At 62.8% G+C, this 56,510-nt stretch carries 55 protein-coding genes (2 of these 55 cut by a window edge); 21 read left to right on the top strand and 34 right to left on the bottom strand.

Annotation, left to right across the window (positions count from 1 at the left end; all coding sequences use genetic code 11):
• From GTW23_RS20650 to GTW23_RS20715, 14 genes are all read right to left on the bottom strand, one after another.
• Window positions 1-86, bottom strand: partial view of a GntR family transcriptional regulator gene (locus GTW23_RS20650; RefSeq protein WP_152009974.1) — the 5' end (the start) only. It extends 571 nt beyond the left edge of the window; only the first 86 of its 657 coding nucleotides appear in the window; its start codon is at window positions 84-86; its stop codon lies beyond the left edge, outside the window.
• A 29-nt stretch (window positions 87-115) separates the two neighbouring features.
• On the bottom strand, window positions 116-499 hold the full coding sequence (gene hpxZ / locus GTW23_RS20655; protein ID WP_152009975.1) for an oxalurate catabolism protein HpxZ: 384 nt from the start codon (window positions 497-499) through the stop codon (window positions 116-118).
• Entirely contained in the window at window positions 496-1,257 is a 762-nt protein-coding gene (locus tag GTW23_RS20660; RefSeq protein WP_152009976.1) for a 5-formyltetrahydrofolate cyclo-ligase, read from the bottom strand. Before GTW23_RS20660 ends, hpxZ begins: the two co-directional genes overlap by 4 nt.
• Window positions 1,254-2,666 carry an AtzE family amidohydrolase gene (locus tag GTW23_RS20665; protein WP_252917318.1) on the bottom strand — a complete coding sequence of 471 codons (1,413 nt, stop codon included), beginning with the start codon at window positions 2,664-2,666 and terminating at the stop codon, window positions 1,254-1,256. Before GTW23_RS20665 ends, GTW23_RS20660 begins: the two co-directional genes overlap by 4 nt.
• Window positions 2,663-2,851, bottom strand: a complete 189-nt coding sequence (locus GTW23_RS20670; protein ID WP_252917320.1) for a DUF4089 domain-containing protein — start codon at window positions 2,849-2,851, stop codon at window positions 2,663-2,665. The genes GTW23_RS20665 and GTW23_RS20670 overlap by 4 nt, the downstream gene beginning before the upstream one ends.
• The gene (locus GTW23_RS20675) at window positions 2,848-3,528 is read right to left on the bottom strand and encodes a cysteine hydrolase family protein (protein ID WP_252917322.1); all 681 of its coding nucleotides are present in this window, start codon (window positions 3,526-3,528) and stop codon (window positions 2,848-2,850) included. Before GTW23_RS20675 ends, GTW23_RS20670 begins: the two co-directional genes overlap by 4 nt.
• Window positions 3,529-3,532: 4 nt before the next feature.
• On the bottom strand, window positions 3,533-5,098 hold the full coding sequence (locus tag GTW23_RS20680) for an ABC transporter ATP-binding protein (protein ID WP_252917323.1): 1,566 nt from the start codon (window positions 5,096-5,098) through the stop codon (window positions 3,533-3,535).
• Window positions 5,095-5,802, bottom strand: a complete 708-nt coding sequence (gene biuH, locus GTW23_RS20685; RefSeq protein ID WP_382266631.1) for a biuret amidohydrolase — start codon at window positions 5,800-5,802, stop codon at window positions 5,095-5,097. Before biuH ends, GTW23_RS20680 begins: the two co-directional genes overlap by 4 nt.
• 5 nt (window positions 5,803-5,807) lie before the next feature.
• A complete protein-coding gene (locus tag GTW23_RS20690) occupies window positions 5,808-6,827 on the bottom strand; it encodes a formamidase (RefSeq protein WP_252917326.1) in 1,020 nt (339 codons plus the stop codon).
• An 11-nt stretch (window positions 6,828-6,838) separates the two neighbouring features.
• Window positions 6,839-7,756 (bottom strand): ABC transporter permease, encoded by a 918-nt coding sequence (locus GTW23_RS20695; protein ID WP_152009982.1) that lies wholly within the window; start codon window positions 7,754-7,756, stop codon window positions 6,839-6,841.
• The gene (locus GTW23_RS20700; protein WP_152009983.1) at window positions 7,753-8,862 is read right to left on the bottom strand and encodes an ABC transporter permease; all 1,110 of its coding nucleotides are present in this window, start codon (window positions 8,860-8,862) and stop codon (window positions 7,753-7,755) included. The genes GTW23_RS20695 and GTW23_RS20700 overlap by 4 nt, the downstream gene beginning before the upstream one ends.
• A 76-nt stretch (window positions 8,863-8,938) precedes the next feature.
• Window positions 8,939-10,054, bottom strand: a complete 1,116-nt coding sequence (locus tag GTW23_RS20705; RefSeq protein ID WP_152009984.1) for a BMP family ABC transporter substrate-binding protein — start codon at window positions 10,052-10,054, stop codon at window positions 8,939-8,941.
• A gap of 295 nt (window positions 10,055-10,349) precedes the next feature.
• Window positions 10,350-11,312: an isopenicillin N synthase family dioxygenase gene (locus GTW23_RS20710; protein WP_252917327.1), complete on the bottom strand. Its 963-nt coding sequence runs from the start codon at window positions 11,310-11,312 to the stop codon at window positions 10,350-10,352.
• A gap of 9 nt (window positions 11,313-11,321) precedes the next feature.
• Window positions 11,322-12,656 (bottom strand): 8-oxoguanine deaminase, encoded by a 1,335-nt coding sequence (locus GTW23_RS20715; protein WP_252917328.1) that lies wholly within the window; start codon window positions 12,654-12,656, stop codon window positions 11,322-11,324.
• A 286-nt stretch (window positions 12,657-12,942) separates the two neighbouring features.
• Between GTW23_RS20715 and GTW23_RS20720 the strand changes: the two genes are divergently transcribed.
• The 6 genes from GTW23_RS20720 (at window position 12,943) to GTW23_RS20745 (ending at window position 18,545) form a co-directional block, all read left to right on the top strand.
• Complete coding sequence (locus tag GTW23_RS20720; RefSeq protein WP_210385849.1) at window positions 12,943-14,118, top strand: substrate-binding domain-containing protein; 1,176 nt, start codon at window positions 12,943-12,945, stop codon at window positions 14,116-14,118.
• Window positions 14,119-14,186: 68 nt separating this feature from the next.
• Window positions 14,187-14,951 carry an ABC transporter ATP-binding protein gene (locus GTW23_RS20725; RefSeq protein WP_252917329.1) on the top strand — a complete coding sequence of 255 codons (765 nt, stop codon included), beginning with the start codon at window positions 14,187-14,189 and terminating at the stop codon, window positions 14,949-14,951.
• Entirely contained in the window at window positions 14,944-15,666 is a 723-nt protein-coding gene (locus GTW23_RS20730; RefSeq protein ID WP_152009988.1) for an ABC transporter ATP-binding protein, read from the top strand. The genes GTW23_RS20725 and GTW23_RS20730 overlap by 8 nt, the downstream gene beginning before the upstream one ends.
• The gene (locus tag GTW23_RS20735; protein WP_152009989.1) at window positions 15,666-16,700 is read left to right on the top strand and encodes a branched-chain amino acid ABC transporter permease; all 1,035 of its coding nucleotides are present in this window, start codon (window positions 15,666-15,668) and stop codon (window positions 16,698-16,700) included. Before GTW23_RS20730 ends, GTW23_RS20735 begins: the two co-directional genes overlap by 1 nt.
• Before the next feature lies 1 nt (window position 16,701).
• The gene (locus tag GTW23_RS20740; protein WP_152009990.1) at window positions 16,702-17,754 is read left to right on the top strand and encodes a branched-chain amino acid ABC transporter permease; all 1,053 of its coding nucleotides are present in this window, start codon (window positions 16,702-16,704) and stop codon (window positions 17,752-17,754) included.
• A 5-nt stretch (window positions 17,755-17,759) separates the two neighbouring features.
• Window positions 17,760-18,545 carry an alpha/beta fold hydrolase gene (locus GTW23_RS20745; RefSeq protein WP_252917330.1) on the top strand — a complete coding sequence of 262 codons (786 nt, stop codon included), beginning with the start codon at window positions 17,760-17,762 and terminating at the stop codon, window positions 18,543-18,545.
• Between the two features lie 15 nt (window positions 18,546-18,560).
• Here the strand turns inward: GTW23_RS20745 and GTW23_RS20750 are convergent, their stop codons facing one another.
• The 6 genes from GTW23_RS20750 to GTW23_RS20775 all read right to left on the bottom strand — a co-directional run bounded on the left by GTW23_RS20750 (window position 18,561) and on the right by GTW23_RS20775 (window position 24,309).
• Window positions 18,561-18,917 carry a hotdog family protein gene (locus GTW23_RS20750; protein ID WP_252917331.1) on the bottom strand — a complete coding sequence of 119 codons (357 nt, stop codon included), beginning with the start codon at window positions 18,915-18,917 and terminating at the stop codon, window positions 18,561-18,563.
• Window positions 18,917-19,273: a MaoC family dehydratase gene (locus GTW23_RS20755; protein WP_152009993.1), complete on the bottom strand. Its 357-nt coding sequence runs from the start codon at window positions 19,271-19,273 to the stop codon at window positions 18,917-18,919. Before GTW23_RS20755 ends, GTW23_RS20750 begins: the two co-directional genes overlap by 1 nt.
• Window positions 19,270-20,754 (bottom strand): AMP-binding protein, encoded by a 1,485-nt coding sequence (locus GTW23_RS20760; RefSeq protein ID WP_252917332.1) that lies wholly within the window; start codon window positions 20,752-20,754, stop codon window positions 19,270-19,272. The genes GTW23_RS20755 and GTW23_RS20760 overlap by 4 nt, the downstream gene beginning before the upstream one ends.
• The gene (locus GTW23_RS20765; protein WP_252917333.1) at window positions 20,747-21,529 is read right to left on the bottom strand and encodes an enoyl-CoA hydratase/isomerase family protein; all 783 of its coding nucleotides are present in this window, start codon (window positions 21,527-21,529) and stop codon (window positions 20,747-20,749) included. Before GTW23_RS20765 ends, GTW23_RS20760 begins: the two co-directional genes overlap by 8 nt.
• Entirely contained in the window at window positions 21,526-22,116 is a 591-nt protein-coding gene (locus GTW23_RS20770; protein WP_152009996.1) for a TetR/AcrR family transcriptional regulator, read from the bottom strand. Before GTW23_RS20770 ends, GTW23_RS20765 begins: the two co-directional genes overlap by 4 nt.
• A gap of 120 nt (window positions 22,117-22,236) precedes the next feature.
• Complete coding sequence (locus GTW23_RS20775; protein WP_252917334.1) at window positions 22,237-24,309, bottom strand: bifunctional aldolase/short-chain dehydrogenase; 2,073 nt, start codon at window positions 24,307-24,309, stop codon at window positions 22,237-22,239.
• A gap of 84 nt (window positions 24,310-24,393) precedes the next feature.
• Between GTW23_RS20775 and GTW23_RS20780 the strand changes: the two genes are divergently transcribed.
• A complete protein-coding gene (locus tag GTW23_RS20780; RefSeq protein ID WP_252917335.1) occupies window positions 24,394-25,365 on the top strand; it encodes a sugar-binding transcriptional regulator in 972 nt (323 codons plus the stop codon).
• Between the two features lie 42 nt (window positions 25,366-25,407).
• On the opposite strand, the gene mtnA is transcribed toward GTW23_RS20780, so the two are convergent.
• Entirely contained in the window at window positions 25,408-26,511 is a 1,104-nt protein-coding gene (gene mtnA, locus GTW23_RS20785; RefSeq protein ID WP_252917336.1) for an S-methyl-5-thioribose-1-phosphate isomerase, read from the bottom strand.
• Between the two features lie 2 nt (window positions 26,512-26,513).
• Window positions 26,514-27,782: an S-methyl-5-thioribose kinase gene (gene mtnK, locus GTW23_RS20790; RefSeq protein ID WP_252917337.1), complete on the bottom strand. Its 1,269-nt coding sequence runs from the start codon at window positions 27,780-27,782 to the stop codon at window positions 26,514-26,516.
• A gap of 117 nt (window positions 27,783-27,899) precedes the next feature.
• Between mtnK and GTW23_RS20795 the strand changes: the two genes are divergently transcribed.
• From GTW23_RS20795 to GTW23_RS20805, 3 genes are read left to right on the top strand one after another with little or no spacing between them, the layout of a single operon-like run.
• Entirely contained in the window at window positions 27,900-29,432 is a 1,533-nt protein-coding gene (locus GTW23_RS20795; RefSeq protein WP_252917338.1) for a sugar ABC transporter ATP-binding protein, read from the top strand.
• Entirely contained in the window at window positions 29,429-30,496 is a 1,068-nt protein-coding gene (locus GTW23_RS20800; protein WP_252917339.1) for an ABC transporter permease, read from the top strand. Before GTW23_RS20795 ends, GTW23_RS20800 begins: the two co-directional genes overlap by 4 nt.
• Before the next feature lie 32 nt (window positions 30,497-30,528).
• Entirely contained in the window at window positions 30,529-31,584 is a 1,056-nt protein-coding gene (locus tag GTW23_RS20805; protein WP_152010002.1) for a substrate-binding domain-containing protein, read from the top strand.
• A 213-nt stretch (window positions 31,585-31,797) separates the two neighbouring features.
• Here the strand turns inward: GTW23_RS20805 and GTW23_RS20810 are convergent, their stop codons facing one another.
• The 9 genes from GTW23_RS20810 to GTW23_RS20850 form a co-directional block, all read right to left on the bottom strand.
• On the bottom strand, window positions 31,798-32,928 hold the full coding sequence (locus GTW23_RS20810) for a RuBisCO large subunit C-terminal-like domain-containing protein (protein WP_252917340.1): 1,131 nt from the start codon (window positions 32,926-32,928) through the stop codon (window positions 31,798-31,800).
• Window positions 32,929-32,930: 2 nt separating this feature from the next.
• On the bottom strand, window positions 32,931-33,935 hold the full coding sequence (locus GTW23_RS20815) for a transketolase family protein (RefSeq protein WP_252917341.1): 1,005 nt from the start codon (window positions 33,933-33,935) through the stop codon (window positions 32,931-32,933).
• Window positions 33,935-34,864, bottom strand: coding sequence for a transketolase (locus tag GTW23_RS20820; protein ID WP_252917342.1), 930 nt, complete (start codon window positions 34,862-34,864; stop codon window positions 33,935-33,937). Before GTW23_RS20820 ends, GTW23_RS20815 begins: the two co-directional genes overlap by 1 nt.
• 163 nt (window positions 34,865-35,027) lie before the next feature.
• The gene (locus tag GTW23_RS20825) at window positions 35,028-36,254 is read right to left on the bottom strand and encodes an ABC transporter substrate-binding protein (protein ID WP_382266489.1); all 1,227 of its coding nucleotides are present in this window, start codon (window positions 36,252-36,254) and stop codon (window positions 35,028-35,030) included.
• 23 nt (window positions 36,255-36,277) lie between these two features.
• Window positions 36,278-37,324: a branched-chain amino acid ABC transporter permease gene (locus tag GTW23_RS20830; protein WP_152010006.1), complete on the bottom strand. Its 1,047-nt coding sequence runs from the start codon at window positions 37,322-37,324 to the stop codon at window positions 36,278-36,280.
• 3 nt (window positions 37,325-37,327) lie between these two features.
• The gene (locus GTW23_RS20835) at window positions 37,328-38,203 is read right to left on the bottom strand and encodes a branched-chain amino acid ABC transporter permease (RefSeq protein ID WP_152010007.1); all 876 of its coding nucleotides are present in this window, start codon (window positions 38,201-38,203) and stop codon (window positions 37,328-37,330) included.
• A gap of 10 nt (window positions 38,204-38,213) precedes the next feature.
• The gene (locus GTW23_RS20840) at window positions 38,214-38,927 is read right to left on the bottom strand and encodes an ABC transporter ATP-binding protein (protein WP_152010008.1); all 714 of its coding nucleotides are present in this window, start codon (window positions 38,925-38,927) and stop codon (window positions 38,214-38,216) included.
• A complete protein-coding gene (locus tag GTW23_RS20845; protein ID WP_382266634.1) occupies window positions 38,924-39,718 on the bottom strand; it encodes an ABC transporter ATP-binding protein in 795 nt (264 codons plus the stop codon). The genes GTW23_RS20840 and GTW23_RS20845 overlap by 4 nt, the downstream gene beginning before the upstream one ends.
• The gene (locus GTW23_RS20850; protein WP_152010010.1) at window positions 39,715-40,626 is read right to left on the bottom strand and encodes an IclR family transcriptional regulator; all 912 of its coding nucleotides are present in this window, start codon (window positions 40,624-40,626) and stop codon (window positions 39,715-39,717) included. Before GTW23_RS20850 ends, GTW23_RS20845 begins: the two co-directional genes overlap by 4 nt.
• A gap of 107 nt (window positions 40,627-40,733) precedes the next feature.
• Here GTW23_RS20850 and GTW23_RS20855 point away from each other — a divergent pair, with 107 nt between their 5' ends.
• The 8 genes from GTW23_RS20855 (at window position 40,734) to GTW23_RS20890 (ending at window position 51,077) form a co-directional block, all read left to right on the top strand.
• Window positions 40,734-41,654, top strand: a complete 921-nt coding sequence (locus GTW23_RS20855; RefSeq protein ID WP_252917343.1) for an alpha/beta fold hydrolase — start codon at window positions 40,734-40,736, stop codon at window positions 41,652-41,654.
• 21 nt (window positions 41,655-41,675) lie between these two features.
• Window positions 41,676-43,778: a 3-hydroxyacyl-CoA dehydrogenase NAD-binding domain-containing protein gene (locus GTW23_RS20860; protein WP_252917344.1), complete on the top strand. Its 2,103-nt coding sequence runs from the start codon at window positions 41,676-41,678 to the stop codon at window positions 43,776-43,778.
• Window positions 43,775-45,472 carry a dicarboxylate--CoA ligase PimA gene (pimA, locus tag GTW23_RS20865; RefSeq protein ID WP_252917345.1) on the top strand — a complete coding sequence of 566 codons (1,698 nt, stop codon included), beginning with the start codon at window positions 43,775-43,777 and terminating at the stop codon, window positions 45,470-45,472. Before GTW23_RS20860 ends, pimA begins: the two co-directional genes overlap by 4 nt.
• Window positions 45,473-45,483: 11 nt before the next feature.
• Window positions 45,484-46,668 carry an acetyl-CoA C-acyltransferase gene (locus GTW23_RS20870; protein ID WP_252917346.1) on the top strand — a complete coding sequence of 395 codons (1,185 nt, stop codon included), beginning with the start codon at window positions 45,484-45,486 and terminating at the stop codon, window positions 46,666-46,668.
• A 12-nt stretch (window positions 46,669-46,680) separates the two neighbouring features.
• A complete protein-coding gene (gene pimC / locus GTW23_RS20875; protein ID WP_252917347.1) occupies window positions 46,681-47,883 on the top strand; it encodes a pimeloyl-CoA dehydrogenase large subunit in 1,203 nt (400 codons plus the stop codon).
• Between the two features lie 78 nt (window positions 47,884-47,961).
• The gene (locus GTW23_RS20880; protein WP_252917348.1) at window positions 47,962-49,116 is read left to right on the top strand and encodes an acyl-CoA dehydrogenase family protein; all 1,155 of its coding nucleotides are present in this window, start codon (window positions 47,962-47,964) and stop codon (window positions 49,114-49,116) included.
• A 21-nt stretch (window positions 49,117-49,137) separates the two neighbouring features.
• Entirely contained in the window at window positions 49,138-49,908 is a 771-nt protein-coding gene (locus tag GTW23_RS20885; RefSeq protein ID WP_252917349.1) for an SDR family NAD(P)-dependent oxidoreductase, read from the top strand.
• A gap of 128 nt (window positions 49,909-50,036) precedes the next feature.
• Window positions 50,037-51,077 carry an NADP-dependent oxidoreductase gene (locus GTW23_RS20890; RefSeq protein ID WP_252917350.1) on the top strand — a complete coding sequence of 347 codons (1,041 nt, stop codon included), beginning with the start codon at window positions 50,037-50,039 and terminating at the stop codon, window positions 51,075-51,077.
• Between the two features lie 64 nt (window positions 51,078-51,141).
• Here GTW23_RS20890 and GTW23_RS20895 read toward each other — a convergent pair whose 3' ends face one another.
• Both GTW23_RS20895 and GTW23_RS20900 read right to left on the bottom strand, forming a co-directional pair.
• The gene (locus GTW23_RS20895; RefSeq protein ID WP_152010019.1) at window positions 51,142-51,471 is read right to left on the bottom strand and encodes a DMT family transporter; all 330 of its coding nucleotides are present in this window, start codon (window positions 51,469-51,471) and stop codon (window positions 51,142-51,144) included.
• A gap of 1 nt (window position 51,472) precedes the next feature.
• Window positions 51,473-52,075, bottom strand: a complete 603-nt coding sequence (locus GTW23_RS20900) for a TetR/AcrR family transcriptional regulator (protein WP_252917351.1) — start codon at window positions 52,073-52,075, stop codon at window positions 51,473-51,475.
• Between the two features lie 352 nt (window positions 52,076-52,427).
• Here GTW23_RS20900 and GTW23_RS20905 point away from each other — a divergent pair, with 352 nt between their 5' ends.
• The 3 genes from GTW23_RS20905 to GTW23_RS20915 all read left to right on the top strand — a co-directional run bounded on the left by GTW23_RS20905 (window position 52,428) and on the right by GTW23_RS20915 (window position 55,906).
• A complete protein-coding gene (locus tag GTW23_RS20905; RefSeq protein WP_252917352.1) occupies window positions 52,428-54,227 on the top strand; it encodes an IlvD/Edd family dehydratase in 1,800 nt (599 codons plus the stop codon).
• 104 nt (window positions 54,228-54,331) lie between these two features.
• Window positions 54,332-55,213, top strand: coding sequence for a dihydrodipicolinate synthase family protein (locus GTW23_RS20910; RefSeq protein ID WP_252917353.1), 882 nt, complete (start codon window positions 54,332-54,334; stop codon window positions 55,211-55,213).
• Between the two features lie 9 nt (window positions 55,214-55,222).
• Entirely contained in the window at window positions 55,223-55,906 is a 684-nt protein-coding gene (locus GTW23_RS20915) for a GntR family transcriptional regulator (protein WP_252917354.1), read from the top strand.
• Between the two features lie 24 nt (window positions 55,907-55,930).
• On the opposite strand, the gene ispD is transcribed toward GTW23_RS20915, so the two are convergent.
• A protein-coding gene (gene ispD, locus GTW23_RS20920) for a 2-C-methyl-D-erythritol 4-phosphate cytidylyltransferase (RefSeq protein ID WP_252917355.1) crosses the window boundary here: on the bottom strand, window positions 55,931-56,510 show its 3' portion. It continues 104 nt past the right edge of the window; 580 of the gene's 684 nt are visible here — the last part of the coding sequence; its start codon lies off the right edge, out of view; its stop codon occupies window positions 55,931-55,933.

Raw genomic sequence — 56,510 nt, forward strand, 5'->3', positions numbered from 1 at the left:
TCGTCAAGCGCCGTTCCCGGCTCCAGATCGCCGCTCACGATGCGCTGCGCAAGCGCATGTCGTATGGTCTCGGAACTGGTTGGCATGGAGCGGTTGTTCCCGTGGGGACATTCGGTCAGGGCGTGTCTATAACACTCACATGTGCTGCTACAACCCGCCAGCCATCGGCCATCCTCACCCATGTCTGCATCTGGCGTCCGCTCTTGCCCGGAGCTGTCTCGCGCTCGAACAGCGTAGAGGCGGTGGCGAAATCACTTCCGTAGGTGGTTATCACCGTGCGGGAGAGCGTCCGCTCAAGTCCGGACGAAGGTCGTGCATTCCTGAAGGCGAGGATCTCGGCCGCCCCGTAGAGGTTCTCGCCACCGCCGTAGCGGATCGTGTGCTCGCTTTGCCAGAACAACTCGTCGAGCACCACCACGTCATTGCTGGTCAAAGCCTTCTCGTAGCGGGCAAAGACAGCCATCACCTCGGCATGCACCTTTGGGTCATTGATGATCATCCGGCTGTCATCCGGTCGCGCAGATCGCGAAGGAACGGAATGGTTTCGAACTGGTCGTCCTGAACGAAATCCCAGGCCACGCCCCTTGGCCGCGGGGAGGTGTTGCCGGTGACGATCAACTCCTGTTCGGTGGCGACGAAATCGAGCGGGGAATCGTGGGCCATCATGAAAACCTTGCTGTCGGGCACCAGCTGCGAGGAATGGACCGTGGTCGCCATCGGCGTGTCCGGCCCGATGATACCAAGCTCGCGGAATATCCCGGTCTCCAGATCGGCAAAGCCCGCGCCCTTGCCGGTGCGTCCGCCCTGACGGCTGACCGCGACGGAACCGACAATGCAGAAATCAAGCGGCTCGACCTCTTCAAAACCGATCCGCTCGCCATGCATCATGTAGCCTTCCGAGGTGGCGGCGAGCTCGAAGGAGACGCCCCTTTCGATCAGGACCTTGGGGTCGATGCGGAGATAGGGAAACTCCCGGGTCAGATAGGGCACCGGTGCATAGAGCATCTTGCCCTCGTAGAGCGCCCTGAGCCGCAGCGGGATCTGCGGCGGATCGGGATTGCACTTGACCGTTTTCGCACGCTTCCATTCCTCCGTCTGGGCCAGATGCCAGGCGGCCTGGTCAGCGCCGATGAAGTTGGGGATATGGCTCCAGGTCGGCCCCATCGCGTGACCGCCGTTTTCCAGCTGATCCCAGACCTCGCCGCGCACCGCATCCTTGTTCTCGTCGCGGCCGGACCATTTGCCCTGCTTGCTCATACTGCTTTCTCCTTCAGCGTTGCTACGGGTGCGGAGACATGGCCATTTTCCTCGAGCCACGCCGCAACCCGCAACGCGATGTCCTCCCGCCACGGTGCCGCTATGATCTGAACCCCGATCGGCAGCGGGCTTCCCTCAAGCCAAACCGGCACCGAAACCACCGGCAGGCCAATGAAGGATATCGGCTGGGTAAAGATACCCAGATTGGGCCGGACCGGCAGCTCCTTGCCGCCAAGCATGAAGGTCTTCTGGCCGATACGTGGCGCGACACAAGGGGTGGCGGGTGCGATCAGCACATCGACCTCTTCGAACAGCGCCTGCATCTGCGCGCGAAACAGGCTGCGGAACTTCTGCGCCTTGGTCACCCAGGCGCCCGGAATCATCGCTCCGGCCAGAAGCCGGTCGCGCACATCCGGGTCATAATCGGCATGCCGTGTCCTGAGCCGATCAAGATGCAGCGATGCCCCTTCGGCCATGGTGATCAGATAGGCGCTGGCCCGGGCCAGGGCTGCATTCTCGATGGGCAGAGTCTGGCTCACGCCCAGCGCCGTGCAGATCTTTGCCACGGCGTCAAAGGCTTCCTGATGACCGCCTTCCTCGAAGAAACCTCCTGCCTTGGCGATCCGCAGGCCGTCGATAGCCGTGCTGGCCGTCAACGTCACAGGCGGGTCAATGCGGTCGGTGCACACCGGATCAACCGGATCGGGCCCGGTCATTGCATTGTAGGACAGCGCCAGATCGACGGCGGAGCGGGCCAGCGGTCCGAGGTGATCGAGGCTCGCGACAAACGGGAACGAACCGCTGCGGGACAGCCGGCCGTAAGTGGGCTTCAAGCCGAACAGACCGCACAGCGACGACGGCACCCGGATCGAACCGTTGGTGTCGGAGCCAAGCGTCAGCGGCACGAACCCGGCGGCGGCTGCCGCACCCGATCCACCCGACGAGCCGCCGGTCATGTGTTCGGGCGCGTGCGGATTGCGTGACGGCCCGTCATGATAGTTCTCGCCGGTGAAGTCATAGGCATATTCGCCCATGTTGAGCGCACCGAGCAGAATGGCGCCGTTAGCCTCGAGCCGCTCGATCAGGACCGCATCCCTGGAGGCCGGCGCGAGATCCCGGTTGATCTTCGACCCCGCCAGGGTGGCGATGCCTTTGATATCGAAGAGATTCTTGACAGCGAACGGGACACCGGCAAGCGGACCGGGATCCTCACCGCGCTTGATCATGGCATCGATGCCGGCTGCCCTCGCCCGTGCCCGCTCATGGGCGACATGGGTGAAGGCGCCGATAGCGCTATCATGGGCGTCAATCCTGGCCAGGCATGCCTCGACCACCGTACTTGCCGAAACCTCTCCGCTGCGCACCGTCTCGGCGATTTCCGCTGCTGTCGCGATAGTCCAGTCGGTCATGGCTTGAACACCGGTGCAGGTTCTGCCTCGTCATCGAGCGGCAGCGCCAAAAGCCCAGCTGCGATACCGCGCGCGGCAACCAGGTGGGCGACAATGCCGGGACGATAGGCCGGCTCATCGGGCAGACCGAGATAGGCGAGCATGCTCCGGGCAATCGCGTCCGGGTCAAATTCATCCTGTGTCACGCGGAAACCTCCTCTGTCTCGAACGCCACAGCCAGATTGGCCAGCGGGGCGGCCCAGCCGACAATCCCGCCTTGCGCGGTGATCATCTCTATGGTGGCCGTCTTGAAGTGTTCAAAATAGCTTTCGGTGGCATCGGTGACCAGCAGGCATTCATAACCGCGGTCATTGGCTTCGCGCATTGATGTCTGCACGCAGACTTCCGTTGTCACGCCGGCAAAGACAAGATGGGTGATGCCTTCAGCCTGAAGTCTTTCGTGCAGCCCGGTGTTCCAGAACATGCCCTTGCCGGGCTTGTCGATGACCCATTCCCCCTCGACCGGCGCCAGAGCATCAACGATCTGGTTGCCCGGCTCGCCACGCACCAAGAGCCGCCCCATCGGACCTTCCTCGCCGATCCGCACCGAGGCATTGCCGCGCGCCACCTTGCTCGGCGGGCAATCCGACATGTCGGGAAGATGGGCTTCGCGCGTGTGGATCACCGTGAGGCCCCGATTGCGGAACAGCGCGATCAGATCAGCCACCGTCGGGATGATCGCCACAAGACGCGAGACATCATTGCCGAGTGCATCACCAAAGCCACCCGGCTCGATGAAATCACGCTGCATGTCGATGACGACGAGGGCTGTGCCCGCTTCCGGAAACCGGTAGTCATAGGGCTCTGCCTTGACGCTCCGCATGGTGTCAGTGCCCCGCCATGTATTTGCCGATAGTGTTGCGGTCGGTCTCGTCGATTGGCGCCTGGTAGGTGATCTGCCCGCCCGACATGACCGCCACCCGGTCTGAAAGCTCGAGGATTTCATCGAGATCCTCCGACACCAGCAGGATCGCCGCCCCCTTGTTGCGCTGATCGATGAGCTGCGCCCGGATCTCCGCGACCGAGGCGAAATCCAGCCCGAAACAGGGATTGGCGACGATCAGCACATTCACGTCGCCCGAAAGTTCCCGGGCCAGGATGGTTCTCTGCACATTGCCGCCGGAAAGGTTCTCGATCGGCGTCTCTGCCGATGGCGTCTTGACGTGGTACTTGTCGATAAGTCTTACGGCATTGTCCCGCATGGCAGCCGGTTTCAGCCACCAGCCGATGCTGGCCATCGGAGCCTTGTCGAAACTGCGGAAGGCGATGTTTTCGGACACGCTCATGCGTTTGACGGCGGCGTTTTTCAACGGCTCCTCGGGCAGGCCGAAGACTTTCAGATCGGCGAAATCCTTCCGGGTCGCGTCAAAGCGCCGGCCGTTTACAATCACGGCACCACCGGCAAGGCTGCGCTGACCGGCCAATGCTTCCACCAGTTCCGACTGGCCGTTGCCTGACACGCCGGCGATGCCGACGATCTCGCCCCCGCGGATCTTGAGATTGACGGCATCGACCGCCCGCATGCCTTCATTGTCATCGACGCTGAGGCCGGCGATCTCAATCGTGCTCTTGGGTTCGACCCTCGCCAGTCGCGGCGCCTTTTCGCGCATCTGCGCCTCGCCGATCATCATTTTCGACATGTCGTCGGTGCTCAGGTCGTTTACCGATCCACTGCCTGCCAGTTTGCCGCGCCGCAGAACCGTGACCCGGTCGGCAAAGGCATTCACCTCGCGGAACTTGTGGGTGATCATCAGTACAGTGATATCGCCGGCGCGCGCCATGTCGTGCAACAGGCCAAGGATCTCGTCGGCTTCACCCGGCGTGAGCACCGATGTCGGCTCATCAAGGATCAGGAAGCGCTGGTTGAGATAGAGCTGCTTGAGGATTTCGAGCTTCTGCTTCTCGCCCGCCGACAAATCGGCCGCGACCGTATTGAGCGGAACCCGGAACGGCATGCGTTCCATGAAGGCCTGCAGCTCTTCCTTTTCTTTCGCCCATTTGATCACGGCGGGCGCATCGGCGCGCGATATCACCATGTTTTCCGCGGCGGTCAGACAGGGCACAAGCGTGAAATGCTGATAGACCATGCCGATGCCGGCGGCCTGCGCATCCGCGGGCGCCTTGATGAGGACTTCGCGATTGTCGACCAGCAATTGTCCGCGGGTCGGCTGGTAGAAGCCCATGATGCATTTGACCAGCGTCGACTTGCCCGCACCGTTTTCGCCCAGAAGCGCGTGGAATTCCCCCGCACCGACCTTGATCGAGACATCATCAAGGGCGACCAGCGAGCCGAAGACCTTGGTCATTGACACGGTTTCGAGCGAGAACGCGCCGGTTCGTCCACCAGCCACCGGATGGGACGATAGATCCTCCGGGAGAGCCAACGCGGTCATGCCATCTGCTCCAGCGCGTCGAGCACGATGGCGCTGGTGGCAACCGCGCCGAACACACCGCCCTGCATCTTGATCATGTCGATGGCGGCGAGATGGTTTTCGCGCTTGGTGGCACCACAGCCATCCTCAACCATCAGGCATTCGAAGCCGCGATCGTTGGCCTCGCGCATGGTGGTGTGGACGCAGACATCGGTGGTGATGCCGGTCAGGATGATGTTGCGGATGCCCTTGACGTGCAGCAGCATTTCCAGGTCCGTGGCGCAGAACGAGCCCTTGCCCGGTTTGTCGATGATAGGCTCGCCCGAAATCGGAGCCAGTTCATCGATGATCTCCCAGCCCGGCTCACCCCGCACAAGAATACGTCCGCATGGGCCGGGATCGCCGATGCCGGCGCCAATGCGCTGCGAGCGCCAGCGCTTGTTGGCCGGCAGGTCCGACAGATCGGGGCGGTGGCCTTCGCGGGTGTGAATGACCGTCATGCCCTTGGCGCGCGCCGCATTCAGCAGCGAGCTGATCGGTCCAATCGGTGCGCGGGTGAGAGACAGGTCATAGCCCATCTTGTCGACATAGCCGCCCGGACCGCAGAAATCGGTCTGCATGTCGATGATTATGAGGGCGGTGTTGGCGGCGCTGAGGTTGCCGTCATAGGGCCAGGGATAGGGATCCGCCTGCACCGGACCATCGGCCACGACGGCTGCGGACACAGCATTCATTCAGCCGCCTCCCCGAGCTTGGTTTCGCCATAGCGCCGGGTCGGACGCTCGAAGCCGCAGGAGGTGCCGTCGGTGTGAACCACCTCGTCTTCCCAGGGCAGCCGGTAGGTGCCCGCCACCATGTCCTTCATGAAGGTATAGGGACAATCCTGCGCGCCGCCGAGAACTGCGGTGTAACCGCGATGGCCGAGCTGGTAGATGTTGTTTTCGACCGACCAGTGCTTGCGTGCCTCGCGCACCAGGTCGGGGCGCACCTCAGCGGTAATGATCTCGTCGACACGGCCGGATGTGCCGTGGGCGAGCACGGTGCCATCGAAATTGACGATCATGCCCTCGCCCATGGAATCAAAGGTACCGTCCGATCCGCACATGCAGACATTGGCGGTGACCATCAGATTGCTGAACGAGTTGGAAAGGTTGGTGAAGCGCCAGCTGTCGCGGATCGGCGCGGTGTAACCTGCGGTCCTGAGCATGATCTCCGCGCCCTTGTAGGCGCATTCCCGCGCCATCTCCGGGAACATGCCGTCATGGCAGATGATCAGCGCCAGCTTGCAACCCTTCGGACCGTCGATCACCGGAATGCCGAGATCGCCCGGCTCCCAGGGCTCGACCGGAACCCAGGGGTGGAGCTTGCGGTAGTAGAGCTGCACCTCGCCCTGATCGTCGATGACGATGCCGGTATTGTAGGGATTGCCGCCCGGATTGTATTCCATGATCGAGAAACAACCCCAAATCGAATTGTCGATGCAGGCCTGCTTGAAGGCTGCGACCTCCGGTCCGTCCATCGACACCATGATCTCCGGATTGGTGTCCATCGACAGGCCGTGCAGCGCATATTCAGGAAACACCACGAGATCCATCGTCGCCATGTTGCGCCGCGCCTTGCCGACCATGGCAACGATCTTCTCGGTCTGCCGGGCAAGATCATGCCGGGTCTTGATCAGCGGCAGCTGCAATTGGACAACGCCGATGACGACGCCGTTGGGAGTCTTGTTCAATCCGCCAAGTGCGCTCATGCTTTCGTCTCCTATTTCGCGATGGATAGTTCGCCCGGCGCCGCGCGGGCCGAGTTGCTTCCGGTTGCGGCAACCATGATGAAAAGTGTCAGGATGTAGGGCGCCGCATTGAAGAAGTAGTAGCCCTGGCTGATGCCGACGGACTGCAGTGCCGGGCCAAGCGCGCCGGCGGCGCCGAACAAAAGGGCTGCGAGGATACAACGCAGCGGGTTCCAGCGCGCGAAGATCACGAGGGCTACCGCCATCAGGCCCTGGCCCGAGGACAGACCCTCGTTCCAGCTCCCAGGATAGGACAGCGAGAGAAACGCCCCGCCGATTCCGGCGAGAAAGCCGCCAGCCGCGGTCGCCAGGATCCGCACCTTGATCGGGTTGATGCCCATGGCACGGGCGGCGGGCTCGGAATCACCGGTCATGCGGACGACCAGGCCGACGCGGGTGTTGGCCAATGCCCACCACATGACGATCGCGATGAGAATGCCGACGATGAAGAGCGGGTTGATTTCAAGCGCCTGCTGAAGTGCCGGGTTCGACGCCCAGCCGCCAAGCGGCAGGCTTTCGAGCCGCGGCGCAGAGGGCTGGATGTAGGGCTTGCCGAAGAAGAAGGCGACTCCGATGCCGAACGACATCATGGCAATACCGACGGCAATGTCATTGACCTTCTTGAGGCTGCAGATGCTGCCATGCATCAGGCCGAGGAAGACGCCGGAAAAGCCGGCTGCAAGAACGCCGAGCCAGGGTGAGCCGGTGTGAAAGGAGATGGCGTAGGCAACCATGGCGCCGAGCACCAGGTTGCCCTCGAGCCCGAGATTGATGCGGCCGGATTTTTCGGTGAGCGTTTCACCCAGCGCCACGAAAATGAACGGGGTCGAGACCCGTATGGCCCCGCCGAGCATGGCGATCAGAATGGTGGTAAGGGCTTCGGCCGTCATGTCCGCTCCGTGCTGATTTTGGGCTGGAAGATCGCGAAGCGGCCGTAGAGGCTGTCGCTGGCCAGCAGCACCACGAAGATGATGCCCTGCAGCACCAGTGCCGTTGCGTCGGGCATATCCATCCGGCGCTGGATGAGACCGCCCGAGGCCTCAATGGCGCCGAACATGATCGCCACAGGCACGATCATCAGCGGATTGTGCCGGGCCAGGAACGCTACCAGAATTCCGGTGAAGCCGTAGCCGGCGACCAGCGAGGCATTGGCCTGGCCATGAATGGCGGCGACTTCGAAATAGCCTGCGAGACCGGCGCAGGCGCCGGCAATGGCCGAGCAGACAACAATAAGAGTGCCGACGGGCAGCCCCTGGGCGAGTGCCGCGCGGGGATTGCCACCGGTGACACGGGCGGCAAATCCGAAAGTGGTCCGCGACATCAGGACCTGCAGGGCCACGGCCAGGACCAGGCCGAAGACAAGGCCCCAGTGCACATCGGTGCCTGGAATGTTGCCGACCATGTAGTCCTTGCCGATCGGCATGGTGGAGGGCTTGTTCTGGGACGCCGGGTCGCGCAGGGCGCCCTCGACGAAGAAGTTCATGATGGCGATGGCGATGTAAGTAAGCAGCAGGGTCGAGATGGTCTCGTTGACGCCGCGCGAGTGCTTGAGCCAGCCGGCAATGGCATTCCAGGCGCCGCCGGCGGCCATGGCAATGAGCACCATCAGCAGCATCGTCAGATAGACCGGCGCCTCGGCCGAGACGAGCGGAATGGCGAGCGCGGCCGCGGCAAAGCCACCGATCACCAGCGCGCCCTCGGCACCGATCATGACCAGGCCGATGCGCGCCGGGATGGCAAAGGCAAGTCCGGTCAGGATCAGCGGCGTGGCACGCTGCAACGTGTTCTGGAGCGAGAACGAGGAGCCGAAGCCACCGCGCCAGACCAGCTCGAAAAACTGTAGCGGGCTCTTGCCCAACAGCGTCAGGAACACCGAAAAAATGATGGCCGAAGCAACCAGGGCTCCAAGCGGTATGGCTACCGCCTCGATCGAAGCGCGGATGCGGGCAGTATCATAGGCGGGAGGTGTGGCGAACGACGTCTCTGCTTGTGCCATGCCTGATCACGATCATTTCCGAAGGCAAACAAATCGGGCTGCGCAGGTTTTTCCGCGCAGCCCGGCGACAGGTCGGTCAGGTGATCGAGCCGATAACGCCCTCAAGCAGGTAGTTCATGCCATCGAGAACCGGATCGTAGTTGTCGAAGGTCTTGTCGAGGACCAGATTGCCCTGGTTGTCCTTGAGCGGGCCGACATAGATCGGCTTGCCTTCCTTGAGGCCGGCGATTGCCGCATCGGCTGCGGCGATGGCTTCCGGCGTGGCGCCGGCACCGTAGGCGGTGTTCTTGACCATGTCATTGTGGTAGCCGCCGACGACCACGTTCGGCAGGGTTTCACCCTTGGCGAGCATATCGGCATACATCGAGTAGATGGTTTCCCACTTGTACTCCGCGCCGGTGATGAAGCCCTTGGGCGCCAGTGCCGCCTGCGAGGCATTGTGACCGCAGCTCTTCACGCCGCGGCCTTCGGCGGTCTCGATGACCACCTTGGGACCGTCGACATGGCAGGTGAGCACGTCGCAGCCCGCATCCACGAGAGCGTTGGCAGCTTCGGCCTCGCGCACCGGCAAAGACCAGTCACCGGTGAAGATGACCTGCACCTCAACATTCGGATTGACCGAGCGTGCGCCCAGCAGCACCGAGTTGATGTTGGAGAGCACTGTCGGGATCGGCTTGGCCGCGACAAAGCCGATCTTGTTGGTTGTCGTGCTCAGGCCTGCGGCCACGCCATCCACATAATGAGCCTGGTTGAGGTAGCAGAAGTAGCTGCCCAGATTGGCCGGGTGCTTGTCCTCGCTCCACAACGGCGCCGCGTGACGGAACTGGACGTCGGGATACTTGTTGGCGAGATCGATCATGAACGGCTCGAAATAGCCGAACGAAGTTCCGAGGATCAGGTTTGCTCCGTCGAGGTTGATCATCGATTCCATCGACTTGGAGACAGAATCGGTCTCTGGAACGTTTTCCTCTTCGATAACGGTGACATTGTCGGTCGACTTGAGAATCTCCATCGCGACCGCGTGCGCCTGGTTCCAGCCGAAATCATCGCGCGGACCAACATACACTGCCCCGAGCACTACGCCGTCGGCGGCTGATGCAGCCTTGATGAAAGGCATCGGCAGCGCCATTGCCGCGATGCCGGCAGCGCCGGTCTTCAAGATCGAACGCCGTGAAATCTGTTTTGTAGCCATGTCCAGTTCCTTTGCTGGCTTTGCGAACCCCTGCTATGGCCGGATCTGGGAGACACCCGGTTGCCAGTGGTTTTGCAAGACGCATGCCAGTTCGAACAGATTAGTTTTTGTTATATTTTACAAATAGATAGGGAAACCACCTCGAGAGGGCGGAATCCGGAAGGACGAAATCAGGGCAGCGGAAGGCGAAATTATGAACAAAATATAAATAGCGCTCATTTTTTGAGCATAATTTCTCTCATTGCATACATTAGCGCCCTGAAGGCGGTCCGCGTCTGGAATCCACGCCTCCCTCTCAGGCGAGACCGCTCGCCTTGTAGGTCGGATTCAACCTGCTCTCCAGGTAGTCATCACCCCGAATGGGGTCATAGCGCGCCGGGTTGCCGGGCCCGCTGCAGGTCGGCAGACATTCGACGATCGCGTCGGGGTTCGGGTCAAGGAAGAAGGCGATCGAGTAACGCTCGCGGCCGGCCGGGCTGACAACCCGGTGGGGCGTCGAGACATAGGTGTCGTTGGTCCATCGCATCAGGCAATCGCCGATGTTGCAGACAAAGGCGCCGGGAATGTAGGGCGCCTTGATCCAGTCGCCGGTTCGCGTGCGCACCTCGAGACCGCCGACTTCATCGGTCAGAAGCAGCGTCACGCAGCCATAGTCCGTATGCGCACCCGCCCCCATCTGGCCGTCTTCAACGACGCCACGCTGCGGCGGATAATGCAACAGCCGCAGCGTGGCCAGCGGCCGGTCGAGCTTGTCCTCGAAATGGTCCGCATCCAGCCCGAGTTCGGTGGCAAAGGCCATATGCAGGCGACGGCCGATATCCAGTGCGGTTTCAAAGTAATCGAGCATGGTCTCGCGGAACCCCGGCTGGTCCGGCCAGAGATTGAGAGCCCGGAACCGGGCTCCGGTGACAAGTTCGGGATCGTCTGCCGCAAGCTCAAGGCCGATGTTGAAAGCCTCCTTGAGGTCCGCCGGCTTGGACGGATCCAGCGCCTCGCCGCGCATCGGCACATAGCCGCGGTTGCCGGTGGAGGGAGAGATCTCGACCTGTTTCTTGACGTCTTCGGCAAGCGCGAAGAAATCGCGAGACGTAGCAAACAGGGCTTCAATGTCGTCGAGCGAAAGGCCGTGACCCTTGATGTAGAAAAAGCCGATGCCGCGACAGGCGTCGCCGATCAGGGATGCGGTCCTTGCAATCTCTTGCCGATCCATACCGTAGAGGCTCTTGATGTCGATGACTGGAATATTCTGTTCAGACATGGGTTTTCCTCAACTGAACCGCCGGGCGGCGGCGGAATGTTCTGCGATCAGTCCTGCGATATCAAGCCCGATGATGTGTCCGTCCATGACCCGCCACTCGCCCGCAACCATCACCCGGTCGGCGCGATTGGCGCCGCAATGGACCAGGGCCGCGATCGGGTCGTGATTTCCGGAAAAGCGCATTTCATCGAGCGTGAACATGGCCAGATCGGCCTGTTTTCCGACCGCAATCTCGCCAATGTCACTGCGCCCGAGACACCGCGCCGAGCCGGTGGTCGCCCAGCGCAAGGCGTCGCGGTGGGTGATCCGTTCGGCCGACTTGTAGCCCAGCCGGTTGACCATCAGCGCATGGCGCACCTCCTCCATCAGATTGGAGCTGTCGTTGGAGGCCGACCCGTCGACGCCGAGGCCGACCGGGCTGCCCGCCGCCTCGAGATCCAGCGTCTTGCAGAAACCTGAAGCCAGCACCGCATTCGATGTCGGACAATGGCAGACGCCGACACCGTGCCTGCCGAGCTTTTCGCAATCCTCGCAGGTGAAGTGAATTCCGTGGGCCAGCCAGACCCGGGGCTGAAGCCAGTTGCAATCCTCGAGCCAGTCGATCGGCCGGTAGCCGAAGGTCTCGATGCAGAAAGCCTCTTCGTCCACGGTCTCCGCCAGATGCGTGTGCAGCCGGCAGTCATAGGTCTCGGCGAGGACAGCGCTTTCGCGCATGACATGTCTCGACACGTTGAAAGGGGCGCATGGGGCGAGCGCGATCTGGATCATCGCGCCATCTGAGGTGTCGTGATAGCGCTTGAGCACGCGCTCGCTGTCGGCAAGGATGGTGTCGTCATCCTGAACGATGTGGTCGTCGGGGATGGCGCCATCCTTTTTCGACAGCGACAGCGAACCGCGCGTCACGGTGGCGCGGATGCCCAGAGCCTGCGCTTCCTGCACCTCGATGTCGGTGGCATCCTCGAGTCCGTCATAGGACATGTAATTGTGGTCCATCGCCGTGGTGCAGCCCGACAGCAGCAGTTCGGCATAGGCCAGCCGGGCGCCGACACGGAACATGTCGCGGTCGAGCCTGCTCCAGATCGGATAGAGCGCCTGCAGCCAGGGAAACAACTCCTTGTCGCGCGCCGCCGGGTGAGCGCGGCACAGGGTCTGGAAAAAATGATGATGGGTGTTGATCAGTCCGGGAATGATGACATGCCGGGATGCATCGACGGTTTCATCCACCTCGGCACGCGGTGTCGCGCCTGCGGCTACGAGTTCGACGATACGGCTGCCGGAGACAACGATGCCGCCGCCGGCATTCTCCGCCAGGATCGCCAGCGGGTTCTTGATCCAGGTGTTCATGCACTGCCCCATCCGTTCTGCCTGTTTGTTGCCCATTCCAGCGGGCCAGATGGTTGCCATGCAACGCCCATGCCAAATTTCGGGCCAAACGCTCCCCGATCCTGATTTTCAAGCCTGGCCTGAAAACCGCTCTGCCGCAGCGCGATGTCCGGGCTCTCGGCCCGGACGGATTTGTCCACATTTCCGTCCGGGATTGCGGGATTTCTCCCGTGGCAGGATCATTGACATGAATATTGATTCATGTTTCATGTTCTCACCGTTGTTCGCTTAGGGGAGGAGACCCAAAATGAAGATGAAGACGATACTGGCAACCGGCGTGGCAGCCGCAATGCTGAGCGTACCTGCACTCGCCGACATCAAGATTGCACATGTTTACGGCAAGACCGGCGCGCTTGAGGCCTATGCGGCTCAATCGCACAACGGCCTTATGCTTGGCCTCGAATACGCCACCGGCGGCACCATGGAGGTCAATGGCGAAAAGCTCGTGGTCATCGAGAAGGACACGCAGCTCAAGCCAGATATCGGCAAGGCCCTTCTGGCCGAAGCCTATGGCGACGACGAGGCCGACATCGCGGTCGGCCCGGTCAGCTCCGGCGTCGCGCTGGCGATGCTCCCGGTCGCACAGGAATACGAGAAGATCCTGATCGTCGAGCCTGCCGTCGCCGACTCGATCACTGGCGAAAACTGGAACCGCTACATCTTCCGCACCGGCCGCAACTCGTCTCAGGACGCCATTTCCAACGCGGTCGCGCTCGGCGGCGAAGGCGTGACGATCGCCACGCTGGCGCAGGATTACGCCTTCGGGCGCGATGGCGTGGCGGCCTTCCGCGAGGCGCTCAATGCCTCGGGCGCCAAGATTGCGCATGAGGAATACGTGCCGACCGACACCACCGACTTCACCGCGGCGGCCGAACGTATCTTCAACGCCATGGAGGGCGTGGAAGGCAAGAAGAAGCTGTTCATCATCTGGGCCGGCGGCGGCAACCCGATGGGCAAGATCAACGCCATGGATCCCTCGCGCTTCGGCATCGAGATCGCCACCGGCGGCAACATCCTGGCCGCACTGACGGCCTACAAGGAACTGCCGGGCATGGAAGGTGCGACCTATTACTACTACGAAATCCCGCAAAATCCGGTCAATGACTGGCTGGTCAAGGAGCATATGGACCGCTTCGGCTCACCCCCGGACTTCTTCACCGCGGGCGGCATGGCAGCCGGCATTGCCGTGGTCGAAGCCATCAAGAAGGCAGGCTCCACCGACACCGAAGCGCTGATCACCGCCATGGAAGGCATGGAGTGGGAAACGCCCAAGGGCACTATGCGCTTCCGCAAGGAAGACCATCAGGCGCTGCAGTCGATGTATCACTTCCGCACAGAAATCCAGGACGGCAAGGACTATGGCGTCCCGGTTCTGGTCCGCGAGATCGGCATTGACGACATGGACATTCCTGTCCGCAACTAAGCCTCTGAGCCGCGGACGCTTGCCTTGTGGCGTCCGCGGCATCCTTTCTTTTCTTCCATGGGTGCGCCATGACACAGATGCTTCTGGAAACGGAAGGCCTGACCGTCCGCTTTGGCGGCCATGTGGCGGTCGACGCCGTCAGCTGCGGCTTCCGCGCCGGTGAACTCACCGCCATCGTCGGACCCAATGGCGCCGGCAAGACCACTTATTTCAATCTCATCTCGGGACAGATTGCGGCTTCAGAAGGCACTGTCCGGCTGATGGGCGAGGACGTGACCCGCGATCCGGTGGCTAGCCGTTGCCGCAAGGGGCTGGGGCGCGCTTTCCAGCTGACCAACCTGTTTCCCAATCTCACCGTTCTCGAAAATGTCCGGCTGGTGATCCAGGCAAGGCGCAGGATGGGTTTCAACCTTTTGAGCATGGCGACATCCCACCGAGAATTGACGGTTGCGGCGATTGCCATTCTGGAACGGGTCCGGCTGCATCCGCTCGCCGAGCAGAAGGTCGGCGGGCTCAGCCACGGCAACCAGCGCAAGCTCGAGGTCGCCATCCTGATCGCACTCGATCCGGTGGTCTACATGTTCGACGAGCCGACCGCCGGCATGAGCGTCGACGAGGCCCCGGTGGTGCTCGACCTGATCGCCGAACTCAAGGCCGAGAAGGACCGCACCATCCTGCTGGTCGAACACAAGATGGATGTCATCCGCTCGCTCGCCGACCGGATCATCGTGTTGCACAACGGCGCGCTTGCCGCAGACGGCGATCCGGCAACGGTGATGGCCTCGGACGTGGTGCAGGAAGCCTATATGGGACGGGACCTCGCCGATGTCTGATCCGATCCTCGAACTTTCCGGTGTCCACACCGACATCGCCCAGTATCACATCCTGCAGGGCGTCGATCTGGTTGTGCCGCGTGGCGGCGTGACCATGCTTCTCGGTCGCAACGGCGTTGGCAAGACCACGACGCTGCGCACCATCATCGGTCACTGGCAGGCGAAATCCGGCAGCCTCCGTTTCGATGGCGCCGACATCACCTCGCTGCCCACCCCCGCCCGCGCCCGCGCCGGCATCGGCTTCGTGCCTGAGGACATGGGCATCTTCTCCGACCTGACGGTCGAGGAAAACATGATCCTCGCCGCCGCTTCCGGTCCGCTCGATCCGGCCCGGCTGGACTGGATCTTCGCGGCGTTTCCGCCGCTCAGAACATTCTGGCGCTCGGAAGCCGGCAATCTCTCAGGCGGGCAAAAGCAGATGCTGTCCATCGCGCGTGCCATGGCCGAGGAACGCCAACTCTACCTGATCGACGAACCGACCAAGGGGCTGGCGCCGGCGATCATCTCGACCATGGCGGGAGCGCTGCGCGATCTGAAGAAGAAGGGCGCATCGATCCTTCTGGTCGAACAGAACTTCTCTGTCGCCAAGGCGCTTGGCGACACGGCTGCGGTGATGGATGACGGGCGGATCGTCTGGGCCGGCCAGATGGCCGAACTGGCCGGTGACGCCGCGTTGCAGGAACGGCTGATGGGCCTGACCATGGAGGCACACTGATGACCAGCGCCGCACCCGACCATGCACCGAAATATGCGCAACTGTCGCTGCCCGACAGGATCGGCAAGGCGATGCCCTTGCTGCTTGTGCCCTTGCTGGTGGTTTTCGGCTTCCTGTCGATCGGCTCGACATCGAGCTGGCTGACGCTGACCGTTTCCGGCCTGGCCATGGGGATGATGATCTTCATCATGGCTTCGGGCCTGACGCTGGTGTTCGGGCTGATGGATGTGATCAACTTCGGCCATGGCGCCTTCATTTCGGTGGGCGCCTATGTCGGCATCTCGGCGCTGCTGGCGCTCGAGAGCTGGACCGGCGTGCCGTCGCTGCTGCTCAACGTGGCCGCGGTTTTGGCCGCGGTGATTGCCGCCATGTGCGTCACCGGAGCGCTCGGCTGGGGCTTCGAGCGGGTGATCGTGCGGCCGGTCTACGGTGCGCATCTCAAGCAGATCCTGGTCACCGTCGGCGGCCTTATCGTCATCGAGCAGATGATCCATGTGCTGTGGGGCCCTGACGAGATCTATCTCACCCGGCCGGAAACGCTGAAGGGCGCAGTGACCTTTGCAGGTGCGGCGATCGAAAAGTACCGTTTGCTCGCCGTGGTGTTCGGCCTGGCTCTGTTCGTGGCCATGCGGCTGGTGCTCAAGCGCACCAAGATCGGGCTGATCGTCCGCGCCGGCGTGCAGAACGGCGAGATGGTCGAGGCGCTGGGCTATCACCTGCGGCTGGTCTTCATCGGCGTCTTCATCGCCGGTTCGGCGCTTGCCGGGCTGGGCGGCGTGATGTGGGGGCTCTACCAGGAAGTCATCACCGCTGGCATGGGCGAGGAGATGATGATCCTGGTCTTCATCGTCGTCATCATCGGCGGGCTGGGGTCGGTCGAGGGCGCCTTCATCGGCGCACTGCTGGTCGGCCTTTTGCAGAACTACATCGCCTTTCTCGAGCCCAAGCTGGCGCTGATTTCCAACATTGCCCTGATGACGGCGATCCTGATGTGGCGGCCGCAGGGCATGATGCCCGTTGTGAAGGCGAAGTAACATGCTGACAAACCTCATTTCCGACGACCGTCCCCGATCCCTGATCCTGACCGGCCTGCTGCTGGGCATTCTCTTCTGCCTGGCGCTGGCGCCGTTCCTCTTCCCCGGCGTGCGGTCGCTCGAAACCGCGGCACGGATCTGCATCTTCATCGTGCTGGTGGCGAGCTACGATCTGCTGCTGGGCTATTCCGGCATCGTCAGTTTCGCTCACACGATGTTCTTCGGCCTTGGCGCCTATGGCGTGGCACTGGCTTCGGTTCACATGGGCCGCGGCTATGATGCGCTGATCGTCGGCACGGTGTCCGGCGCCGTCGCCTCGGCCCTGCTGGCACTTCTGATCGGGCTGTTCTCGCTCAGGGTCCGGGCGATCTTCTTTGCCATGATCACACTCGCGGTCGCCTCTGCCGTTGCGGTACTTGTCAGCCAGCTCTCGGGGCTGACCGGGGGCGAGGACGGGCTCAACTATTCCATTCCGCGCGAACTCACGCCTGCCTTCAAGCTGGGCAGCCTGTTCGGTGTCAGCATCACTGGCAAGCTTCTGAACTACTATCTGGTGTTCTTTGCCTCGCTGGCGCTGTTTCTGCTCTTGCTCAGGATCGTCAATTCACCCTTCGGACGGGTGCTGCAGGCGATTCGCGAGAATGATTTCCGCGCAGAGGCGATCGGCTACCGGGTGGTGTTCTACCGGACGCTCGCGACCTGCCTGTCCGCGGCGGTCGCGGCAATCGCCGGCAGCCTGTTTGCGATCTGGCTGCGCTACGTCGGGCCCGACACCACGCTGTCCTTCGAGATCATGCTCGACATTCTGCTGATGGTGGTGATCGGCGGCATGGGCACGATGTATGGCGCGGTGATCGGCGCAACAATCTTCGTGCTGGCGCAGAACTACCTGCAGAACCTGATGGGCGTCGCGTCAGGGGCCACCGAAGGCCTGCCGCTCATTCCACAGCTACTTGACCCCGACCGGTGGCTGTTGTGGCTTGGCGTGCTGTTCATCCTCAGCGTCTATTTCTTTCCCACCGGCATTGTCGGGCGGCTAAGGTCGGAGGATTGAGCCTGGTGGCGGATGGACTCCGGCCACGGCCCGTCGTGCTGCTGCATGGCTGGACGATGCGTGGCGCGATATTCAACGATCTGATTGCCAGGCTGCCTGCGGAGCTCGATTGCCATGCGCCGGACCTTCCGGGTCATGGTGAACTGGCAGCCGCCGAGCCATCACTCTCGGCAGCGGCGCGGACGCTGTCCGCCTTGCTCGAAGAGCGTGATCTGACCGATGTCGTTCTGGTCGGCTGGTCGATGGGGGCCGCGGTTGCCTGGCGATATGTTGAAGACTTCGGGGCGGACCGGATTGCAGGCCTGATGAGCGTGGACATGAGCCCGAAGCTTGCCTGCGGGCCGGACTGGCCGCACGGGCTGATCGGCCAGAGCGCTGAAGATCTTGAAACAACCACCAAGCGGATGATTGCCGACTGGCCGGGCATGGCCGAGGCGATTGCGACCACCATGTTCGGGCATCGCGAGGGAGCCCCGGGCTACAGCCGGGGCGACGCGCTGGCCCAGATCCTGAGCAACGATCCCGCCAAAATGATCGCAATGTGGAAGGCCCTGGCGCTGATGGACCAGCGGCAGGTGATCAAGACCCTGCCCTGCCCGCTGCTTGCCAGCGCCGGCGCGCTCAGCCGGGTCTATCCGGCATCCTCTGCCGCATGGCTGGCCGAGACCGCCCCGCGTGGCGAGATGCACTCATTTTCGGCCTCCGGCCATTCGCCGCACCTTGAGGAGCCCGACGCCTTTGCCGCCAGGCTCGTGGATTTCGCCACCAGCCTCCAGCCATCCGTCGCATAGGACAAGCATATTTATTTATGCTTTTGCATCCTTGGCCTTGACCAGTGAGCGGCCTTCGCAGACCAGCACGCCATTATCGTCGATGCAGGTGGCCCAGAGGTCGACCAGGTGCTTTTCGGGGCGCAGCCGCGTGATTTCGACCTTCGCCGTCAGTTCGGTGTCCGGCGAAGCCGGCGCGAGAAACCTGAGTTCCTGCTTGAGGTAATTGGTCCCCGGGCCCGGCAGCTTGACGCCCAGCAGATAGGAAAAAAGCGCGGCGATGAGCGGCTCGGGGATGCTCTCGGGAGCAGCCGTGCCGCCGAGAGCGGCAAAGTCTTCCAGATCTGTACGGCTGTAGCTGCGGCTGACACTTGCTGACTGACCAACCTGCATCACGCCACCTCCGTTTCGCCGACCAGCAGTTCCGCGCCATCCGCGGTTCTCGCCGCGCGAACCGAAAGCGTTCCCGGACATTCACCGCTGACCGTCAGCTCGACAGGCTCGCCGGTGTAGCAGGGATTTGGAAACATCATCGTCTGGCCCATTTGCCTGATTTCCGGGTGCGAGGCGATCAACAGTCCCCACAGCTTGGTGTAGATAAGCATGCCGTGGCTGACCGTGCGGCCGAAGGCGGTCCGGGCGGAAAAATCCGGATCGACGTGGATCGGGTTGTCGTCGCCGGAAATCCGGGCGAACAGGTCGAACTCCTGCTGTGACGGGGTCCATGTGGCAGACAGCTCGATCTTCATAACAGCATAGACCTCAACTCCGGCTTGCGAACCTTGCCGGCCGCGGTGCGCGGAAAATCCTCCACAAGCGTGATCCGGACCGGCACCTTGTAGGCCGCCAGCCTTTGCCGGCTCCAGCTCCTGAGCTCGTCAGGATCGAGACTGGCACCCGGCCTGGGGATGATGAAGGCGGCGCCCACCTCGCCCCATCTGGCATCGGGCATGCTGATCACCGCGGATTCGAGCACATCGGCATGTTCATTGAGCACCCGCTCGACTTCGGCCGGATAGACGTTTTCGCCGCCGGAAATATACATGTCCTTGATCCGGTCGACGATGAAGATGTAGCCGTCCTCGTCGCGCCGCCCGACATCGCCGGTCCTGAGCCAGCCGTCCTCGGTGAAGGCGTCGCGCGTGGCCTTTTCGTTGAGGTAGTATCCCGGCGTGATGTTGGGGCCCCTGAGCTGGATCTCGCCGGCCCCCGCCTGCCCGGCGTCGACGCCGTCCAGCCGCATTTCGGTGAGCATCTGCGCGCGACCGACGGAGCCGATTTTCCGCTCGGCGTTTTCCGGATCCATCAGGAACACCGTCGGTCCGGTTTCGGTCATGCCCATCCCGTTGAGCACCTTGGCGCCCAGCCCGGCGAAGAAGCGGATCAGCGGTTCGGGCAACGGCGCACCGCCACAGCCGCAACGGACCGAGTTCCAGTCGATTTCGCCGACATCTGGCAGCAGGCTGAAGGCCTGGTAGATCGCCGGGACGCCGAAGAACTGGTTAACCCTGCTCTGTTTGAGCAGATCGAATATCTGGTCCGGTTCGAATTTTGGCAGAACCGTCGATGAGCCGCCCATCAGAAACAGCGGCAGGGTGTAGAGATTGATGCCGGCGGTGTGAAACAGCGGCAGGAAATTGACCGAGCGGTCTTCCGCGGTCATCCGCGAGGCCTGGGAGATGTTGACCGCATTGGCCCAGGCCATCCGCGCGGTCTGGATCACCGCCTTCGGTCGGCCGGTCGTGCCCGAGGTAAACAACAGGTACCAGGGCTGGTTGGCGTCGACCGCCGCTGAGCGCCGCTCTCCTCCGGCCTCGATCCAGGCTGCAAGATCGGTTTCGATGGCCAGTTGCGGAATGCCGCAAGTCGTTGCCACCGCTTCCGCCAGCCCGGCCTGCGCATGGTCGTGGATGATCGCCTTGGCGCCGACCGGTTCGAGCGTTTCGACAAGTTCGGGTGCTGGCTGGCGCCAGTTGAGCGGGCAGAGGATCACGCCGGTCTTCTGGCAGGCAAACAGCGTGATGAAGAACTCGACACGATTGAGGCACAGGATCGCCAGACGATCTCCGTGGGTGAAGCCGGATTGGCCAAGGCCGGCGGCAACCGCGTTCGCGGCATCATTGATTTCGGCAAACCGCCATTGCCGTCTGCTGTCCGCATCGATGAAGGCAATCGCATCCGGGGAAATCTCTGCCCGCTTGGCGGCCATGTCGGGAATGGTGTCAAACATCAGCGGTGCCTCCCATGCGCTCGAGAAACCGCGACATGCCGCGCAGCGTGTCGGGCTCACCGATACGCTCAAGAAACGCTGTCGTTTCCGCTTCCAGCCGGGTCTCGATCTGGCGGCGGCGGGCGCTGTCCCAGATCAGCGCCTTGGTCGCCAGACGGGTGCCGATCTCGCCGCTTGCCGCAAGCTCGAGTGCTCGCTCTTCCGGAATGTCGGAAACCGCCGTAGCCAGCCCCGCATCGCACAGCGCCTGGGCTGGCAGACGCCGGTCCGATTGCAGCCATTCCGCCGCCCGGCCTGCGCCGATGCGTTCGGGCAGCAGCGCCGTCCAGCCGCCGTCCGGGGCAAAGCCGACTTGTGGATAGTAGGGCTGCACGAAAGCGTCAGGAGCAAGCACGGCCAGATCGGCGGCAAACAGCAGCCCGGCCGAGCCGCCGGTTATGGCGCCGCGCGCTGCCACAACCACCAGGCGCGGCATCGCGATCAGCCGGGCGACGATCGTCTGCAGCAGCGGGACAACCGTGCGGGCATAGTCCTGGCCCCTGCCGTCAAGCGTAGCGGCATGAAAGCCGCGAACATCGCCCCCGCTTGAGAAGTTCCGTCCGCCGCACAGCAGGATGATCCTGGCGTCCTGCGCCTCCGCCCGGTCCAGCGCCGAGATCAGATCACCGAGCAGTCCCGGCTCCAGCGCATTGGCGCGGCCACCGGAAAGTGTCAGCCGCACACAGGCAGCGCCGCCCGGCAGGTCGACCGTATCGAAGGCGACTTTCGCCGTCATGGCGCAATGCCGTCCCTGATCATCGAATAAGCCTCGTCAACGACATGATCGATGTCGGCGGTCTCATCCCAGAGCACATAGCGCTCGCCGAGTGTCTTGGCGATTCCCATCAGCGCCCAGGCCCGGACCTCGGCGTCGCCAGGTCGCAACTCGCCCGATGCCTCGGCTTCGCGCAGTTGGGCTGCATAGGCCTTGGCGAAATTGGTGAAATAGGCCTTGTAGGCCTCGACATCGATGAAGCGGGCTTCCTCGACGATCCGGTACAGCGAGGGGCGTTCGGCGACAAAGCGTAAAAACGCCTTCAGGCCGGCGCGCTCGGCTTCAAGCCTGTTGGGCGCATCGGCCACCGCCTCGGTGACCATGGCGCGCGTCAGCTGCCCCATTTCCAGAACCAGTTCGCGGAAGACGTCTTCCTTGCTGGAAAAGTAGATATAGAAGGTGCCGAGCGCCGTTTTTGCATGACGGGTGATGTCGGCGATCGAGGCCGCAGAGAAGCCCTGCGTGCCGATCATCACCTCGGCAGCGCGCAGGATCTGCTCGCGCCGCTCGGCACCTCTCTTGGTTCTGGGATAGGGGTTCGTTGCCATAAAACATGAATACTGATTCATATTTCAATTTGCAAGCGTGTTCGTCCCGGCTGAATGGCCTGGGCGGTTACCCGATCAACGCCGAACGCTCCACGCCAACCAGGCGCACCGGGGCTGAACTCAGCGCAGCGCCGCTTCGATGTTGCCGCCGTCCACGGTGACGACATGAGCCGTTGTCCGCTCGGACTTCGCGAGCGCCACAAATGCATCGCCGACATGATGCGCCTCGACCTCGGCCTTCAGCAGGTTGCCCGCCATGTAGTCGGAAGCGGAAACGCCCCTCGCCTCGGCGCGGGACCTGATGAAATCATCAGTCAGCAGGCCGGAGCGGATCCTGTCGGCATTGACGCCGTTGACCCTGACACCGGATCCACCAAGCTCCAGCGCCAGTTGCCGGACCAGGAAAAAGGTCGCGGCCTTGGGGAGCCCGTAGGCGCCAAAACCCTTGCCCGGATTGACCGCCTGCTTGGAGACGTTGAACAGCATCTGCCCGCCATGGCCTTGCGCGGCGAACACACTCGCAGCAGCCTTTGCCATGGCCAGGTGGGAGAAGAAATTGAGCTCGAAACTCGAGCGAAGTGTTTCGTCATCAAGGTCGAGAAGCATGCCCTGAATGGCGGCGCCGGCGTTGGAGACGAGCACGTCGAGGCCGCCGAAACGCCGCACGATCTCGCTGATTGCCTGCTCGGCTGCGCCTTTCTGTGTCAGGTCCGCAACCACAGCAAGACAGTTCGAACCGATGGAGGCCGCGGCGGCCTTGCAGGCTTCCGGGTTGAAATCGATCAGGGCAATCGCAGCCCCCTCGCGGGCGAAGGCTTTCGCGGCGGCGAGACCTATAGCGCCTGCCCCGCCGGTCACCGCAACGATCTGTCCGGCGAAGGGCTTGGCCGCGGCCTTTGACAGCTTGGCCTGCTCCAGCGACCAGTATTCCATGTCGAACAGATCATCCGGGCCGATCGGGCGAAAGCCGCCGGCTGCCTCGCCCTGGCTCATCACCTCGACGGTCTGTTCGGCGATATCTGCCGCGGCCGATGCGGCTGATGCATCCTTGCCGATGCCGGCAATGCCGACGCCCTCTATCCAGGCCACGCAGGGATGCGGCTCGAGCATGACCTTGCCGCCGCCGACGCGTTTGAATTGCGCGTCGAACATGGCGCGGTAGGCCTCGGCAAACTCCGCCACCTTCGCCTCGATGCCTTCACGTCCCCCGGCAAGATCATCCTTGCCAAGAACCAGCATGCGGCCCTTGGTGCGGATCACGTGATCGGGCGAGGCAACGCCGCGCTGCGCCAGATCTCCAAGATCGGTGCGGTGCAGAAATGCGTTTATTGCCTCGCCACCCCGAACGTCCATCACCACCGGTCGTGGTGATGTATTGTGGTGCTGGCCACGCAAATTTGCGATCGCACCACGCAGCACCGGAAGGTTGGAGGCCGCCGATACGGGGTCGGCAACCTGGCGGATCTTCTTGACGGTGCAATCGAACCTGCGGCCCTGGTTCTTCGCAGCAAACCACTCCTCGACCATGTTGGTGTGCTCGATCACCTTGTCATAGCTCTCCTTCGCCGTCGCACCGAAGGTGAAATGGCCGTGCTTGAGCAGGATCAGCCCTTCGCAGTCGGGATGGGCGTCGAAGGCTTCGGCGGCCTTCTTGGCGAGGGCAAAGCCGGGCATGATGTAGGGCACGACGGCCAACCGGTCGCCAAATATCTCGCGGATCGCCGCTTCGGCGTCCGGCAGGTTTGCCAGCGCCAGGAAGGCCGTGGCATGGGTATGATCGACAAAGGTGTGCGGCAGGAAGGCGTGCAGCAGGGTCTCGACCGACGGGTTGGGCGCAGCCGAGTCAAGCAGGTTGGAGCGCTGCATGTTGACCATGTCCTCATCGGACAGGGCATCGAGCTTGCGCATCTCAAGCAATGGCTCGAGCCGGACCCCGGGCAGGCCCGCCGCCTCGAGCGTGTCGAGATCCCAACCGCTGCCCTTGACGTGCAGCACTTTCTGCATCGCGCCGAACAGGTCCCGGCGCCCGGTCTTGACCGAGGTGTTGCCCCCGCCATGCATGACAAGATCGGGATCGGCGCCTATGATGCGGGAGGAATAGACCCTGAGCGCCAGCGTGCGGTCAGCCGGATCGGCGCCCGCCGCATCGACCCGCGCCTGGGCTTCCTTGTCATTCCACCTGTTTTGCCGCATTACCGTCTCCTGCCCATGTGAACGTGTCGCATTTGACAAAAGTCATTCTCTGTTGTCAAATGTATATATTGGTGATGGATCGAAATGCCTCAGAACTCAACCAGGCGCTCTACCAAACAGATCAGCGGCGAGGATATCGTCGTTGAAACCGCATGGCTTTACTATCATGACGGGCTCAACCAGAGCGAAATTGCCAACCGGCTCTTGGTCTCGCGCGCCACGGTGGTCAACTATCTGCAGGAAGCCCGCGAACGCGGTTACATCCACACCAAGCTCGCGCCCGAGGCTTTCAACACCCATCGCGCCGCGCTGGAATTGCGCGACCGGTTCGGTCTCAAGGCCGCCTATATCCTGCCCGACGGCACCGGCGGCCAGGACGATCACGCGAGCCGCATCATCCGCGGCGCTGCCGACTGGCTGCCAAGCCTGCTTGAACCGGGCGACCGGCTCGGCGTTGCCTGGGGCAAGACGATCTACGATGTCGCCGAGCGCTTGGAACAAACCACCATCGCCGACCTGACGGTGCTGCAGCTGGTCGGCTCGATGGCCACGCCTTATGGCTTTTCCGCCGATGTCTGTTCGTCCAACGTGGCGCGCAAATTCTCCGCCAAATGCATCAACCTGCATGTGCCCGCAATCCTGAGCACCGCTGAAATTGCCGCCACCCTCCGGGCGGAATCGCTCATCTCAAAGCAGCTCGACGCGATCAGCGACTGCAACAAGACGCTGTTCGCCGTGGGATCCTGCAAACCCGACAGCCATGTTGCGTCGAGCGGCGTCGCCACCCAGCAAGAGCTCGAAGACTATATCGCCAACGGCGCGGTCGGCGTGCTCTGCGGCCGGTTCATCGATGCCAAGGGCGACCCGGTCTCCGGCCCGCTCGATGACCGGATGATGGGGATCGAGCTCGAGGAGCTTCGGCACCGTGACATGGGAATCCTGGTCTCGGTCGGCGAAGAGCGGGTGCCGGCGGCCGTTGCCGCCATCAGGGGCGGATACGCCACCCACGTGGTCACCAACCAGAGCTGCGCCGCTGCGATGATGGAACTCGCCTGAGACGGCGGTCGCTAGATCCAGCAAACCTCAGGCGATCCCCAATCAGGCGGCGCTGCGGCGTTCGGGAAACAGACCCAGCAGTCCCTCGCGGCTGGCCTCAGTGACACCGCGCTCGGTGATCAGGCCGGTGACCAAGCGTGCCGGCGTCACGTCGAAGGCGGGATTGCCGCCGGGCGTGCCGTCCGGAGAAATCTGCACCGAGGTGACGCTGCCATCTTCCAGACGGCCAAAGACATGGGTGACCTCGCGGTCATCGCGTTCCTCGATCGGGATTTCGCGAACGCCGTCATCCACCGTCCAGTCGATGGTGCTCGAGGGAAGCGCGACATAGAACGGCACGTTGTTGTCATGGGCGGCGAGCGCCTTGAGATAGGTGCCGATCTTGTTGCAGACATCGCCGGAGGCCGTCGTCCGGTCTGTGCCGACGATGACCATGTCGACCTGGCCATGCTGCATCAGGTGCCCGCCGGCATTGTCGACAATGAGATGATGCGGGATGCCGTGGCTGTTCATTTCCCAGCTGGTGAGCTGGGCGCCCTGGTTGCGCGGACGGGTCTCGTCGACCCAGACATGGATCGGAATGCCTGCGGTTGCCGCGTGATACATCGGCGAGGTGGCCGTGCCCCAGTCCACCGTCGCCAGCCATCCGGCATTGCAGTGGGTGAGGATATTGACCGGCATGCCGGGTTTCTTGGTGGCGGCGATCTTCCGGACGATCTCCAGACCATGAACCCCGATCATGCGGTTGGTCTCGACATCGGCGTTGCAGATCTCTTCGGCTTTGCGGAAGGCGGCGGCCGGACGCTCGCTTTCGGGAAGAGACGAAAGAACACCGCGCATTTCATCGAGCGCCCAGCGCAGGTTGACCGCCGTCGGCCGGGTCTCGTGCAGCCGCTCCCAGGCATTGTCGAGTGCTTCATCTGAAGCGTTGCGCTGCGTCTCGATGGCGACGCCGTAGGCGGCGGTGGCGCCGATCAGCGGCGCACCGCGCACCCACATGTCCCGGATCGCGGTGGCGAATTCATCAAGCGTGTCGAGTGCGACCACCCGGAATTCGTGCGGCAGCCAGCGCTGATCGATGATCATGACCCTGGACTTTTCTCCATCGAACCAGATCGACCGGTAATGCGTATCGCCAACCTTCATTCCTATGCTCCCGTTTCAGCGCGCCGCGCCGCTGCCAGCACGGCATCCATGCCGGTCAGGCGGTTTCTGTTGATGACCAGGAATTGCCCCAGCTTGAGACACTTGGCCTCGCAGCGGGCCTTCAGATCCTCGTCCTCGATGGTGTCGAGTTCGGCCACATGGGCGAGGCCCAAGATACGGCGGTGCATCTCGATGCCGGCGAAGCCAACCAAATCACGGAAGATCTCGCCCAGCAGCTGCTCGGCAGCGCTCTCCGAGGCGAAATGATGTCCCTGGTCCTCGTAGAGCGCCTTCGGGTAGAGGATGCCGGTCCGTTCCGTACGCCACAGGCGCAGGAACTCCTCGCGGAACACCGACCAGGTTTCGTCAATGACCGAGAGGATCCAGTCCTGGAAATCGCGGCAGGCATCGGCGTCGGAGATATGGGCCGGCATGGCGTGGTAGGCCATCAGGTAATTGCCGATCAGCATGCCGATGTCGAAGCCGAACGGCCCGTAGAAGGCAAACTCGGGATCGATGATGCGCGACTGCTCGCCGGTGACCATGATCGAGCCGGCATGAAGATCGCCATGGCACATGGTTTCACCGCGCGAGGTGAATGCGCGCTTCATGTGCTGAACCTCGACCTTCAGCGCCTCGTCCCGGCGCAGGTCGGCGACAATGCCGTCAAGCTGCGGTGTGGTGTGCCGGTTCATCTCAGCATCGTAATAGGGATCGGTGAAGACCAACGACTCGGTAATATCGCACAGCTCGACATTTCCGGCGAAGAGAGCCGCGTCGGCTTTCTTGTCGCCCGCCGTCATTGACAAATCCGACCCGCGAAAGGCGGTGCGCGCAGCAAACAATCCCAAGGTCTGGCCCAACCCCGCAACCTTGCGCCCTTCCATGGTCTGCTGGCGCAAAATAATATGTGGCTGCAGGCGCTCCATGACGATGAGCGCCTGGCTTTCATCAAAATGCAGGACCTGGGGCACGCTGCCTGGATCCCGCGCCTCCTGGCGGATCAATGCATGATACTCGAAGAACGCGCGCTTGAGCGGCAGCGGCCAGCTGTCACCCACCAGGCGCACATAGGGAAGCGCCTGCTTGACGATGACACTGCCAGCGTCACCTTCCACGATGAAGACGAGATTGAGGTTGCCGTCGCCGACTTCCCGCACCGTCCAGGCATCGGCATTGCCGCCGACAGCCTGCTTCATGACGTCGAGTCCACCCAGGCGCTGGCCCAGGGTTTCCGGCGATAAAGGTTTGTAGTCGTTGCTCAAAACCATCCTCCCAAATGACAGTCAAGGCTGCGTATCGTGCAAGCCTAGTGCCCATTTCAATCATTTGTCAATACGTATTGACTTTTGTCATCGCTGCTGTTTTCATCATAGCGGGAGGACAGCATGAACGGAACTCTTTGCGATCTGCGGGGCGTGGACAAGTCGTTCGGGGACAACCGTGTCCTCAAGCAGCTTAACCTGTCGCTGCCCGCCGGATCGGTCACCGTGCTGATGGGCGCGAACGGCGCGGGCAAGTCCACCCTGGTCAAGATTCTGAGCGGCGTACACGCGCTCGATGCCGGCTCGATCACGCTGCTGGGCAAGGATTTCCGCCCGTCAACACCTTCAGAAGCCATCCGCGCCGGCGTCGTTACCGTGCACCAGAACATCAATGACGGGGTGATTCCTGATCTCGATGTCGCCTCCAACCTGCTGATCGACCAGCTCGCCGAGCCGGGCTACGGCTTCTTTCTCAAGCGCCGGCAGAATTATGCCGATGCCGAACGCATAGCCAGCCAGATGGGGCTTGCGCTCAATGTGCGCCAGTCGGTGGCAGAACTCGGCGTCGCCGACCGGCAGCTGATCGCCATTGCGCGGGCCATGGCGCATGATCCGCAGCTGCTCATTCTCGACGAGCCGACATCATCGCTCTCAGCCTCCGAAGCCGAACGCCTGTTCCTTCTCATCGAACGTCTTTCGGCCAAGGGCGTTGCCGTTCTCTACATTTCGCACCGGATGTCGGACATCCGCCGCATCGCCAACCGCATCGTGTCGATGCGCGACGGCGAGATTTCCGGGGTCTTCGAGGGCGAAGAGCTCGACTATGAAGGCGCGGTCAACGCCATGCTCGGCCACCGCATGACCGATGCCGACATCAGCATCGGCGCCCCCGGCAGACGGGTGCTGGAAATCACCGATCTCCGGCTGCTCTCCGGCAGCAAGCCGTTCGATTTCAACCTGAGCGAAAACGAGGTGGTTGCCGTTACCGGCCTGCTCGGCAGCGGCAAGAGCGCCTTCGCCCAGAGCCTGTTCGGACTTGGCCGCCCTGCCGGTGGACAGATCCGGATTGACGGCAAGGATTATGCGCCGGCGAATCCCAAGGCTGCGATAGCGCGGGGTGTGTTCATGTCAGCCAAGGACCGGGCCAACAATGCCGTGGTTGCCGATTTCGACATCACCCGCAACATCACCCTGCCCTTCCTGGCGCGCTACTCGAACCTGTCCTTCATCAAGCGCTCGGACGAGCGTAGCACCGCCAACGAGATGATCGAGGCGCTGTCGATCGTTTGCCAGGGCGAGACCGATTCGATCGGCACGCTGTCGGGCGGCAACCAGCAGAAGGTGATGCTGGCCAGGTGGCTTGCCGAGCAATGCCGGCTGCTGCTGCTCGACGAGCCTTTTCAGGGTGTCGACATTCGCGCCCGCCGCGATATCGGCCGCAAGATCCGCGAAACCGCGAAGAACCGGGCGACACTGGTGTTTGTCTCGGAACTCGACGAGGCGCTGGAAGTCGCCGACCGCATCATCGTCATGACCGAGCATTCGGTCGCGGCGGAATTCAGAAACGAGAACGTGGATCTCAACGAGATTCTCACCGCAGTAACCGGGGCCATGCCGTCAGATGCCGGCAGCGCCGCAAGGACAGCACACGCATGAGCATGAACCAGACCGAGACCTCAAGCGCGGGTTCGCGCGCGCCAAAACCGCAGCCCGGCTCCGGCGGGCTGATCGACATCGCCATCCGTTACGGCTTCCTGGCGCTTCTGGTCGGCCTGGTGATCTTCTTTTCGGTCTTCGCCAACGGTTTCGCCGGACCGCGCAGCGCGGTGTTCATCTTCCAGTCGGTGGCGATCACCGGCATCCTGGCGCTCGGCGTCACCTGCACGCTGGTGGTCGGCGGCTTCGACCTGTCGATCGGCTCAGTCGCCACCTCATCAATGATGCTGGCGGCCTACATGATGGTGGTGCTCGAACAGCCAGCCTTTGTCGCCATCATCGCCTGCCTGGCGATGGGTGCCTTCATTGGCCTGATCAACGGCCTGCTGATCGTCAAGACCAAGGTTCCGGATCTGCTGGCGACGCTCGGCATGATGTTCCTGCTGGTCGGCCTGCAGCGCATTCCGACCGAAGGCCGCTCGATTGCCATGGGTATGACACTGCCCGACGGCTCGACAGCGGAAGGCACGTTCTCGCCGCTGTTCCTGCAGCTTGGACGTCACCGGTTCGATTTTATGCTGGAAAACCTTTTGCCGGCTCCGGTGATATTCCTGGTGGTCATCGGCATCCTGGTCTGGGTGTTCCTCGAGCTCACCCGGCACGGCCGGCTGATGTATGCCATCGGATCGAACGAGCGGGCGGCGAGCCTGACGGGCACCAATGTCAACAACTACAAGATCCTTGCCTACATGATCTCGGGCGTTCTGGCATCGATCGGCGGCATGCTGCTTGCAGCCCGTCTCGGGCGTGGCGACATCGCCTCGGGCACCAATCTGCTGCTCGATGCGGTTGCCGCAGCCCTGATCGGCTTTGCGGTGCTGGGTGCTGCCAAGCCCAATGCCTTCGGCACCGCCATGGGCGCGCTGTTTGTGGGCATCCTGCTGCAGGGCCTGACGATGATGAACGCGCCCTACTACACGCAGGATTTCATCAAGGGCCTGGTGCTGGTCATCGCCCTTGTCTTCACCTTCTCGCTTTCGGCCCGGAAGGCCGGCGGCCACTAAGCAAGACCAATCATTTAACGGAGGAAAACAGCATGAAAATCATACGCAGAAAAGCCCTGGCCCTCTTTGCGGGCCTCGCCGCTGCAGCCGTCACCCTGCCCGCGAGCCTTGCAACGGCTGCAGACATGCCGGCGCCGCTCGACAACCCCGGCGATGTGAAGATCGCGCTGGTGCGCTATCTCTCCACCGGTGACTTCTTTCAGGCCTATCTGTCGGGCGTGGAAAAGCAGGCCGAAGCACTTGGCGTCGATCTCCGGGTCCTCGACAGCCGTCAGGACGCGGCCCTTCAGGCCGACATGGTCGACCAGGCAATTGCATTGGGCGTCGACGGGATCATCATCCAGCACGGCCTGACGGAATCGATGAAGGAAGCCGCCCAGCGCGCGGTGGACGCCGGCATCAAGGTCGTGGCCTTCGACGTCAATGTCGAAAACGACGCGATCCCGCAGATCGAGCAGTCGGATTACCTGCTCGGCAAGCTGGCGCTGGAACAGGCGATCAAGGACAACGGCACCGAATGGAAGGCCGGCTATGTCTACGTGCCCGGCATCGCTCCGCTCGACCGCCGTCACGTCGCATGGGAAGAGGTCAAGGCCGCCAATCCGGGTATCGTGGAAGCCGCCCAGATCGGCACGCTCGACAACCCGATCGCCAACTCGAACGCCAACCAGGCACGCTCGGTGCTGCAGGCAAACCCGGACATCTCGGTGTTCTTCGCTCCCTATGACGAATTCGCCAAGGGCGTGAAGATCGCGGTGGACGAAGCCGGCATGTCGCAGGACATCAAGATCTATTCCGCCGACGTCTCGACCGCCGACATCTCGGCGATGCGCGAGCCTGACAGCGCCTGGGCGGCAACCGTTGCGACCAACCCGGCAGTTGTCGGCGAAGTCTCGGTACGGGCTCTCGCCATCATGCTGACCGGCGGCGAACCCGGTGCCCAGGTGGTGGTGCCGCCAACCCTGATCACGCAGGACTTCCTCATCGAGAACGACATCAAGAACATGGAAGAACTCTCGGCCAAGATGCCGCAATTTGCCCATGCCGATGTCGCGATGACCGACTGGATGCCGCTGCCGGCACGCTGATCCAACATCCCTCCCAGGATGGAAAGGCCGCATCTCCGGATGCGGCCTTTTTTCTGCGCTCACATCGCTTCTTCAAGCCCTCGCCAAACCACACAGGTCAGCGGCTTTCGGCAAGGCCAAAGCCATTTCAGCAGGCTCTCCTTGCGGCAAAAAAATGGGGCCGGTCTTTCAACCGCGCCCCACAGTTTCCAGGACAGACCCCGGTTGTTTCAATCAGGCCGCTATGCTGTCGACGGCGTCGCGCATGGCGCGCACCGCCTCCCCGATCGCCTCGCCGGCGCGCAGCAGGCTGCCGCCGAGCAGGAAGACCACGTCCTCGCCATACATCGAGACCATGTCGCCTGCGCGCTCCACGCTCATGCCGCCGCCGGGGCTCGGCATCATCGGCCGGCCGATGCCGTCGGACGCGCGGCAGGCCTCTGCAATCGACAGGCATTCCTCGACGCTGAAGCCGAAGCGGCCGCCGACATTGGGGAACACCGAAATGTCGGATCCGGCCAGACGCTGGAACACGCCGTACATGATGGCGTGGGAAACACCGGTTTCAGGCGTCAGCACAAAGGGGCCGGTGAAACTCGGATGGGTCATGATCGGCAGATCGAAGGACGGATCGCGCGACAGCGCCTGCACCACGCCAAAGCCCATCAGGCCGGGCATCAGCAGCAGGCCACCGGCGCCCGCCTCCCTGGCCTGGAACGCCTCGTCCACAGGCGAACCGGTGTGGCCGGTCACGTTGACGAAATAGAGCGCCGAGCCGCCGGACCTGGCGTTGGCCTCGGCCACCGCGGCGCTCACCGCCTTCACACGTTCACCGAACGGGGCCATTGTCTGGTTGGCGAGGCCATGGTCGTCCTTGATGATGTCGGCGCCGCCGAGCGTGCAACGGTAGGCGATGTCGGCGAGTTGTCTGACGCTCGAACCCTGCGGCTTGATCACCGGCGAAATCAAGCCTCCCCTTCCGCGTCCCGATCGCGCGCGAACACCTTCGATGCCAAAGCGCGGGCCGGCAAAACGCTCGCGGATCACCCGGCCGGGCTCGAAGCCCGTCACGCGAATATTCTGCTGGATCGAGGAATTGCCGAAGATCACGTTGATCAGCTGGATGATCTCGTCGCCGGCGCTGTCGGGACTGTAGGAGATCTCCGCCTCATAGGTATTGCCGCCAAGATGCCTGACGCTTTCAATCTGGCCGACGATCTCGTCGCTTATGTAGCCCTTAGGCACGATGTCGCCAGGGATCTCGACCGTCTGCTCGAGCGCGATGCCAAGCGCCCGCTGGTCGGCATCCTGCGGATTGTCCGCCAGAAGCCGGTAGCGGACGCGGAAACGGCTGTCGTCCGCCATCCCTACAGCGCCTCCGCCTTGACGGCGGAATGAACCGCGTCGACCCGGGCGCTAGCAAGCGCTTCCTCGTCGATGCCGGTCGAGGCGCCGATGATGCGCTCGATGCCGCGCACCAGCGCACCGGCATCAAGCCCGTAATGCTTCATCAGGTAGGGCTTCGAGCCGCCATGGGCATAGGTGTCGTTGAGACCAAGCCGCACCAGCGGCTTGCCGACGCCGTTGTCGGCCATGATCTCGGCAACCAGAGAGCCGACTCCGCCGGTGATGACGTGGTTTTCGAGCACCACGACGCCCTTGGAGACCGAGCCGATATGATCGAGCAGCGCCTGCTCGTTGAACGGCTTGATGGTGTGGATGTGCAGATGCCGGATCGAGACACCGGCCCTGGACAGCGCGTCGCGGGCACGGAGTGCTTCTTCCGTGGCAATGCCGGAGGTGACCACCAGAACATCGGCGCCCAAGGAAAGTTCGCGCATTTCGCCGACCTTGATCGGGCTGTCGAACAGGCGCGGAACCGAGCCGCGCAGGACGCGGCAATAGACCGGACCGTCGATGGAATCGGCTGCCTCGCAGATGCTCTCGACCTCGGTGGCGTCGCCGGTTTCGAGGATCGACATGTTTGGGATCGACCGCATCACGGCAACATCCTCGATCGCCTGGTGGGTCATGCCGCCGGGCGTGGTTATGCCGGGCAGGAAGCCCATCAGGCGCACCTTGCGGCGCGGATAGGCGACCGAGGCCATGAGCTGGTCGTAGGGCCTGCGGTAGAGGAAGACGCCAAAGGAATGCAGGAACGGGCGGTAGCCAGCAAGGCCTAGCCCTCCGGCAAAGCTCATCATGTTCTGCTCGGCCATGCCCAGCGACAGGAACTGGCCCGGGTGGCGGTCGCGGAAGCCGTCGATCTCGCAGGACGAAGTCAGGTCGGCGGACAGGCACAGCACATCGGGATGCTTGACGGCGTAGGCCTCGAAGGCCGACGCATAGGGGCGATTGACCATCTCAACCATCAGTGCGTCTCCAGTTCAATCGGGTCGATACCAAGCTCGGCGGCGATGGAAGCATTCATTTCGGCGCGCTCCTCCTCGGACTTGAACCGCACATAATGCAGCCGCGGGAAGCGTTTCTGCAGGAAGCTCATGCCCTGTGTGGGCGAGGAGCGGGCCAGGATGATCAGCGGCTGGCCTTCGTGCGGCTCGTTCCTGGCCTGGCGCATGGCGTCGAGATCATGCGCATCGATCTCGACACAGACGGCACCAAAGGCGCGGAACTTGGCGGCGATGTCGCGGACTTCCATCACCGAATCCATGGCGCCGTCGCACTGCTGGTCGTTGACGTCCATCAGCGCCCAGAGATTGTCGATGCCGTGGTGGGCGGCTGCCTGCACCGCTTCCCAGGTCTGGCCCTCCTGGACCTCGCCATCGGACATGAAGACGCAGACCCCACCGCTTTCGCCGCGCCGCTTGCGGCCAAAGGCCAGGCCCGCGCCGGTCGACAGGCCGATGCCGAGGGTTCCGTTGTGGACCTCCATGCCGGGCGAATGCTCGGCGCCGATCATCTCGACCGACGAGCCGTCCTTGTTGAACATCTCAAGCCCTTCGGCATCCATCCGGCCGGTCTCGATCAAAGTCGCATAGGCCACCAGCGCGTAATGCGCGGGCGCAATGAACAGCCGGTCATACTGTGGCTCGAACGGGCCATTGTAGCCGGCGCCGGTGACATAATCCGGATTGTCGGCGGAGGGGACGCCGGCGAAAGGTCTGGGCACTGCCGGCAACACCGGCTCGCCCAGATTCAGGGCCTCGTTATAGAGGAACGCCAGTTGCTCGGCTGCCGAACAGGCCTGGCTGAGATAGCCGCCATTGTTACGCATCGAATGTTCGAACACCCGTCTGCGGATTCCCATGGCTATGTCTTCGGTCGAACGTTTGTTGCGCACATCTGCCTCCCTCATTCATGGCGACAATGTCGCGATAATAGACAAATGTCAACATTGATGGCAAATGTATAAATGGTGCGGTTCCGAGGGCGAAACCCAGAAATGGAAACGCCGGACACCACAGGGTGCCCGGCGTTTCGATCTTGCTCAGAAGAGCCTTGTATCAGCCGCCGACTTCGCCGGAGATGATGTCACCGAAGGTTTCCCAGCGCTCGCCGTTGAACTTCATCAACTGCATCTGCTCGATCGGGAAGTAGTCGGTCTCGGTCGTGTTCATCGTCATGCCGGGCAGGAACAGCGGCAGGGTGACGTCCTTCATGCTGGCAGCCTGCTTGAGCACGTTCTCGCGCGTCAGGTCATCACCCGCCTGATCAAGGATGTGCACCATGGTCTGCGCCACCGAATATCCGTAGGTGGTGAAGCTCGAGAGCTTGTCACCGTCCGGATAATACTTGTCCATGAAGGCGTTCCAGTCCTTGGCGCCCTGGTCGTCCGCCCACTGGGGATCCTGCATGTCCTTGAGATAGGCGGTGGAGATGAGACCGGTGGAAGCTTCCAGTCCGGCAGGCGTGAGAACCGCGCCCACCGAGTTGGAAACGTTGGCGACGATCTGGGTTGCATCCCAGCCAATCTCGTGGGCCTTCTTGATGCCCTGAGCGGCGAATTTCGGCGTCGCGAAACTGACAAAGACATTGGCGCCGGAAGCCTTCAACTTGACAACCTGCGAGTCCACGACCGGCTCGGCAACTTCGTAGGAAGCTTCGGCGACGACCATGTCGGCCTTGTCACCAAGCCCGGTCTTCAGACCATTGAGCAAGTCCTTGCCGAAATCGTCGTTCTGGAACATCACGGCGATCTTCGCATCGGGCATTTCGGAAGCGATCCAGCGACCATAGATGATGCCCTCGCTCTGGTAGTTGGGCTGCCAGCCCATCGTCCACGGGGCTTCTCCCGGATTGCCGAACTTGGTGGCTCCGGTGGCAACGAGAAGCTGCGGCACCTTCTTCATGTTCATGTACTTCTCGATCGCCGAGTTCGACGGCGTTCCGAGCGACTGGAAGATCAGCAGAACCTCGTCGCTCTCGACGAGCTTGCGTGCCTGCTCCACCGCCTTGGGCGGCGAGTAGCCATCATCATAGGACAGGAAATTGACCGTGCGTCCGTTGATGCCGCCTTCTTCATTGACCTTGTCGAAATAGGCGGAAATCGTCTTGGCGATGGTCGAGTAGGCCGAAGCCGGCCCGCTGTAGGGCGCAATGTTGCCGATCGTGATTTCCGTATCGGTCACGCCAGGCATGTCTGCCGCCTGGCTGAGTGCCGGAAGTGACAGCCCGGCGCTCAAGACAAGCCCCGCGCCCACAAATTTGAGCATGTTACGTCGTTTGTGCATGGTTTCCTCCCTTTAAGGTTGCACTACCTATTCATACTCCGCTTGGACAACGCTGTCAGCGCCGCCTTCAACAGGCCTCCCAGCCCGGTTGGTATTGCGTACATCATGAGGATCATGATGAGGCCGTAGACGGCGCCTGACAGGCCCTTGGACAGTTCCTCGGCGATATTGGGCACGAACATGATGAAGGCCCCGCCGAACAGCGCGCCGGGCAGCCAGCCGACGCCGCCGACCACAAGCCCAACGACAAGGGCCACGGAGAGCGTGAATGTAAATGAATCAGGCGAGATGTACTGGACAACGATGGCGCCGAGCGCACCGGCGACACCGGTGTAAAGCGCACTGACACCGAAGGCCAGGGATTTGAAAAGCGGCGTGTTCACGCCCATCGATCCCGCCGCAATCGGATTGTCGCGGATCGCCATCAGGGCGCGACCGGTCCGGCTGCCGACAAGATTCCTGGCGCAGACATAGGCCAGCAGACCGATGGCGAAAGTCAGGAAGTAAAGCCACTGATCAGGGTTGAGGGGCAACCCGAACGGCGCGTCAGGCTTGGAGATCACGATCCCCATGACACCGCTTGTCCAGTGCTCGAAAGGCGACAGCTTGAAGAGTTGCGGGGTGACGACGGCAAGCGCAAATGTCGCCAGCGCCAGATAGACACCTTCCAGACGCAACGCAGGCAGCCCGAACAGGAAGCCGACAACGAAGCAGATGATGCCGGCCACCGGCAGGGTCCACAGGTAGCCGATACCGAACTGGTCCATCATGATGGCGGCAGTATAGGCCCCGACGGCATAGAATGCGCCATGGCCCAGCGAGAACTGGCCGTTGATGCCGGTGAGGATATTGAGCCCGAGGATCGCGATCGCGTAGATCATCATCATCGTCAGCTGGAAGATCAGGAAGTTTCCGGACAGGAAGGGCGCGGCAATTCCGATCGCGAGCAGGATGACGCCGGCCGTCCGCATGATCTTCGCGTTGCTTGTGGCCGCGGCGGGTTGAGGCAGGCTCACACCCTGCTTGGCCGGAGCCTGGCCGTCGGCGGTGGTCGTGGTGTTTGCGGACATCTATCAGACCCTCTGTACGACGGTGCGGCCAAACAGGCCTGTGGGCTTGAACACCAGAACGGTGACGATCAGGAACAGCGCGATCGGCAATTTCAGTTCGCCACCGATCTCCGGGATGTAGGTGCCGGCGAGGTTCTCGATGATACCGACCATGAAGCCGCCAAAAACAGCACCGGTCGGGCTGGTCAACCCGCCAAGCACCGCGCCTGCAAAGCCGTAGAGCAGGATCGACAGCATCATGTTGGGTTCAAGAAAGACGATGGGCGCTATCAGAATGCCGGCGACAGCGCCAATCGCCGCCGCCATGCCCCAGCCGAGCGCGATCATCCAGCCGACCCGGATACCGACCAGGCGGGCCGATGCGGGATTTTCGGCGGCGGCGCGCATGGCGAGGCCGACCCGTGTGTACTGGAAAAACAGGAACAGCATCACAAGCACTGTCATGGTGACCGCGATCATGCCGATCTGGTGATTGCTGATCAGGCCGCCGAACTGCGAGCCTTCCCCGAAGGGGCTCGGGAACGGCTTGATGGTGAAGTCCCAGATGAACCCGGCAAGGCTGTTGATGATGGCAAAGAGGCCGATGAAGACGACGATGTGGCTGAGCACCGGGGCGTCTCCGAGAGGCCGGATCACGAGCCGCTCGATGGCGACGCCGCCAGCAAAGGAAACGACCACTGTCAGCGGAATCACCAGCCAGTAGGGCACGCCCCAGGCCAGCATCTGCCAGGCGATGAAGGTGGAGAACATCGCCATTTCGCCCTGGGCAAAATTGAGGTGGTGAATGGCCTGATAGATCATTACCACGGCGAGTGCCATGCAGGCATAGATTCCGCCGGTGGCGATGCCGGTGATCAGTTGCTGTGCGAGAAGCTCCATCGTTTCCCCCTCAATAGCCGAGATAGGCGGCGCGGATTGTTTCGTTGTCGCGGATTTCCGCGGCGGTACCCGACATCACGATGCCGCCGGTTTCAAGGACGAAGGCGGTGTCGGCCAGTTCGAGAACCACACCGGCGTTCTGCTCGACGATCAGCATGGCGACATCCTCCTCCTCGTTGACCTTGCGCAGGATCGAGAACATTTCCTGGACGATCATCGGGGCCAGACCAAAGGAGGGCTCGTCCAGAAGCATCAGGCGCGGCCGGAGCATCAGCGCCCGGGCGATAGCCAGCATCTGCTGCTCGCCGCCTGACAGGGTGCCTGCCTGCTGGGCGCGGCGTTCGCGAAGCCGCGGAAACCAGTGATAGACCTGCTCCATGTCACGCGCGATCTCGGCCCGGGAGCTGCGCGTCATGGCCCCGCATTCGAGGTTTTCTTCGGTGGTCAGGCCGGTAAAGGTGCCGCGGCCCTCGGGAACATGCGCCACACCCATGCGGACGATTTCCTCGGTCGCCTTGCTGCCGATATCATTGCCGTCATAGCGGATGGTGCCGGATCGCTTGATCATGCCACACAGGGCACGGAGCGTCGTGGTCTTGCCGGCGCCATTGGCACCCAGAAGCGTCGAGATACCGCCCTTCTCGACGGAGAAATCAAGACCGTGCAAGACCCGGAAATCGCCATAGGAGGCGTGAAGGCCGGTGACTTCGAGTAACTTGCTCATTCGGACTGGCCTCCCAGATATGCGGCAATCACGTCAGGATTTTGCTGAACCTCGGCCGGCGTGCCCTCGGCAATCTTGCGGCCGAAGCTGAGGACAACGACCTTGTCCGATATCGACATCACCAGGCCCATGTGATGTTCGACCAGCAGGACGGTGACACCGCGATCATCGCGGATGTGCTGGATGAGGCGGCCAAGCTCGCCCACCTCGTCATGATTGAGACCGCCGGCCGGTTCGTCGAGCAACAGCACGCCGGGACGGGCGGCAAGCGCGCGGGCAATCTCAACCCGCTTGCGGGTTCCGAACGGCAAGCCGTCCACCGGAAGATCTGCGACGCTGCCCAGTTCGAGATACTCGATCAGTTCGCTGACAGTGGCGTCGACCTCGGCCTCCTGGCGGCGAACCCAAGGCAGGCGCAGCGCATCGGAGAAGAAATCGCTGCGGCTGTTGGCATGGGCGCCGACGCGGATATTGTCACGCACGGACATGCGCTGGAACAGCGCCACATTCTGGAACGAGCGGCCGATGCCGACCGCTGGCATCTCGTGCGCTTTCTTTGCCAAGACCGATTTGCCATCATAGAGAATGTCACCCGATGCCGGGGTGTAAAGCCGGCTGAGGCAGTTGAACAGCGTGGTCTTGCCCGCTCCATTGGGGCCGATCAGACCCAGAATCTGCCCCTTGTGCAGCTCGAAGGCGATGCCGTCCAGCGCCACGATTCCGCCAAATCGCACGACGACGTCGCGCACGGCAAGTTGGGGTGGCGAACTGACGGGTTGAGCTTGCATCAGGGACCTCCATGCTCCGGTCTGTTTTCATGCATGCCAGCAGTTCGTGCCGCGGGCATCCAGTTGTGATCCGGCCGAAGCGGCCGTTTTCCGTTCAGGGCATCATCGACAACGCGGACGAGTGACGCCATCACCGGACCGACCTCGTTGTAGAGGCGTTCAGGCGGGAAATGATGGGGTGGCGCACCGCAATTGAAGGCGTAGGTTCCCGATCCGTCGGCAGCGACCAGGGGCGCGCCTGCGGCGTAGATGTCGGGCCGCCACTCACCGGTGGAAACGACAAAGCCGAACTGCTCGTAATCAGCCATGGCCTTGTCCATGGTCTTGCGCATCAGCATGCCCTTTTCGGGATGCTTCTCGACGGCGGCGAGCACATGCTCCTCGCGTTCCGCTTCGGGCAAGGTGACGAGCAGCGCGCGGCCCATGGCGGTTTCGACCAGCGGGATGCGCGAACCGATTTCGAGCTGCACGGTAAATGTCGCGGAGCCGCGAGAAATTCCGACGTAAAGTGCCTTGTTGCGATCGAGCACACCAAGCGCAACCGGCGCCGCAAGCACTTCCGCGGCCTGGTCCATGAAGTCGCGGGCGACGTGACGAATGCCGAGATTGGCGAGCGCCGCATAACCCAGCGTGATGGTGCCGGGAGCAAGCTGGTATTTGCCGAGCCTCGGGATCTGCATCAGATAGCCGAGTTCGCACAGCGTATAAGTAAGGCGGGTCACGGTCGGCTTGGGCAGTCCGGTGCGCTCCGCAATCTCCTGATTGCTCAGAAATCCGTCGCGTGGATGGAAGCAGCGCAGCACTTCAAGCCCCCGCGCAAGCGCGGTCACGAACTTGCGGTTGCCGTCGTGGCCAAGGCTCGATTTTTCAGCGACAACGCCGTCAGCGTTGCCACGTGCATTGGCTGTCATGCAGCCGCTCCTCCCTTTGTTGACAAACAATCCATCACATTCTAGCAGAGAGGTCAAATAATAAAATTGAATTTCGCACTGCGAAACTGGGAGGTTGTTTGCGGACGATGGAGGAGGCCAGATCCGTACATGAAACGACCGGCGGGAGCCCTGAAACGGCCCTGCCCGAGTGGTCGAGCCATGCCGCCTTCAGGCCGGTGGCCGAGCTGGACCGCGCTGCACGCCGGACAGAGGTCGCAACCGACGAAGGCTTTGCGGTCTGGCGCGAATGGGGCTCGGGCCCGGCGCTGGTGATGCTGCATGGCGGCGCCGGATCGTGGAGCCATTTCTTCCGTCAGATCAGCTTCCTTGCACAGGATTACCGGGTGATTGTGCCAGACCTTCCGGGTTTTGGCGATTCGGCCGATTGCAACCGCGACGCTGATCCGCACCGGATGGCCCGCATTCTTGTCGCCGGGATCGACCGGCTGATCGGGGCCGAGCGGTTCTACCAGGTCGGGTTCTCCTATGGCGGCATCATCGGCAGCTTCGTGTCACGCCTGGTCGGGCCGAGGATTGGCGGCTTCGTGATCGTCGGCGGTGTCGGCTTCGAGGCGCGGCGGCATGATGTGACGCTGTCGAGCTGGCGTCACATTCCGGATGCCGGGCAGCGCCGCGCCATCCACAGGGACAATTTGCTGGCAATCATGATCGCCGACCCGGCGCGGATCGATGATACGGCCATCCTGATCCAGCAATCCAATGCCGAGCGTTCGCGTCACGACACCCGCCCGACAGCCCGGACCAAGCCGCTGACCGCAAATCTCGATGCAAGCCGGGTCCCGCTGGCGACCATCTGGGGCGGCCACGACCAGCTCGCCGCGCCCTATTTTGAGGAACGTCGCGCATGGCTTCTGGTGCGCGATCCGGAAGCATCGTTCAAGCTTGTTGACGATGCCGGTCACTGGGTTCAGTACGAAGCCGCAGACGCGTTCAATGCGGCATTGACAGATTGCCTCCGCTCGTTTGCACAACGGGCGGACAAATGAATTCATTTCTGGGAGGAAAACATGGCTGGTGATGTAACTTACTCGGTGGACGGGGCTGTCGCGGTGGTCACGATCAACAATCCACCGGTGAATGCCTTCGGCTTTGATGTCAGGCACGGCGTGATCGAGGCCATGAACCGGGCCGAGGCCGATCCGGACGTCACCTGCGTCGTGCTGACCGGCGGCGGCCGGACCTTCAGCGGCGGCGCCGACATCACCGAGTTCGGCAAGACGCCGCGCGAACCGTCGCTGCCCGACGTCAACACGCGCTGCGAAACCATGAGCAAGCCGGTGGTCGCGGCGATCCACGGCTTTGCCTTCGGCGGCGGGCTTGAGGTCTCCTTGTCCTGCCATGGCCGGATCGCCACCGCGGACGCCAAGCTGGCGCTTCCCGAAGTCAAGCTCGGCCTGATCCCCGGCGCCGGCGGGACCCAGCGGCTGCCGCGGCTGATCGGGCCCGAAGCAGCTCTCGACGTGATTGTGCCGGGCAACCCGGTTGGCGCCAAGAAGGCGCTTGAGGTCGGCATTCTCGACCGCGTCGCGGGCGAAGACCTTCTGGCCGATGCCAAGGCCTTTGCGCTTGAACTTGCGGCAGCGGACGAAAAACCCTCGGCGCTGCGCGACCGCGAAGACAGGCTTGAAGCCGCGCGCCGCGACCCTTCGGCGCTTGATGCTCACGCCGCGACCCTGACCAAGAAAGCCCGCGGGCTCGAAGCTCCGCTTGCCTGTGTCCGCGCCGTGCGCATGGCGCTCGACACGCCGTTCGACGAGGCGCTGGCCAAGGAACGCGAAATCTTCATCGAGCTGATGAACGGCGACCAGTCGAAGGCGCAGCGGCACCTGTTCTTTGCAGAGCGGGAGGCCAACAAGATCCCGGGCATCGACCGCGACGTGCGGCCGCGCAAGGTCAGCAAGGCCGCGGTGATAGGCGCCGGCACGATGGGCGGCGGCATCGCCATGGCGCTTGCCAATGGCGGCGTCCCGGTGACCATCCTGGAAATGAACCAGGAAGCGATCGACCGCGGCATGGCGGTGATCCAGCGCAATTACGACACCTCGGTCAAGCGCGGCTCGATCTCCGCCGAGGAGCGCGACCGGCGGCTGGGGCGGCTGAGCACTACGACGGACTACAACGACATTGCCGATGCCGATCTGGTCATCGAGGCGGTGTTCGAGGAGATGTCGGTCAAGAAGGTGGTGTTCGGCAAGCTTGACGAGGTGATGAAGCCCGGCGCCATCCTCGCGTCCAACACCTCTTATCTCGATGTCGACGACATTGCCCAGATGACCAAGCGTCCGGCGGACGTGCTGGGGATGCATTTCTTCTCCCCGGCCAACGTGATGAAACTGCTCGAGATCGTGCGTGGCAAGGAGACTTCGCCGGACGTGATCGCCACCGCGCTGGCGCTGGGCAAGCAGATCGGCAAGGTGCCGGTGGTCGTCGGCGTCTGCCACGGCTTTGTCGGCAACCGCATGCTGTCGTCACGCTCGGCGGAGAACGAATCGCTGCTGCTGGAAGGCGCCTCGCCGGCCGACGTCGACAAGGCGTTCCTCGATTTCGGCTTCTCGATGGGGCCGTTCGCGATGGGCGATCTCGCAGGTCTCGATATCGGCTGGCGGACCCGCAAGTCGCTTGGCCAGACCGCTGCGATCGGTGACGCGCTCTGCGAAGCGGGACGTTTCGGCCAGAAGACCGGCAAGGGATTTTACAGCTACGAGGACGGGCCGCGCGATGCGAAGCCCGATCCCTGGGTCGACGCGCTGATTGCGGAAAAGGCCAAGGAACTCGGCGTCAACCGGCGCAACATCAGCGCAGACGAGATCGTTGAGCGGACGATCTACCCGATGATCAACGAGGGCGCCAGGATCCTCGAAGAAGGTATCGCGCTCCGGCCGTCCGACATCGACATCGTCTGGATCAACGGCTACGCCTTCCCGATCGGCAAGGGCGGGCCGATGTTCTGGGCGGAGCAGGCTGGCCTTGAGCACATCGTCGAGCGGCTTGAATTCTGGCATGGCAAGACCGGCAATCCGGTGTTCGAACCTGCGGCACTGTTGCGCAAGGCGGCGAAGGAAGGCAGTTCGCTGGCATCCGCGATGGCCGGCAAGGACGATGTCGCATGACCGCCGGGCGGCATGCCTGGGAGGCTTCCTACCCGGACAACATGCGGTGGAATGCCCCGATCGTGACAGGCAGCCTTCCGGCGCTGCTTGAAGCCGCCGTTGCGGAATGTCCCGAGCGGAGCCTGCTGGAGTTTCGCGGCTGGTCGATGAGCTACAGCCAACTGCGCGATGAAGCGGAAGCCTTCGCCGCGGCGCTGCTGGCGGCGGGCCTTGCTAAGGACCAGACCGTGGCGCTGTTCCTGCCGAACACGCCCTGGCATCCGGTTGCCTTTTTCGGAACGTTGAAATCCTGCGCGCGGCTGGCGCATCTGTCGCCGCTGGATGCGCCGCGCGAACTGGCGCACAAGCTCACTGATTCAGGCGCGCGCACCATCGTGACGACCAATATCGGGGGCATGCTCGCAGGCGCGATCAAGTTGATGGAGGCGGGTCTCGCCGACCGGGTCATCGTTGGAGACGACAGCCGATTCGGGGGCGACAATCCGGCGCGGGAAGAGATCCCCGCGCGCGATGACGTGATCCGGTTCGACGCATTCTGCGCGAGCGGAGCAGCGCCCGGCGCATGGCCGGCAATCCGCGAAGACGATATCGCCTTGCTACAGTACACGGGCGGGACGACCGGACCGGCAAAGGGGGCGATGCTGACCCATGCCAACCTGACCGCGGCGGTCTCGAGCTACGACATCTGGTTCGAAGCACTCTACGGCGATCCGGAAGAGGGTGAGAAGGTTCTTTGCGTTCTGCCGCTGTTTCATATCTACGCGCTGACCACGATCCTGCTTCTGGGGATCAGGCGACGGGCCGAGATCGTGCTGCACATGCGGTTCGATGCGACCCAGGTGCTCAACGACATCCAGGCCAAGAAGATCACCACGTTCCCCGGCGTGCCGACGATGTGGATCGCGCTGGCCAATCACCCGGACCTGATGAAGACCGACCTCTCCTCGCTTGTGCGCTGCTCTTCCGGTGGCGCGCCGCTGCCGGTGGAAGTCGGTCAGCGGTTCGAAGGCCTGACCGGCCAGCGGCTCGCCGGCGGATGGGGCATGACCGAAACCTCGCCGGCAGGCACCAACCTGCTGCCGTTCGGCGAAGCCAAGCCCGGATCAATCGGCATGCCCTTGCCCGGCGTCGAATTGCAAGTGGTCGATCTCGACGATCCGCACCGGATCTTGGCCGTCGGCGAAGTCGGCGAACTCCGGGTGCGCGGCAAGAACGTGACGGCGGGCTACTGGAACAAGCCGGAAGAAAACAAGGTCGCGTTTGCCGACGGTTTCTTCCTCACCGGCGATGTTGGCTACATGGCGCCAGACGGCTATTTCTATATCGTCGACCGCAAGAAGGACATGATCATCTCGGGCGGCTTCAACGTCTATCCGCAGATGATCGAACAGGCGATCTACGAGCACCCGGCGGTGGGCGAATGCATCGTGCTGGGCATTGCGGACGAGTATCGCGGCGAGGCTGCGAAGGCTTTCGTCACGCTCAAACCGGGTGCCGAGCCGTTCTCGCTCGAAGAGCTGGTCACGTTTCTGCAGGACCGCCTCGGACGTCACGAACTGCCCGCGGCGCTGGAATTCCGGGACGAACTTCCCAAGACATCGGTCGGCAAGCTGTCGCGCAAGGAACTGCGCGACCTCGAAAGAGAAAAAGCCACACCCGGCCAGGCAGCCAAATCATCAGACACTCCAAAGTGAAGGAAACCGCAATGCAGGATGCAGTCATCGTATCAACCGCCCGCACACCGATCGGCAAGGCCTATCGCGGCGGACTGAACGACACCGACGGCGCCACACTCGGCGCACACGCGATCAAGCATGCCGTCGAGCGTGCGGGCATCGAGCCCGGCGAGGTCGAAGACGTGATCATGGGCTGCGCCCTGCAGCAGGGCGCCACCGGCGGCAATGTCGCCCGCCAGGCGCTGGTGCGTGCCGGCCTTCCCGTCACGGTCTCGGGATCGACGATCGACCGGCAGTGTTCGTCGGGACTGCAGGCCATTGCAGTGGCCTCGCGCTCGATCCAGCTCGACGGTGTGCCGATCGCCATTGGCGGCGGGCTTGAATCGGTCAGCCTGGTGCAGAACGAGCACATGAACAATTTCCATCGCCAGGACCGCTGGCTGATGCAAAACAAGCCCGACATCTACATGCCGATGATCGATACCGCCGAGACCGTCGGCAAGCGCTACGGCATCAGCCGTGAGGCACAGGATATCTATGCGCTCGAAAGCCAGAGGCGGACGGCTGCGGCAATGGAGGCGGGCCGATTCGACGCGGAGATCGTGCCGATCACCACGACGATGGGCGTGATGAACAAGGAGACCAAGGAAGTCTCCTACAAGGAAGTGACGATCGCCGCCGATGAAGGTCCGCGGCCGCAGACGACACTTGAAGGACTGGCCGGCCTTACGCCGGTGCGCGGCGAAGGCGCGCTGATTACCGCCGGCAACGCCAGCCAGCTGTCGGACGGGGCTTCGGCCTGCGTTGTGATGAACGCCAAGCTCGCCGAAAAACGCGGGCTGCAACCGCTTGGCGCACTTCGCGGTTTCGCCGTCGCCGGCACCGAGCCCGACGAGATGGGCATCGGCCCGGTCTTCGCCATTCCGCGGCTGCTCGAGCGCAACGGCCTGAAGATCGACGATATCGGCATCTGGGAACTCAACGAGGCCTTTGCCGTCCAGGTGATCTACTGCCGCGACAAGCTCGGCATCGATCCCGACAAGCTCAACGTCAACGGCGGCAGCATTGCGGTGGGTCATCCCTACGGCATGACCGGTGCCCGGCTTTCCGGCCACGTGCTGATTGAAGGCAAGCGCCGGGGTGCCAAATACGGTGTTGTGACAATGTGCGTTGGCGGCGGCATGGGTGCTGCCGGCCTTTTCGAAATCTTTTGAGGACGTTGAACCATGGATCTGAGATTCACAGAAGACGAGCTGGCTTTCCGCGACGAGGTTAGGACATTTTTCCGGGAAGCCCTGCCGCCAAGCATCCGCGAGAACATTGTCGCGGGCCATCACACCAGCAAGGAAGAACTGGTCACCTGGACCCGGATCCTGCACGACAAGGGCTGGGCCGTGCCGCATTGGCCGGTCGAGCATGGCGGCACCGGCTGGAGCCCGATCAAGCAGTACATCTATCTTGAGGAAATGAGCCAGACACCGGCGCCGGCGCCGCTTGCCTTCGGCGTCAACATGGTGGGTCCGGTGATCTACACCTTCGGCAACGAGGCGCAGAAGAGCCGCTTCCTGCCTAGGATCGCATCACTTGAGGACTGGTGGTGTCAGGGCTTCTCCGAGCCGGGCTCGGGCTCGGACCTGGCCTCGCTGAAGACACGCGCCGTGCGTGACGGTGACGAGTATGTCGTCAACGGCCAGAAGACGTGGACGACGCTCGCCCAGTATGCCGACTGGATCTTCTGCCTGGTGCGGACCGATCCGGATGCGCGCAAACAGTCCGGCATCTCGTTCCTGCTGATCGACATGAAGAGCCCGGGCATCACAGTACGTCCGATCCAGACGATCGATGGCGGCGTTGAGGTCAACGAGGTGTTCTTCGACGATGTCCGGGTTCCGGTCGAAAATCTCGTCGGGGAAGAGAACAAGGGCTGGAACTATGCCAAGTTCCTGCTTGGCAACGAGCGTGTCAACATCGCCCGCGTCGGTGTCTCCAAGGAACGTATCCGCAGGATCAAGGAACTCGCCGCCCAACAGCGGGTCGGCGGCGAACGGATGATCGACCAGGCAGAGTTCCGCGAGAAGGTGGCCGCGGTTGAAGTGCGGCTGAAGGCGCTGGAGATGACCCAGCTTCGGGTGCTTGCCGGCGAGGCAAAGCGCGAGAAAGGTACGCAGGATCCGGCCAGTTCGATCCTGAAGATCAAGGGATCGGAGATCCAGCAGGCAACGACGGAGTTGCTGATGGACGTCGTTGGCCCCTACGCCATGCCCTACATTCCGGAAGACGAGATCGACGGGCGCAACGAGCCGTCGATCGGACCTGACTGGGCTTCGACGATCGCGCCTGCCTATTTCAACACGCGCAAGGTGTCGATCTACGGCGGCTCCAACGAGATCCAGAAGAACATCATCGCCAAGGCCATTCTCGGCCTCTAGCACGGGACAGCATTCAGGGCCTGGAAACGGGCCCGCAATTCGGCGCCGGCGCGACCGGCCTGTCGGGAGAACACCAAGATGGATTTTGACCTTTCCGAAGAACAGACCATGCTGAAGGACAGCGTGGAGCGCCTGCTCAAGGACCAGTACGGTTTCGAGGCGCGCGGCAAGTATCGCGCCGGTGACACCGGCTTCAGCGAGAAGATGTGGAACCAGTATGCCGAACTGGGGCTGCTGGCGCTGCCGTTCGCGGAGGAAGACGGTGGTATCGGCGGCGGCGCCACCGAAACCATGATCGTCATGGAGGCGTTCGGAAAGGCGCTGATCCTGGAGCCGTTCTTTGCCAGCGTGATCCTCGCCGGCGGGGTGCTGCGCCACGCCGGTAATGGCGAGCAGAAATCGGCGCTCATCCCGGGCATTGCCGACGGCAGCCTCACGATGGCGCTGGCCTGCGCAGAGCCCCAGGGGCGCTATGATTTGTTCGACGTCGAAACATCTGCGAGGAAGAATGGCGACGGCTGGGTGATCGACGGCAAGAAGGCGCTGGTGCTGCATGGCGACAGCGTCGGCAAGCTCATCGTCTCGGCGCGGACGTCGGGGGGGGCACGCGATGAAGACGGGATCTCGCTGTTCATCGTCGATGCGGGTGCCGACGGGGTCTCGCGCCATGGCTATCCGACCCAGGACGGGCTGCGCGCCGCCGAAATCACGCTGCAATCGGTCAAGGTTGGCGCGGATGCGCTGATCGGCAGCGAGGGCAGCGCCTGGCCGGTAATTTCGCGTGTCGCCGACGAAGCCGTTGCAGCACTCTGCGCCGAGGCCGTGGGATGCTTCGAGAAGATGCACGAGCTGACGCTCGAGTACCTGAAGACCCGCAGCCAGTTCGGCACCACCATCGGCTCTTTCCAGGCGTTGCAGCACCGCGCGGTCGACATGTTCGTCGAACTCGAACAGTCACGCTCGATGACCATGTATGCCAGCATGCTGGCGACCGGCGACGACGCGGTGGAACGGGCCAGGGCGGTTTCGGCGGCCAAGGTGCAGATCGGCGAATCCGCCAAGATCATCGGCCGCGAGGCGATCCAGCTGCATGGCGGTGTCGGCATGACGATGGAATATGCGATCGGCCACTACTTCAAGCGGACCACGATGATCGACATCCTGTTCGGGGACGCCAACCATCACCTCAAGCGCCTCGCCCAGATGGATGGCCTGATCCGCGAAGATGCCTGACCCCTTGGAGAGAACCGCGCCATGACCCCTGCACTGCCCTACTCGCTTGACGGCAAGGTTGCCGTCATCACCGGATCGAGCCGCGGCATCGGTCGCGCCACGGCCGAAACCATGGCCGGGCTCGGTGCAAAGGTGGTGATCTCCAGCCGGACGGCAGATGCCTGCGAACCGGTGGCCGAAGCCATCCGCGCCGAAGGCGGCGAAGCGGCGGTGATCGCCTGCAACATTTCGCGAAAGGACGAGGTCGAAGGCCTGATAGCCGGCACGGAGAAACTCTATGGCGCGCCGGACATCCTGGTCTGCAACGCCGCGGTGAACCCGGCCTACGGGCCGCTTGCGGACCTTTCGGACGAGGCCTTCGACAAGATCATGGGCTCGAACGTCAAGAGCAACCTGTGGCTCTGCAACCGCGTGATCCCGGCGATGAAGGAAAAAGGCGGCGGCGCCATTGTCATCATCTCGTCGATCGCAGGGATGCAGGGCAACGCGGTGATCGGCGGCTACGGAATATCCAAGGCCGCGGACTTTGCGCTGGCGCGCAATCTTGCCGTCGAGCACGGCGGCGACAATGTTCGCGTCAATTGCATCGCCCCCGGCCTGGTGAAGACCGATTTTGCCCGCGCGCTATGGGAGGACGAAGAGATGCTCAAGAAGCGCACCAGAACCACGCCGCTCAGGCGGATCGGCCTGCCCGAGGAAATCGGCCCGGTGGCAGCCTTTCTCGCCTCTCCGGCGGCAAGCTTCATCACCGGGCAGGTCATCGTCGCCGATGGCGGCGTGACCATCGCCTGATTGAGGCCAAGGTGATCTGTTTGTTTCGATCCGGACCACACCATCAATCACACATTCACGGCATCGCCGCAGCTGGTCATCATTGACCCGGCGTGCTGCAGCAAGGCCCATCAAAATGGAGAAATACCATGTCTGACCAAATGCAGAGGATTGTCCTGGCCAAGCGCCCGGAAGGCCAGCCAGGACCGGACAATTTCCGTCTGGAAACAGTGGCTGTTCCATCGCCGGGTGACGGCGAGGTGCTGCTCAGGGTGCTCTACATGTCGCTCGATCCCTACATGCGCGGGCGCATGGACGATGCGAAGTCCTACTCCACGCCGGTGGCAATCGACGAGCAGATGGGTGGCGGCGCGGTTGGCGAAGTCATCGAAAGCCGCTCTCCGCACTTCAAGTCAGGCGACATCGCCATGGGCATGTTCGGCTGGGGGACACACGGCATCGTCAAGGCCAGAGAACTGCGCAAGATCGATCCCGATGTTGCACCTGACTCGACATCGCTCGGGGTGCTCGGCATGCCGGGATTTACCGGCTGGTACGGTTTCAACGTGATCGGCCAACCCAAGGCGGGCGAAACGCTGGTCGTCGGTGCCGCCACCGGCCCGGTCGGCTCGATGGTCGGGCAACTGGCGAAACAGAAGGGCCTGCGCGCCATCGGCGTTGCCGGCGGGGCGGACAAATGCGCCTATGCGGTGGAAGAACTGGGATTCGACGCCTGTATCGACCACCGCGCGGCGAGCGACGCCAAGGGTCTGCGCAAGTCGCTTTCAGAGGCCTGTCCTGATGGTATCGACATCTATTTCGAGAACGTCGCCGGGATGACACTGGAGGCGGTGCTGCCAATGATGAATGTCGGCGGACGGATCCCGCTTTGCGGCATGATCGCCTGGTACAATGCAGGCGCCCTTGGCGCCGGAGAAACGGCGGGGCCGGACCGGCTGCCGAAGGCCTGGCGGACGATCCTCGTCAACCGGCTGACCGTGGGCGGTTTCATCATCTCGGATCATTTCGACCGCTTCGGCGACTTCCTCGCCGAGGTCGGACCACTCGTTGGCAGCGGCAAGATCGTCTATCGCGAAGATGTCTCCGAAGGGCTGGAGAACGCACCAGCGGCCTTCATCCGCATGCTCGGGGGCAAGAATTTCGGCAAGACGCTGGTCAAGGTCGCCTGACCGGTGCGGGGTCCTCCCTTCACACGAAAACCCCGCCCGGATGTGCACCAGCCTCCGGGCGGTTTCAATGTGGGGCCGAAGCTGAAAGCAGGTTGAGCACAAGCACACCGGCAACGATCAGGGCAATGCCGAGATAGGCGAACAGGTCCAGTTTCTGGCCAAACAGCACGATGCCGATGAGCGTGACCATCGCCACTCCGGCGCCGGCCCAAACGGCATAGGCAATGCCGACCGGAATGGTCTTGAGAACGATCGCCAGGAAATAGAACGAAATGGCGTAACCGACCACGGAGATGCCGCCATATCCCCACCTGGTAAACCCTTCGGAGGCTTTGAGCGCCGTGGTGGCGATGACCTCGCCGGTGATCGCGATGCCGAGAAACAGCCATGGCATGTCACTGCCCTCCTTCGTGGGGACGAGAGGACGTCCTCGCCCCGGTTGCATCAAGTGTTTCAAGAAAGGCCAGGATCTCCCGGCGCACCGGTGTATGTGAATCCGGTCCACCGCCAAGGTCGGACAACCAGAGGCCATCGGCCGCCAGACGCAGGGTACGGGCGATCGGTGTCAGGTCGGTTTCAGCGTGCCGCTGAAGGCGCGCCTCCACCCATTGGTTCCAGCGGGCGCAATAATGCGGGTCGGAGCTGAGCATGAGCATCAACACAGCCAGACGCTTTTCCTCGGGCACGGACATGTCGATTGCGGCGACGACCCGCAGATAGGCTCTAGAGAACCGTGCCTGCCGGTTTTCATCGCTTTCAAGCACATCTTCCACCCGGGCGTCGAACCAGTCGACAACCTCTTCAAACAACCCGTCGATCAGCGCTGTCTTGCCGGGGTAGTGGTGCAGCAAACCGCCCTTGCTGACGCCTGCCTCACGCGCCACATTTTCCAGGGTCAGAGCCGGCAGACCATGATCGACGATCAGCCGTGCTGCGCATTCAAGCAGTCTGGCCCGCACGGCGTCCGGATTGTTCTTGCGTTGAGGTTTCGTCATCATGGTAAAACATACCGTCTGGACGGTTTTTATGCAACCGATATTCAAGTCGTTTGCTTCGCATCAGAACACGGGGCGATCATGGAACGGACGCTTCCGATCCAAGCGGTCGAAAGCGAGGCGATCAGCAGCGGTCGCAAAAGGCTGCGATGCACGAGCAGGCTACACCCGCCTCCGCAGGCTCAGCCCGGAATGAGCTGATGATTTATGTGCGGACATTGTGCAAACCGATTTATGTCAGGTGCAGGGGCTGCTAAAACTGCCCATCGAATGGCGATGATGGCCGGCAACTGACCGCCACCTTTCGCATCATCATTCATTGCGACGCGCAAGCGAAACGGGATTGGAGACCAAGATGTCAGACGAGACGAAAAAGACGCCGCTGCGGTCACAGCTCTGGTTTGACAATCCCGAGAACCGGGAAATGACGGCGCTCTATATCGAACGCTACGTCAATTACGGCCTGACGCGCGACGAGTTGCAATCCGGAAAGCCGATCATCGCGATTGCGCAGACGGGATCGGACCTGTCTCCGTGCAACCGCCATCACATCGAACTCGCCAAGCGCGTCCGCGACGGCATCATCGCCAATGGCGGGGTGCCGCTCGAAGTGCCGGTGCATCCTATCCAGGAAACCGGGAAACGGCCCACGGCCATGCTCGACCGCAACCTCGCCTATCTGGGGCTGGTGGAATCGCTGTTCGGCTATCCGCTCGACGGCGTGGTGCTGACGATCGGCTGCGACAAGACAACACCGGCGCTCTTGATGGCGGCCGCCACCGTCAACATTCCGGCGATCGCGTTCTCGGTCGGTCCGATGCTCAACGGCTATTTCCGTGGCGAGCGCACCGGATCCGGCACGATCATCTGGAAAGCCCGCGAGCTGCATGCGGAAGGCAAGATCGACGACGAGCAGTTCGCCGAACTGGTGACGTCGTCGGCGCCGTCGGTGGGCTACTGCAATACCATGGGTACGGCCTCGACGATGAATTCGCTGGCCGAAGCGCTCGGCATGCAGTTGCCCGGATCGGCGGCGATCCCGGCGCCTTACCGCGAGCGCGGGCAGATGGCCTATGCCACCGGCAAGCGCATCGTCGACATGGTCCGTGAGGACCTCAAGCCATCCGACATCATGACCCGTCAAGCCTTCGAGAATGCCATCGTCACCAACTCGGCTCTCGGCGGATCGACCAACGCGCCGATCCATGTGGTGGCGATTGCCAGGCACATCGGCGTCGAGCTTACAAACGACGACTGGCAGACACTGGGGCACCATGTGCCGCTGCTGACCAATCTCCAGCCCGCAGGGACCTATCTGGGCGAGGACTTTCACCGGGCCGGCGGCGTTCCCGCCGTCGTGGCCGAACTGTTGAAGGCCAATCTGCTGCCGCATCCGGGCGCGCTGACCGTCAACGGCCGCAGCATCGGAGAAAACTGCGCCGATCGCGAGACCGAGAACCCGGATGTGATCCGTCCGATCACCAATGCGCTGATGCAGGACGCGGGCTTCCTCAATCTCAAGGGTTCGCTGTTTGACAGCGCCATCATGAAGACCTCGGTGATCTCGCAGGAATTCCGGGACCGGTACCTCTCCAATCCCGACGACAAGGACGCGTTCGAAGGTGTCGCGGTGGTGTTCGACGGACCCGAGCACTACAACCGGATGATCGACGATCCGGATCTCGCCATCGATGAAAACTCGATCCTGGTGATGCGCGGCGCAGGCCCACTCTGCTATCCGGGTGGTGCGGAAGTGGTCAACATGCGGCCGCCGAGCTACCTGCTCAAGAAAGGCATCACCGCCCTGCCCTGCATCGGCGACGGCCGGCAGTCGGGGACGTCGGCCTCACCCTCGATCCTCAATGCCTCGCCGGAGGCCGCAGCCGGCGGTGGGCTCGCACTGCTGCGCAACGGCGACAGGATCCGCATCGACCTCGGCAAGAGCCGGGTCGACGCTCTCGTGCCGCAAGAGGAATGGGAGCAGCGCGCCCGGGATCTCGCCGCCTCTGGCGGCTACCAGATCCCGCCAAGCCAGACCCCCTGGCAGAAATACTTCCGCGAGCTGGCGGAGCCGTTCTCGGAAGGCATGGTGCTGCGCGGGGCGGACGAATTCCAGCGCGTCGCCCAGAAGTCGGTTCCCCGCGACAATCATTGACGCCGCAACTGGCTGACACGCGCGATCCGGGCTTTACCGCCCGGGGCAGATCCTGTACTGACATCGTACTAACATGTTAGCTCCAACAGACTGGCTTATCCTTGATGTCCAAACCTATCTTCGGCCTTTCGGCCGCCCTGGTGACTCCTTACACCGCCTCAGGCGCGGTCGATCTTCCCAAGCTTGCACGACATGCCAGCGCCATGCTGGCGCGCGGCTGCGACAGCGTCACCCTGTGCGGCACCACCGGCGAGGGCTACGGTCTGTCGCTGGAGGAGCGCAAGGCCATGCATCACGCGGTGGCGCAGAGCCTGCCTGCGGATACACGCATCCAGGTCGGCATCATGGCGTCGGCCATCGATGACGCGGTCGCGCAGTCAAGGGCCGCACTCGACGCCGGCGCGAGCGGGCTGCTGATGGCGCCCCCTTTCTATCTCAAGGGCGTCGATGACGAGGGGGTTTTCAACTGGTTCAACCAGGTGTTCGAACGCATTGGCGGGGGACTGCGCGGCGTCATCATGTATCATATTCCCGGACAGACCGCGGTGGCGCTGTCACCGGAACTGATCGCCCGGCTGCGCAAGGCCTGGCCCGGCGTGATCACCGGCATCAAGGATTCCTCCGGCGACTGGGAGACGGCCGAGCGCTATATCGCGAGCCATGGCGACATCTCGGTGCTGGTCGGCGACGAGCGGCTGCTGCCGCGCGCCATGGCCAAAGGCGCCGAGGGATCAATCTGCGGGGTGGCCAACATCACGCCGGAACTGCTGGCGCCGGTGATCCATTCGGGCGGCGACGGGCGGCTGGTGAGCGAGATCGTCGACCTGATTGTCGCCAACCCGGTGATGCCCGCGGTCAAGGTGCTGGTCGGGCACCTGGCGCGCGATGCCGGTTTCGATGCCGTACGGGCGCCGCTCACGGAACTGAGCCCGGAGCGGAAGTCGAAACTGATCCAATCCTTTGACGCCATCATGGCCATGGACTGAGGAGAACCGATGATCGCGCCCCAGACGCCGCACAACAAGGATGGTGAACCGCTCAAGCTGCGCGAGCAGGCCTATGAGGAATACACACGCAGCCTGTTGTCACAGCAGATCAGGCCGGGGCAGTTCATCACCCAGCGGCAACTGGTGGAGATCACCGGATATCCGCTCGGCGCGATCCGGGAACTGGTACCGCGGCTCGAGGCCGAAGGCCTGATCCGCACCGTGCCGCAGCGTGGCATGCAGGTTCCGCAGGTCGATCTCAACCTGGTGCGCAACGCCTACCAGTTCCGCGAATTCATCGAGGTGGCGGCCGTCAGGCTGTTTGCCACCAATGCCGATGCCGGCCTGATCGCAAGGCTGCGCGCCCACCATGAGCAGATCATCGAACGGTTCGAACGGGGCGAGGAAGACGGGCTGATGCAGGACGCGGAAGCCGTCGATCTTGAACTGCACGAGGCGATCATCGACGGGCTCGGCAATGACATCATTGCCCACGCCTACCGGGTCAACTGGATCAAGATCAGGCTGATCCGCCTGGCCGAGACACGGCTTTACGTGCCGATGATCCCCTCGGTGATCGGCGACCATTTGCGCATCATCGAGGCGCTCGAGGCGCGCGATCCCGACGCCGCTGCCGCGGCTATGCAAAGGCATATCGAGATCGCGCGGCGGCGCGCGGTCAACATGGGGTAAGAGCGGCCGCGGCGCCGGGCCTCGTCAGTCCGCCCGGCGGTCATTCTCAAGACGCATCAGTTCGGCCTGGGCCCGTTCCAGATCGGCAGCGGTGGTGATCTTGAAATTTTCTTCCGCGCCTTGAACGATCCTGACATCCATGCCGGCTGCGCGGGCAACGGCGACATCGTCATGGGCCTCGCCATCGTGCCCCCGATGGGCGGCTAAAATGGCATCGAATGCAAAACCCTGCGGGGTCTGCGCCCGCCAGAGCCCGTCGCGCGAAACAGGTGCAAGGGCGTGGTCGCCGTCGGCATTCCACAACGCGTCAACCACAGGAAGCGCGGCAAACGCGCCTTCGGCCTGATCGAGCGCGGAAAGCACTGCCACGATCACGCGCGCGGGGATGAACGGGCGCGCCGCATCATGGATGAGGATCTTGCCGGTGCCTGTGTCGCGGAAGGATTCGAGACCCAGGCGCACAGACTGCGCCCGCGTCGCGCCGCCATGCACCGGGGCAAGCAGCCGCCTGTCATCGATCCCGGCCAGGGCCGCTTCGCACAGGGCCTGGTCGTCGGGATGAATGACCACGCGCAAAAGATCGATCGCATCGAGCGCCAGGAAC

This window comes from Parahoeflea alexandrii (assembly GCF_024105735.1).
In the GTDB taxonomy this organism is placed as follows: domain Bacteria; phylum Pseudomonadota; class Alphaproteobacteria; order Rhizobiales; family Rhizobiaceae; genus Hoeflea; species Hoeflea alexandrii.

Bases quoted from the DNA above. Each gene is read 5' to 3' on its own strand.
- hpxZ (WP_152009975.1), bottom strand. From the start codon at position 499: ATGATCATCAATGACCCAAAGGTGCATGCCGAGGTGATGGCTGTCTTT.
- GTW23_RS20660 (WP_152009976.1), bottom strand. From the start codon at position 1,257: ATGAGCAAGCAGGGCAAATGGTCCGGCCGCGACGAGAACAAGGATGCG.
- GTW23_RS20665 (WP_252917318.1), bottom strand. From the start codon at position 2,666: ATGACCGACTGGACTATCGCGACAGCAGCGGAAATCGCCGAGACGGTG.
- GTW23_RS20675 (WP_252917322.1), bottom strand. From the start codon at position 3,528: ATGCGGAGCGTCAAGGCAGAGCCCTATGACTACCGGTTTCCGGAAGCG.
- GTW23_RS20680 (WP_252917323.1), bottom strand. From the start codon at position 5,098: ATGACCGCGTTGGCTCTCCCGGAGGATCTATCGTCCCATCCGGTGGCT.
- GTW23_RS20690 (WP_252917326.1), bottom strand. From the start codon at position 6,827: ATGAGCGCACTTGGCGGATTGAACAAGACTCCCAACGGCGTCGTCATC.
- GTW23_RS20695 (WP_152009982.1), bottom strand. From the start codon at position 7,756: ATGACGGCCGAAGCCCTTACCACCATTCTGATCGCCATGCTCGGCGGG.
- GTW23_RS20700 (WP_152009983.1), bottom strand. From the start codon at position 8,862: ATGGCACAAGCAGAGACGTCGTTCGCCACACCTCCCGCCTATGATACT.
- GTW23_RS20705 (WP_152009984.1), bottom strand. From the start codon at position 10,054: ATGGCTACAAAACAGATTTCACGGCGTTCGATCTTGAAGACCGGCGCT.
- GTW23_RS20710 (WP_252917327.1), bottom strand. From the start codon at position 11,312: ATGTCTGAACAGAATATTCCAGTCATCGACATCAAGAGCCTCTACGGT.
- GTW23_RS20715 (WP_252917328.1), bottom strand. From the start codon at position 12,656: ATGAACACCTGGATCAAGAACCCGCTGGCGATCCTGGCGGAGAATGCC.
- GTW23_RS20720 (WP_210385849.1), top strand. From the start codon at position 12,943: ATGAAGATGAAGACGATACTGGCAACCGGCGTGGCAGCCGCAATGCTG.
- GTW23_RS20725 (WP_252917329.1), top strand. From the start codon at position 14,187: ATGACACAGATGCTTCTGGAAACGGAAGGCCTGACCGTCCGCTTTGGC.
- GTW23_RS20730 (WP_152009988.1), top strand. From the start codon at position 14,944: ATGTCTGATCCGATCCTCGAACTTTCCGGTGTCCACACCGACATCGCC.
- GTW23_RS20735 (WP_152009989.1), top strand. From the start codon at position 15,666: ATGACCAGCGCCGCACCCGACCATGCACCGAAATATGCGCAACTGTCG.
- GTW23_RS20740 (WP_152009990.1), top strand. From the start codon at position 16,702: ATGCTGACAAACCTCATTTCCGACGACCGTCCCCGATCCCTGATCCTG.
- GTW23_RS20750 (WP_252917331.1), bottom strand. From the start codon at position 18,917: ATGCAGGTTGGTCAGTCAGCAAGTGTCAGCCGCAGCTACAGCCGTACA.
- GTW23_RS20755 (WP_152009993.1), bottom strand. From the start codon at position 19,273: ATGAAGATCGAGCTGTCTGCCACATGGACCCCGTCACAGCAGGAGTTC.
- GTW23_RS20760 (WP_252917332.1), bottom strand. From the start codon at position 20,754: ATGTTTGACACCATTCCCGACATGGCCGCCAAGCGGGCAGAGATTTCC.
- GTW23_RS20765 (WP_252917333.1), bottom strand. From the start codon at position 21,529: ATGACGGCGAAAGTCGCCTTCGATACGGTCGACCTGCCGGGCGGCGCT.
- GTW23_RS20770 (WP_152009996.1), bottom strand. From the start codon at position 22,116: ATGGCAACGAACCCCTATCCCAGAACCAAGAGAGGTGCCGAGCGGCGC.
- GTW23_RS20775 (WP_252917334.1), bottom strand. From the start codon at position 24,309: ATGCGGCAAAACAGGTGGAATGACAAGGAAGCCCAGGCGCGGGTCGAT.
- GTW23_RS20780 (WP_252917335.1), top strand. From the start codon at position 24,394: ATGCCTCAGAACTCAACCAGGCGCTCTACCAAACAGATCAGCGGCGAG.
- mtnA (WP_252917336.1), bottom strand. From the start codon at position 26,511: ATGAAGGTTGGCGATACGCATTACCGGTCGATCTGGTTCGATGGAGAA.
- mtnK (WP_252917337.1), bottom strand. From the start codon at position 27,782: ATGGTTTTGAGCAACGACTACAAACCTTTATCGCCGGAAACCCTGGGC.
- GTW23_RS20795 (WP_252917338.1), top strand. From the start codon at position 27,900: ATGAACGGAACTCTTTGCGATCTGCGGGGCGTGGACAAGTCGTTCGGG.
- GTW23_RS20800 (WP_252917339.1), top strand. From the start codon at position 29,429: ATGAGCATGAACCAGACCGAGACCTCAAGCGCGGGTTCGCGCGCGCCA.
- GTW23_RS20805 (WP_152010002.1), top strand. From the start codon at position 30,529: ATGAAAATCATACGCAGAAAAGCCCTGGCCCTCTTTGCGGGCCTCGCC.
- GTW23_RS20810 (WP_252917340.1), bottom strand. From the start codon at position 32,928: ATGGCGGACGACAGCCGTTTCCGCGTCCGCTACCGGCTTCTGGCGGAC.
- GTW23_RS20815 (WP_252917341.1), bottom strand. From the start codon at position 33,935: ATGGTTGAGATGGTCAATCGCCCCTATGCGTCGGCCTTCGAGGCCTAC.
- GTW23_RS20825 (WP_382266489.1), bottom strand. From the start codon at position 36,254: ATGCACAAACGACGTAACATGCTCAAATTTGTGGGCGCGGGGCTTGTC.
- GTW23_RS20830 (WP_152010006.1), bottom strand. From the start codon at position 37,324: ATGTCCGCAAACACCACGACCACCGCCGACGGCCAGGCTCCGGCCAAG.
- GTW23_RS20835 (WP_152010007.1), bottom strand. From the start codon at position 38,203: ATGGAGCTTCTCGCACAGCAACTGATCACCGGCATCGCCACCGGCGGA.
- GTW23_RS20840 (WP_152010008.1), bottom strand. From the start codon at position 38,927: ATGAGCAAGTTACTCGAAGTCACCGGCCTTCACGCCTCCTATGGCGAT.
- GTW23_RS20850 (WP_152010010.1), bottom strand. From the start codon at position 40,626: ATGACAGCCAATGCACGTGGCAACGCTGACGGCGTTGTCGCTGAAAAA.
- GTW23_RS20855 (WP_252917343.1), top strand. From the start codon at position 40,734: ATGGAGGAGGCCAGATCCGTACATGAAACGACCGGCGGGAGCCCTGAA.
- GTW23_RS20860 (WP_252917344.1), top strand. From the start codon at position 41,676: ATGGCTGGTGATGTAACTTACTCGGTGGACGGGGCTGTCGCGGTGGTC.
- pimA (WP_252917345.1), top strand. From the start codon at position 43,775: ATGACCGCCGGGCGGCATGCCTGGGAGGCTTCCTACCCGGACAACATG.
- GTW23_RS20870 (WP_252917346.1), top strand. From the start codon at position 45,484: ATGCAGGATGCAGTCATCGTATCAACCGCCCGCACACCGATCGGCAAG.
- pimC (WP_252917347.1), top strand. From the start codon at position 46,681: ATGGATCTGAGATTCACAGAAGACGAGCTGGCTTTCCGCGACGAGGTT.
- GTW23_RS20880 (WP_252917348.1), top strand. From the start codon at position 47,962: ATGGATTTTGACCTTTCCGAAGAACAGACCATGCTGAAGGACAGCGTG.
- GTW23_RS20885 (WP_252917349.1), top strand. From the start codon at position 49,138: ATGACCCCTGCACTGCCCTACTCGCTTGACGGCAAGGTTGCCGTCATC.
- GTW23_RS20890 (WP_252917350.1), top strand. From the start codon at position 50,037: ATGTCTGACCAAATGCAGAGGATTGTCCTGGCCAAGCGCCCGGAAGGC.
- GTW23_RS20895 (WP_152010019.1), bottom strand. From the start codon at position 51,471: ATGCCATGGCTGTTTCTCGGCATCGCGATCACCGGCGAGGTCATCGCC.
- GTW23_RS20900 (WP_252917351.1), bottom strand. From the start codon at position 52,075: ATGATGACGAAACCTCAACGCAAGAACAATCCGGACGCCGTGCGGGCC.
- GTW23_RS20905 (WP_252917352.1), top strand. From the start codon at position 52,428: ATGTCAGACGAGACGAAAAAGACGCCGCTGCGGTCACAGCTCTGGTTT.
- GTW23_RS20910 (WP_252917353.1), top strand. From the start codon at position 54,332: ATGTCCAAACCTATCTTCGGCCTTTCGGCCGCCCTGGTGACTCCTTAC.
- GTW23_RS20915 (WP_252917354.1), top strand. From the start codon at position 55,223: ATGATCGCGCCCCAGACGCCGCACAACAAGGATGGTGAACCGCTCAAG.